At 40.1% G+C, this 56,000-nt stretch carries 67 protein-coding genes, 2 tRNA genes and 2 pseudogenes (2 of these 71 cut by a window edge); 20 read left to right on the top strand and 51 right to left on the bottom strand.

What is annotated here, in order from left to right; all coding sequences use genetic code 11:
• Together ML462_RS14170 and ML462_RS14165 are read left to right on the top strand one after the other, a co-directional pair.
• Positions 1–192, top strand: partial view of a DUF349 domain-containing protein gene (locus tag ML462_RS14170; RefSeq protein WP_240714484.1) — the final stretch only. The gene continues 2,163 nt to the left of window position 1, outside the view; the window shows 192 of its 2,355 coding nt (coding positions 2,164–2,355); its start codon lies beyond the left edge, outside the window; its stop codon occupies positions 190–192.
• Between the two features lie 9 nt (positions 193–201).
• On the top strand, positions 202–828 hold the full coding sequence (locus ML462_RS14165; RefSeq protein WP_240714483.1) for a class I SAM-dependent methyltransferase: 627 nt from the start codon (positions 202–204) through the stop codon (positions 826–828).
• Here the strand turns inward: ML462_RS14165 and mazG are convergent, their stop codons facing one another.
• The 4 genes from mazG to ML462_RS14145 all read right to left on the bottom strand — a co-directional run bounded on the left by mazG (position 829) and on the right by ML462_RS14145 (position 3,716).
• A complete protein-coding gene (gene mazG, locus ML462_RS14160; protein ID WP_240714482.1) occupies positions 829–1,602 on the bottom strand; it encodes a nucleoside triphosphate pyrophosphohydrolase in 774 nt (257 codons plus the stop codon).
• A gap of 95 nt (positions 1,603–1,697) precedes the next feature.
• A tRNA-His gene (locus ML462_RS14155) sits at positions 1,698–1,773 on the bottom strand.
• 60 nt (positions 1,774–1,833) lie between these two features.
• The gene (bshB1, locus tag ML462_RS14150; protein ID WP_240714481.1) at positions 1,834–2,550 is read right to left on the bottom strand and encodes a bacillithiol biosynthesis deacetylase BshB1; all 717 of its coding nucleotides are present in this window, start codon (positions 2,548–2,550) and stop codon (positions 1,834–1,836) included.
• Positions 2,551–2,567: 17 nt separating this feature from the next.
• Entirely contained in the window at positions 2,568–3,716 is a 1,149-nt protein-coding gene (locus ML462_RS14145) for a trans-sulfuration enzyme family protein (protein ID WP_240714480.1), read from the bottom strand.
• 179 nt (positions 3,717–3,895) lie between these two features.
• Between ML462_RS14145 and ML462_RS14140 the strand changes: the two genes are divergently transcribed.
• Both ML462_RS14140 and ML462_RS14135 read left to right on the top strand, forming a co-directional pair.
• Entirely contained in the window at positions 3,896–4,942 is a 1,047-nt protein-coding gene (locus tag ML462_RS14140) for an NAD(P)-dependent alcohol dehydrogenase (RefSeq protein ID WP_279324118.1), read from the top strand.
• A gap of 1 nt (position 4,943) precedes the next feature.
• Positions 4,944–5,147, top strand: a pseudogene (locus tag ML462_RS14135) (PH domain-containing protein); the annotation flags it as partial.
• 284 nt (positions 5,148–5,431) lie between these two features.
• Here ML462_RS14135 and ML462_RS14130 read toward each other — a convergent pair.
• The 22 genes from ML462_RS14130 to ML462_RS14025 form a co-directional block, all read right to left on the bottom strand.
• Positions 5,432–6,277, bottom strand: a complete 846-nt coding sequence (locus tag ML462_RS14130; protein WP_240714479.1) for a phage baseplate protein — start codon at positions 6,275–6,277, stop codon at positions 5,432–5,434.
• A 2-nt stretch (positions 6,278–6,279) separates the two neighbouring features.
• Positions 6,280–6,774 carry a hypothetical protein gene (locus ML462_RS14125; RefSeq protein WP_240714478.1) on the bottom strand — a complete coding sequence of 165 codons (495 nt, stop codon included), beginning with the start codon at positions 6,772–6,774 and terminating at the stop codon, positions 6,280–6,282.
• Positions 6,774–7,676 carry a hypothetical protein gene (locus ML462_RS14120; protein WP_240714477.1) on the bottom strand — a complete coding sequence of 301 codons (903 nt, stop codon included), beginning with the start codon at positions 7,674–7,676 and terminating at the stop codon, positions 6,774–6,776. Before ML462_RS14120 ends, ML462_RS14125 begins: the two co-directional genes overlap by 1 nt.
• 70 nt (positions 7,677–7,746) lie before the next feature.
• Positions 7,747–9,417 carry a hypothetical protein gene (locus ML462_RS14115; RefSeq protein WP_240714476.1) on the bottom strand — a complete coding sequence of 557 codons (1,671 nt, stop codon included), beginning with the start codon at positions 9,415–9,417 and terminating at the stop codon, positions 7,747–7,749.
• On the bottom strand, positions 9,417–11,588 hold the full coding sequence (locus ML462_RS14110) for a hypothetical protein (RefSeq protein ID WP_240714475.1): 2,172 nt from the start codon (positions 11,586–11,588) through the stop codon (positions 9,417–9,419). Before ML462_RS14110 ends, ML462_RS14115 begins: the two co-directional genes overlap by 1 nt.
• Entirely contained in the window at positions 11,589–12,404 is an 816-nt protein-coding gene (locus ML462_RS14105) for a hypothetical protein (RefSeq protein WP_240714474.1), read from the bottom strand.
• A gap of 4 nt (positions 12,405–12,408) precedes the next feature.
• Positions 12,409–14,502: a hypothetical protein gene (locus tag ML462_RS14100; RefSeq protein WP_240714473.1), complete on the bottom strand. Its 2,094-nt coding sequence runs from the start codon at positions 14,500–14,502 to the stop codon at positions 12,409–12,411.
• 2 nt (positions 14,503–14,504) lie between these two features.
• Entirely contained in the window at positions 14,505–14,780 is a 276-nt protein-coding gene (locus ML462_RS14095) for a hypothetical protein (protein ID WP_240714472.1), read from the bottom strand.
• The gene (locus tag ML462_RS14090) at positions 14,780–15,148 is read right to left on the bottom strand and encodes a hypothetical protein (protein ID WP_240714471.1); all 369 of its coding nucleotides are present in this window, start codon (positions 15,146–15,148) and stop codon (positions 14,780–14,782) included. Before ML462_RS14090 ends, ML462_RS14095 begins: the two co-directional genes overlap by 1 nt.
• Positions 15,141–15,419 (bottom strand): hypothetical protein, encoded by a 279-nt coding sequence (locus tag ML462_RS14085; RefSeq protein ID WP_240714470.1) that lies wholly within the window; start codon positions 15,417–15,419, stop codon positions 15,141–15,143. The genes ML462_RS14090 and ML462_RS14085 overlap by 8 nt, the downstream gene beginning before the upstream one ends.
• Positions 15,419–15,940: a hypothetical protein gene (locus tag ML462_RS14080; RefSeq protein ID WP_240714469.1), complete on the bottom strand. Its 522-nt coding sequence runs from the start codon at positions 15,938–15,940 to the stop codon at positions 15,419–15,421. The genes ML462_RS14085 and ML462_RS14080 overlap by 1 nt, the downstream gene beginning before the upstream one ends.
• Entirely contained in the window at positions 15,933–16,913 is a 981-nt protein-coding gene (locus ML462_RS14075) for a hypothetical protein (RefSeq protein WP_240714468.1), read from the bottom strand. Before ML462_RS14075 ends, ML462_RS14080 begins: the two co-directional genes overlap by 8 nt.
• Positions 16,904–17,554, bottom strand: coding sequence for a DUF6046 domain-containing protein (locus ML462_RS14070; RefSeq protein WP_240714467.1), 651 nt, complete (start codon positions 17,552–17,554; stop codon positions 16,904–16,906). The genes ML462_RS14075 and ML462_RS14070 overlap by 10 nt, the downstream gene beginning before the upstream one ends.
• 1 nt (position 17,555) lies before the next feature.
• Positions 17,556–19,547: a phage tail tape measure protein gene (locus ML462_RS14065; RefSeq protein ID WP_240714466.1), complete on the bottom strand. Its 1,992-nt coding sequence runs from the start codon at positions 19,545–19,547 to the stop codon at positions 17,556–17,558.
• Between the two features lie 211 nt (positions 19,548–19,758).
• Entirely contained in the window at positions 19,759–20,094 is a 336-nt protein-coding gene (locus tag ML462_RS14060) for a hypothetical protein (protein ID WP_240714465.1), read from the bottom strand.
• Between the two features lie 10 nt (positions 20,095–20,104).
• Positions 20,105–20,542 (bottom strand): hypothetical protein, encoded by a 438-nt coding sequence (locus ML462_RS14055; protein WP_240714464.1) that lies wholly within the window; start codon positions 20,540–20,542, stop codon positions 20,105–20,107.
• A 2-nt stretch (positions 20,543–20,544) separates the two neighbouring features.
• On the bottom strand, positions 20,545–21,750 hold the full coding sequence (locus ML462_RS14050) for a DUF2586 family protein (RefSeq protein WP_240714463.1): 1,206 nt from the start codon (positions 21,748–21,750) through the stop codon (positions 20,545–20,547).
• 2 nt (positions 21,751–21,752) lie between these two features.
• On the bottom strand, positions 21,753–22,151 hold the full coding sequence (locus ML462_RS14045; RefSeq protein ID WP_240714462.1) for a hypothetical protein: 399 nt from the start codon (positions 22,149–22,151) through the stop codon (positions 21,753–21,755).
• Positions 22,148–22,642 (bottom strand): hypothetical protein, encoded by a 495-nt coding sequence (locus ML462_RS14040; RefSeq protein ID WP_240714461.1) that lies wholly within the window; start codon positions 22,640–22,642, stop codon positions 22,148–22,150. The genes ML462_RS14045 and ML462_RS14040 overlap by 4 nt, the downstream gene beginning before the upstream one ends.
• Positions 22,642–23,052: a DUF5675 family protein gene (locus ML462_RS14035; protein ID WP_240714460.1), complete on the bottom strand. Its 411-nt coding sequence runs from the start codon at positions 23,050–23,052 to the stop codon at positions 22,642–22,644. The genes ML462_RS14040 and ML462_RS14035 overlap by 1 nt, the downstream gene beginning before the upstream one ends.
• Before the next feature lie 91 nt (positions 23,053–23,143).
• A complete protein-coding gene (locus ML462_RS14030) occupies positions 23,144–24,151 on the bottom strand; it encodes a hypothetical protein (protein WP_240714459.1) in 1,008 nt (335 codons plus the stop codon).
• Between the two features lie 90 nt (positions 24,152–24,241).
• Positions 24,242–25,399 (bottom strand): ATP-dependent Clp protease proteolytic subunit, encoded by a 1,158-nt coding sequence (locus ML462_RS14025; RefSeq protein WP_240714458.1) that lies wholly within the window; start codon positions 25,397–25,399, stop codon positions 24,242–24,244.
• Between the two features lie 186 nt (positions 25,400–25,585).
• Here ML462_RS14025 and ML462_RS14020 point away from each other — a divergent pair, with 186 nt between their 5' ends.
• From ML462_RS14020 to ML462_RS13990, 7 genes are all read left to right on the top strand, one after another.
• On the top strand, positions 25,586–26,074 hold the full coding sequence (locus ML462_RS14020) for a hypothetical protein (protein ID WP_240714457.1): 489 nt from the start codon (positions 25,586–25,588) through the stop codon (positions 26,072–26,074).
• Between the two features lie 61 nt (positions 26,075–26,135).
• Positions 26,136–26,381 (top strand): hypothetical protein, encoded by a 246-nt coding sequence (locus tag ML462_RS14015; protein WP_240714456.1) that lies wholly within the window; start codon positions 26,136–26,138, stop codon positions 26,379–26,381.
• On the top strand, positions 26,382–27,893 hold the full coding sequence (locus ML462_RS14010; protein ID WP_240714455.1) for a hypothetical protein: 1,512 nt from the start codon (positions 26,382–26,384) through the stop codon (positions 27,891–27,893).
• Positions 27,893–28,309 (top strand): phage protein Gp36 family protein, encoded by a 417-nt coding sequence (locus tag ML462_RS14005; RefSeq protein ID WP_240714454.1) that lies wholly within the window; start codon positions 27,893–27,895, stop codon positions 28,307–28,309. The genes ML462_RS14010 and ML462_RS14005 overlap by 1 nt, the downstream gene beginning before the upstream one ends.
• A complete protein-coding gene (locus ML462_RS14000; protein ID WP_240714453.1) occupies positions 28,309–30,825 on the top strand; it encodes a phage portal protein family protein in 2,517 nt (838 codons plus the stop codon). Before ML462_RS14005 ends, ML462_RS14000 begins: the two co-directional genes overlap by 1 nt.
• Position 30,826: 1 nt before the next feature.
• The gene (locus tag ML462_RS13995; RefSeq protein ID WP_240714452.1) at positions 30,827–31,342 is read left to right on the top strand and encodes a phage virion morphogenesis family protein; all 516 of its coding nucleotides are present in this window, start codon (positions 30,827–30,829) and stop codon (positions 31,340–31,342) included.
• On the top strand, positions 31,342–31,881 hold the full coding sequence (locus ML462_RS13990) for a hypothetical protein (RefSeq protein ID WP_240714451.1): 540 nt from the start codon (positions 31,342–31,344) through the stop codon (positions 31,879–31,881). Before ML462_RS13995 ends, ML462_RS13990 begins: the two co-directional genes overlap by 1 nt.
• Here the strand turns inward: ML462_RS13990 and ML462_RS13985 are convergent.
• From ML462_RS13985 to ML462_RS13895, 21 genes are all read right to left on the bottom strand, one after another.
• Positions 31,878–32,060, bottom strand: coding sequence for a hypothetical protein (locus tag ML462_RS13985; protein WP_240714450.1), 183 nt, complete (start codon positions 32,058–32,060; stop codon positions 31,878–31,880). The genes ML462_RS13990 and ML462_RS13985 overlap by 4 nt on opposite strands.
• Before the next feature lie 102 nt (positions 32,061–32,162).
• Complete coding sequence (locus ML462_RS13980) at positions 32,163–32,807, bottom strand: tetratricopeptide repeat protein (protein WP_240714449.1); 645 nt, start codon at positions 32,805–32,807, stop codon at positions 32,163–32,165.
• A 51-nt stretch (positions 32,808–32,858) separates the two neighbouring features.
• On the bottom strand, positions 32,859–33,035 hold the full coding sequence (locus ML462_RS13975; RefSeq protein ID WP_240714448.1) for a hypothetical protein: 177 nt from the start codon (positions 33,033–33,035) through the stop codon (positions 32,859–32,861).
• 2 nt (positions 33,036–33,037) lie between these two features.
• Positions 33,038–33,487, bottom strand: a complete 450-nt coding sequence (locus tag ML462_RS13970) for a hypothetical protein (protein WP_240714447.1) — start codon at positions 33,485–33,487, stop codon at positions 33,038–33,040.
• Positions 33,488–33,503: 16 nt separating this feature from the next.
• Positions 33,504–34,055 carry an antibiotic biosynthesis monooxygenase family protein gene (locus ML462_RS13965; RefSeq protein WP_240714446.1) on the bottom strand — a complete coding sequence of 184 codons (552 nt, stop codon included), beginning with the start codon at positions 34,053–34,055 and terminating at the stop codon, positions 33,504–33,506.
• A 31-nt stretch (positions 34,056–34,086) separates the two neighbouring features.
• Complete coding sequence (locus ML462_RS13960; RefSeq protein WP_240714445.1) at positions 34,087–34,542, bottom strand: hypothetical protein; 456 nt, start codon at positions 34,540–34,542, stop codon at positions 34,087–34,089.
• Positions 34,542–34,880 (bottom strand): hypothetical protein, encoded by a 339-nt coding sequence (locus ML462_RS13955; RefSeq protein WP_240714444.1) that lies wholly within the window; start codon positions 34,878–34,880, stop codon positions 34,542–34,544. Before ML462_RS13955 ends, ML462_RS13960 begins: the two co-directional genes overlap by 1 nt.
• On the bottom strand, positions 34,877–35,158 hold the full coding sequence (locus tag ML462_RS13950; RefSeq protein ID WP_240714443.1) for a hypothetical protein: 282 nt from the start codon (positions 35,156–35,158) through the stop codon (positions 34,877–34,879). The genes ML462_RS13955 and ML462_RS13950 overlap by 4 nt, the downstream gene beginning before the upstream one ends.
• A 136-nt stretch (positions 35,159–35,294) precedes the next feature.
• Complete coding sequence (locus tag ML462_RS16120) at positions 35,295–35,420, bottom strand: hypothetical protein (protein WP_262914769.1); 126 nt, start codon at positions 35,418–35,420, stop codon at positions 35,295–35,297.
• Entirely contained in the window at positions 35,420–35,848 is a 429-nt protein-coding gene (locus ML462_RS13945; protein ID WP_240714442.1) for a hypothetical protein, read from the bottom strand. Before ML462_RS13945 ends, ML462_RS16120 begins: the two co-directional genes overlap by 1 nt.
• Positions 35,849–35,921: 73 nt before the next feature.
• Positions 35,922–36,031 (bottom strand) — tRNA-OTHER (locus ML462_RS13940).
• A gap of 158 nt (positions 36,032–36,189) precedes the next feature.
• A complete protein-coding gene (locus ML462_RS13935) occupies positions 36,190–36,378 on the bottom strand; it encodes a hypothetical protein (RefSeq protein ID WP_240714441.1) in 189 nt (62 codons plus the stop codon).
• A gap of 65 nt (positions 36,379–36,443) precedes the next feature.
• Positions 36,444–37,100, bottom strand: a complete 657-nt coding sequence (locus ML462_RS13930) for a DUF3164 family protein (protein ID WP_240714440.1) — start codon at positions 37,098–37,100, stop codon at positions 36,444–36,446.
• A 17-nt stretch (positions 37,101–37,117) separates the two neighbouring features.
• Entirely contained in the window at positions 37,118–37,243 is a 126-nt protein-coding gene (locus ML462_RS16115; protein WP_262914768.1) for a hypothetical protein, read from the bottom strand.
• Between the two features lie 2 nt (positions 37,244–37,245).
• Positions 37,246–37,521: a hypothetical protein gene (locus ML462_RS13925; protein WP_240714439.1), complete on the bottom strand. Its 276-nt coding sequence runs from the start codon at positions 37,519–37,521 to the stop codon at positions 37,246–37,248.
• An 18-nt stretch (positions 37,522–37,539) separates the two neighbouring features.
• Positions 37,540–37,848, bottom strand: coding sequence for a hypothetical protein (locus tag ML462_RS13920; RefSeq protein WP_240714438.1), 309 nt, complete (start codon positions 37,846–37,848; stop codon positions 37,540–37,542).
• A 1-nt stretch (position 37,849) separates the two neighbouring features.
• Positions 37,850–38,188 carry a hypothetical protein gene (locus tag ML462_RS13915; protein WP_240714437.1) on the bottom strand — a complete coding sequence of 113 codons (339 nt, stop codon included), beginning with the start codon at positions 38,186–38,188 and terminating at the stop codon, positions 37,850–37,852.
• A gap of 4 nt (positions 38,189–38,192) precedes the next feature.
• A complete protein-coding gene (locus ML462_RS13910; RefSeq protein WP_240714436.1) occupies positions 38,193–38,816 on the bottom strand; it encodes a hypothetical protein in 624 nt (207 codons plus the stop codon).
• Between the two features lie 23 nt (positions 38,817–38,839).
• On the bottom strand, positions 38,840–39,694 hold the full coding sequence (locus ML462_RS13905) for an AAA family ATPase (RefSeq protein ID WP_240714435.1): 855 nt from the start codon (positions 39,692–39,694) through the stop codon (positions 38,840–38,842).
• Positions 39,695–39,759: 65 nt separating this feature from the next.
• On the bottom strand, positions 39,760–41,766 hold the full coding sequence (locus ML462_RS13900; protein WP_240714434.1) for a hypothetical protein: 2,007 nt from the start codon (positions 41,764–41,766) through the stop codon (positions 39,760–39,762).
• A gap of 1 nt (position 41,767) precedes the next feature.
• Entirely contained in the window at positions 41,768–41,977 is a 210-nt protein-coding gene (locus ML462_RS13895; protein ID WP_240714433.1) for a hypothetical protein, read from the bottom strand.
• A 95-nt stretch (positions 41,978–42,072) separates the two neighbouring features.
• Here ML462_RS13895 and ML462_RS13890 point away from each other — a divergent pair, with 95 nt between their 5' ends.
• The 4 genes and pseudogenes from ML462_RS13890 to ML462_RS13875 all read left to right on the top strand — a co-directional run bounded on the left by ML462_RS13890 (position 42,073) and on the right by ML462_RS13875 (position 45,876).
• Complete coding sequence (locus tag ML462_RS13890) at positions 42,073–42,771, top strand: XRE family transcriptional regulator (protein WP_240714432.1); 699 nt, start codon at positions 42,073–42,075, stop codon at positions 42,769–42,771.
• 562 nt (positions 42,772–43,333) lie between these two features.
• Positions 43,334–43,510, top strand: a pseudogene (locus ML462_RS13885) (PH domain-containing protein); the annotation flags it as partial.
• Between the two features lie 133 nt (positions 43,511–43,643).
• Positions 43,644–44,879 carry an imidazolonepropionase gene (gene hutI, locus ML462_RS13880; protein ID WP_240714431.1) on the top strand — a complete coding sequence of 412 codons (1,236 nt, stop codon included), beginning with the start codon at positions 43,644–43,646 and terminating at the stop codon, positions 44,877–44,879.
• A gap of 1 nt (position 44,880) precedes the next feature.
• Positions 44,881–45,876 (top strand): formimidoylglutamase, encoded by a 996-nt coding sequence (locus tag ML462_RS13875; RefSeq protein ID WP_240714430.1) that lies wholly within the window; start codon positions 44,881–44,883, stop codon positions 45,874–45,876.
• A 20-nt stretch (positions 45,877–45,896) separates the two neighbouring features.
• Here ML462_RS13875 and treA read toward each other — a convergent pair whose 3' ends face one another.
• On the bottom strand, positions 45,897–47,522 hold the full coding sequence (gene treA / locus ML462_RS13870; protein WP_240714429.1) for an alpha,alpha-trehalase TreA: 1,626 nt from the start codon (positions 47,520–47,522) through the stop codon (positions 45,897–45,899).
• Positions 47,523–47,627: 105 nt separating this feature from the next.
• On the opposite strand from treA, the gene ML462_RS13865 reads away from it, so the two are divergent.
• Entirely contained in the window at positions 47,628–48,086 is a 459-nt protein-coding gene (locus tag ML462_RS13865) for a GNAT family N-acetyltransferase (protein ID WP_240714428.1), read from the top strand.
• A gap of 62 nt (positions 48,087–48,148) precedes the next feature.
• The gene (locus ML462_RS13860) at positions 48,149–48,949 is read left to right on the top strand and encodes an MBL fold metallo-hydrolase (protein WP_240714427.1); all 801 of its coding nucleotides are present in this window, start codon (positions 48,149–48,151) and stop codon (positions 48,947–48,949) included.
• Positions 48,950–49,244: 295 nt separating this feature from the next.
• On the opposite strand, the gene ML462_RS13855 is transcribed toward ML462_RS13860, so the two are convergent.
• Both ML462_RS13855 and sucC read right to left on the bottom strand, forming a co-directional pair.
• Positions 49,245–49,469, bottom strand: a complete 225-nt coding sequence (locus ML462_RS13855) for a hypothetical protein (RefSeq protein WP_240714426.1) — start codon at positions 49,467–49,469, stop codon at positions 49,245–49,247.
• A gap of 187 nt (positions 49,470–49,656) precedes the next feature.
• Positions 49,657–50,850 (bottom strand): ADP-forming succinate--CoA ligase subunit beta, encoded by a 1,194-nt coding sequence (gene sucC / locus ML462_RS13850; protein ID WP_240714425.1) that lies wholly within the window; start codon positions 50,848–50,850, stop codon positions 49,657–49,659.
• Positions 50,851–51,077: 227 nt separating this feature from the next.
• Here sucC and ML462_RS13845 point away from each other — a divergent pair, with 227 nt between their 5' ends.
• A complete protein-coding gene (locus ML462_RS13845) occupies positions 51,078–52,253 on the top strand; it encodes an MFS transporter (RefSeq protein ID WP_240714424.1) in 1,176 nt (391 codons plus the stop codon).
• 105 nt (positions 52,254–52,358) lie between these two features.
• Positions 52,359–53,594: a diaminopimelate decarboxylase gene (gene lysA, locus ML462_RS13840; RefSeq protein WP_240714423.1), complete on the top strand. Its 1,236-nt coding sequence runs from the start codon at positions 52,359–52,361 to the stop codon at positions 53,592–53,594.
• Positions 53,595–53,623: 29 nt separating this feature from the next.
• Here the strand turns inward: lysA and ML462_RS13835 are convergent, their stop codons facing one another.
• Positions 53,624–55,090, bottom strand: a complete 1,467-nt coding sequence (locus ML462_RS13835) for a hypothetical protein (protein ID WP_240714422.1) — start codon at positions 55,088–55,090, stop codon at positions 53,624–53,626.
• Between the two features lie 173 nt (positions 55,091–55,263).
• On the opposite strand from ML462_RS13835, the gene ML462_RS13830 reads away from it, so the two are divergent.
• On the top strand, positions 55,264–56,000 hold the 5' portion of the coding sequence (locus ML462_RS13830) for a CHAD domain-containing protein (protein ID WP_240714421.1). Its footprint extends 166 nt past the window's final position; only the first 737 of its 903 coding nucleotides appear in the window; it begins with the start codon at positions 55,264–55,266; the stop codon falls past the right edge of the window.

Below are 56,000 nucleotides of genomic sequence, written 5' to 3'. Positions count from 1 at the left end.
CATTATTTCCTTACCAAAAAGATAGAAGAGACCAAATCTGAGATTAGACAGCTGGAAAACAACCTTCAGTTCTTTTCAAACGTAGACGACGATAACCCACTCGTACAGGAGGTTCACAAGAATATCGAAAACCATAAAGCCGATCTTGAAGTGTGGGAAGAAAAACTAAGAAAGATCAAGTCGCTTTATTAAAATATGAAAATGCCTTGCAGTTTATGCAATTGCAGAACCCGGAAATTTGCAGTTATAAATGATCGGGAATTTTTGCAGTGTGAAGAGTGCAAGGCAATTTTACTTTCTTCAGAGTATTACTTAAGTCCCAGGGAAGAGAAGTCTAGATATAGCCTGCATAACAATGACGTTAACGATCCAGGTTACAAAGCATTCGTTAGCCCGATAATTAACCAGGTAAAGTTAGATTTCAAACCCGAGGCAAATGGGCTCGATTTTGGATGCGGAACGGGGCCAGTAATTACTTCCGAGCTCAAAAAGGCTGGATTTAAGATGGAACTATATGATCCTTATTTTCAACCAGAGAAAAAAGTACTCAAAAACCAATATGAATTTATTGTGTGTTGCGAGGTTATGGAACACTTTCAGGATCCAAAAAAAGAGTTCAAACTATTAAGGTCACTTTTAAAACCTCATGGAAAATTATATTGTAAGACGGCGATCTTGAATTCCAGTATCGAATTCGAAAACTGGCATTACAAGAACGATCTTACCCATGTTTTTTTCTATAAAAACGAAACCCTTCAGTGGATAAAGGAAAACCTTAATTTCTCCGGACTTAAGATCTATAAGAATTTTATAGTTTTTAGTAACTGATCACTGCTTTTTAGCTTCATTCCAGAATACATCCATTTCTTTCAGGGTCATATCCCTTAAAGCCTTATCTTTTTCCTTCGCTTTAGATTCAAGGTATTGGAATCGCTTTATAAACTTCTTGTTTGTGCGTTCGAGCGCGTTCTCAGGGTTTATGTTAAGAAACCGGGCATAATTGACCATAGAAAAGAGAACGTCCCCAAATTCGGCCTCTATTTCATCTTTATTATCCAGGGTCACCTCATGCTGCAATTCCTCCAGCTCTTCTTTCAGTTTTTCAAAAACCTGTTGCGGCTCTTCCCAGTCGAAACCTACCCCGGCTACCTTATCCTGGATCCGGTTTGCCTTTACCATCGCGGGTAAGGATCTGGGCACACCTTCCAGAACACTTTTTTTACCTTCCTTAAGTTTAAGGTTTTCCCAGTTTTTCTTTACATCCTCCTCATTCTCTACTTTCACATCACCATAAATATGAGGATGGCGGTCAATTAATTTATCACAAATACTGTTAGCTACATCTGCGATATCAAAATCATTAGTTTCGCTTCCTATTTTTGAATAAAAAACCAGGTGTAACAGTACATCTCCTAGCTCCTTTTTGATCTCATCCATATCCTTATCCAGGATCGCATCACCAAGTTCATAAGTCTCCTCGATAGTAAGGTGCCTTAAAGACTCCATGGTTTGCTTCCTGTCCCAGGGACATTGCTGCCTGAGTTCATCCATGATCGTTAATAATCTGTCGAATGCTTTAAGCTGGTCTTGTCTGGAATTCATGGCAAAAAGATTTTGGTAAAAATAAGTTTTCAAAGGTGGATATCCTTAAAAATGAACCACAAAAAAAGCCTCTCTAAAAAGAGAGGCTCTTGTAAGGGTGGAAGACCGGTTTCGAACCGGCGACCTCCGGAACCACAATCCGGCGCTCTAACCAGCTGAGCTACAACCACCATTTGATTAGCGGATGCAAATGTAAGTTATTTCAACTATTTCGCAAAGAAAAAAATTCAATTATATAAGATCAAAAACAGAATCTACCGCTACATTTCTTTCTACGGTGAAACCTTCAGCATGTTCTGTGTTGATAAGTCTTCCCATGTCCTGAGCACGGTAAGTGATGCTATCCAGAAAGTTACTGCTAGAAATTGGGGTATCTGGTTCATCGCTAGTCTCATCGAAGAACTGAGATCTATAGGCTAAAACAGATTCAAATTTTTTATCCATATAACCTGAAATGTCCACTACAAAATCTGGCTTAAGGTTTTTCCACTGGATATAATGATAAACATGTTTTGGTCTCCAGGCAGCTTGCTTATTGCCCTCCAGGATGGTTTCTATCTTTCTTAAGCCACTTAAAAAGCAAGCATCGCTAACCAGTTTAGAGCCTTTAGCATGATCTATATGCCGGTCTTCAACCGCATTGCAAAGAACGATCTCCGGCCTGTATTTCCTAATTATTTTTATGACTTCCAGTTGATGCGCAGTATTATTCTCAAAAAAAGCATCGCTGAATTCAAGGTTATGCCGCATTTTAACTCCTAAAATATCTGCTGCTGCTTTGGCTTCCTTATCCCTGATTTCTGCCGATCCTCTTGTTCCCAGTTCCCCTCTGGTTAGATCCAGTATCCCAACTTTCTTCCCGCGGTCTACCTCTTTGGCAATAGTTCCTGAGCAGCTTAGTTCTACATCATCGGGATGGGAACCCACCGCCAGTATATCTAATTTCATATTTAAAAACTTCTATTTTATTTACAATTCTTTATCGCCTGGTCTAAATCTTCTATAAGATCTTCAGTTTCTTCGATCCCAACCGAAAATCTTAACAGGTTGTCCTTTATACCCTGCTTTTCTCTTTCCTTTTCACTTAACAGCCCATGAGAGGTTTTGGTTGGTAACAGAATAGTACTTTCCACACCAGCTAAGCTCATCGACGGTTTTATCAATTTTAAAGACTTCATAAAGCTGGAAGCATTTATCTTTTCATCCAATTCAAAAGAAAGCATACCTCCAAAGCCTTTCATTTGCTTTTTAGCCAGTTCATGATCTGGATGATCCTTCAAACCTGGGTAGTAAACTCTGGAAACATCTGAATGAGAGTTTAAGAATTCTGCCAGTTTTTGAGCATTTTCATTCTGGGCTTTCACCCGAATTCCCATGGTTTTGATACTTCGCTCCAATAGCCACACAGTATAATCACTAAGGCTGCCTCCAAAATTCTTAGCCATTTGGAAAATACGGTCAATTTTTTCTTCCGAAGAAATTACCGTTCCGGCCAGGATATCGCTATGACCTCCCATATATTTGGTCGCCGAATGTATTACCACGTCTATTCCAAAATCTATAGGATTCTGATTTACTGGTGAAGCGAATGTATTATCGATCATACTCACCAGATCATGTTTTTTAGAAATTTCAGCAACTGCCTCTAAGTCTGTTATTTTCAGTAATGGATTTGAAGGAGTTTCAATATAGATCACCTTCGTGTTATCTTTAATTTCAGCTTTAAAAGAATCAGCCTGTGCATCTTTCGCAAAAGAATATTCAATACCAAATTTGTCGAATTCCTCTGTGGCCAGATTACTTGTTCCTCCATAAAGTGAATCCTGGAAAACAACATGATCACCTGCCTTCAAAAAAGCCATAAGGGAGGTACTTACCGCGGCCATACCGCTACCGAAGATCAGCGAAGCTTCTCCGTGTTCCAAAGCAGCCATTTTTTTTGCCAGTGCAACCTGGTTTGGGGTATTAAAATAACGGGGATATCTTTTAGTCTCAACATCTTCGAATGCATAGGAGGTGGCCATATATAAAGGTGAAACAGCTCCTTTGAATTCTTTGTCTTCCAACTCTCCTACATGGGTACAGATGGTGTTGATACCTTTGGCTTTATTCATAAATCGATATTAAAAAAATTGAGCCCTAATGTACTAAGAATTCTTCTAAACTCCTTCCGGTGAAAGGTTCTGTAGCCATTAGCCTTGAGACAGAAGTTAATTAAAGTTAAACATTCCATCCCATTTTCGTGAGTGTTTGCAATTTCGGTAACTTTAAGACTAAACTAAATTCGAAAATGATGAAGAAAGTAAATGCATACGGAGCCCAGGCCAGCGATGCCAACCTGGAAGCGATGGACATTAACAGAAGAGATATTTTACCAGATGATGTAAAAATCGAGATCGACTACTGTGGTGTATGCCATAGTGATATACACCAGGTAAGAAATGACTGGGGAAATAGTAAATATCCAGTGGTTCCTGGGCATGAGATCATAGGCCGGGTGACCGAAGTTGGTAAGGATGTCAAGAATTACAAGGTTGGAGATCTTGTAGGAGTTGGATGTATGGTGGATTCCTGCCAGGAATGCCAGTCCTGCAAAGATAATCTAGAGCAATATTGTGAGAACGGCATGGTGGCAACCTATAACGGTGAAAATAAACATCTTGGTGGTCACACCTTTGGGGGATACTCTGAAATGGTAGTAGTTAGGGAAAAGTTTGTACTGAAAGTTCCTGAAAATCTTGACACAAAAGCTGTTGCACCACTATTATGCGCGGGTATAACTACCTGGTCTCCACTTAGACAATGGAAGGTAAAAGAGGGAGATAAAGTGGGTGTCGTTGGTTTAGGAGGTCTTGGCCATATGGGAGTAAAATTTGCCAGCGCCCTTGGAGCCCACGTGGTAATGATCACTACTTCACCGGAAAAGGCTGAAGATGCTAAAAGACTTGGTGCAGATGCAGTGCTTATTTCTAAAAACCAGGATGAGATGAAAAAACATCAGGGTACCTTCGATTTTATTCTGAATACGGTTCCTGTTGGTCATGATACTAATCCTTATATCGGCCTGTTAAAACGAGATGCAACCATGACCCTGGTTGGAGCCATAGATGAAGTGGATATTCACGGTGGCGGACTCGTAATGGGAAGAAAAAGACTGGCCGGTTCTTTAATAGGCGGTATAAAGGAAACTCAGGAAATGCTGGATTTCTGTGGAGAGCATAATATCGTTTCAGATATTGAGATGATCGATATTCAGAATATTAATGAGGCTTTTGACAGGGTTGTAAATTCTGACGTGAAATATAGGTTCGTCATAGATATGAAATCTATAAAGAACTAATATGAGCATATTATCTTCTTTATTAGGAAACGCCGGAACAATAGAAAATGAAAAACTTCAGGAGAAATATGGAAAATTATTAATTCCATCTGAAGAGATCGAAGCCGGATTTAAGATCATCAGGGATACTTTCATTTTCACAAATAAGCGTCTTATTTTAATAGATGTCCAGGGATTAACCGGTAGTAAAATTCAATACTTCTCTTATAATCGAGAAAACGAAATGTACTAATTTTTAAAACGAATTGTGCAGTAATTTTACACAAATACACACTTTTAATCATCGTTTAAATGGCTTTAAAACAGCGTGAGATCGTTTTTAAGAGATCTTTAAGGCATTATGAGCTATTACCTTGCTAATACTAAAAATCGTTGTTTAAACAATTGAAAAGACCAAAGGCCAGGGAAAAGACTAAACTTCCTCCGATGCCTTTGGGCTTTGCTTTTAAAAGAATGTGAGAGTTTTTTTATAAAGATCGGGGGACTATTTTACCCCACATATGCAATCCACGCCATTGTATAGAATTTCGGTCTATTCTCATGCGGTTGGCCGCCTCCCTTGTTATTCGTAGTTAATGAGTGTGTATGTCCTCCAGAACCACTTGTTTGAGCCGTTTCGTATGATCCATGCGGATTGTCATCAGATCTGGTCTCGTAACCTCTTCCTGGAACCGATTTCGAATAATTGTGTGTATGATAACCTCCATAACCGGTATTCCCGCTATGATTATGCGCTGGCATTTCAGCTTCAGTTAAAGTATGTTTACTTTCCCCTCCGGTTTTACCAATTTCATCATGATCTGGATCATCTGGATCTAACCCCACAACAAACATTCCCCTCATATCTGGTAGGCCGTTTGTTCCGTCACAAAGTTGGTAGTCTTCCGGGATTTCATCTTCTGGGCCCCAATAAGGAAAAGCACATCTTTTAGGCGGCATCCTTTTGGCAATTTCTGAAAGGGAACTGATTCTCTTAAGATCTGACCACTGCACCTCACCGGCATCGGCAAAGCGAGCGTAACGATCAAAATAAGCATCATTGATATCGGCCTGACCGTCGCCTTCGGAATCTATAAAATACTCTACCTGCTCCACGTTTTCAACGATCTCAACATATGCCTTAACGGCTCCGCCTTGAAGTAGTAAAGCTTCACCGGCAATTATAATTATACCGTCCTGGGCTACATTGTTGGAAACTTCACAGCCTTTTACAATGCAGTTTTCACCACCTAAAGCGGTTGCCAGGTCGTGTACTTCGTTGATCATATCGCGAACAAATCTCCATGTCTTTGAAGTTCCGGGGAAACCGCCGCCTAATACTTGTATCTTATTCATAACTATTCAATTGAAATATTATAGGTTTTATCTGGTAATCGGTAAAAGTCGATAAGGCTTCGCATTCTAATTTCCTGGGCGTCGTTCAGCTCAAAAGGTACTACCACCACAAAATCTGTATCCAGTGAAAAGAGTTCGGCACCATCAAAGAAGTGTACCGGCGCATTTTCTATTGGATCATAGAAGTATACCGGCTTTTGCTCTTCAGGATTATAGAAATAAATACCATCACGGTAAGCTCCGTCACTGATATAAATTCGTCTTTGCTGAATATCAAAGGTATCATTCAATACGATCTCGAGGCTAAATACCTGGGGCGTATGTTCAATCTTATAGATCGCAGCCCTTCTGTAATTGATGAACTGAGTATGAAGGTTTGAAATCGGTTTCACCAAAGATCTTAACCAGGCGATCATTTTAATTTTCCGTAAAGGGAAAGGTAAAAAGTGTATTACCAGGTCATTGAACTTTATGTCGTATACCTTTGAAAAATCCATTATAACTGTACGGTTTTGGCTTTAAATTCAATCTGAAGTCCTGAAACCTCAATAGGATCTCCGGTATCTGGATCTACATCTTGGAGGGTAGCGATTTCCATATAACCTGAATTTGCGATATAACTGCTTTCTATTTTATTCCATTCGGCAGGCTCCAGGTAATTAGCTTCGGCAGATTCTACATATACTTCTCTATCTGCACAGCCTTCTATATTCTGAAGGATATCTACCAGTTCAGAAAGGATAAACTCACCGTTGAATTTAAGGTTGCTTAAATAGTCTTTAATCGCCGATTGAACCGGTTTATTATCGCTACCATCTATTCTGGCACCGTTCTGATCCAGAATAAGCGGATTGTAATAGAAGGTGATATTCAGTTTTAACTCATCGGGATCATCGCTAAAGGTGATGATCTTAGTCCCGGCGGGTTTAATCCTGGCAAAGTATTGTTCAACTCCGGCCTTTTCAGAATCACTCAGCTTTACCAGCTTTTCGTTTTCTTCCTTAGCCATTTTAATAAACAAATGCTTTCGTTTGTTGATCTCTATTTCATTTACCGAAGCCCTGGCAACGATCTGAGCATTCAAAATTTCATCTTCGGTATAACCTTCACCGGCATAAGATCCAGTGGTTTCATCCAAAGGGTGACCATGGCGATACTCCAAAGCCATATTCCTGAACCAAAGCCGAGAATATAGTTTCTGCTCCCTGATCTTCTGATCCATTTCTATCTTGAAGATATCCCATGCCCTATACACAGACCACATACAAAAAGCCACGATATAAGCCCAAAGGTTATAAAGAGCCACTTTTGAACTGCTAACGACACCACTAAGGGCATCCTGATTCTCCTTTTCGGCAAGGATCTGTTGTTTTAAATTATCAATAGTGGGTATGGCCATCGTTCCATTTTTTAGGGTTTCAATTTTATCAAAGAATACTAATAAAAACTTAATTGTAAATTATATGGTGTCATATCAATAAGGTTAAAAGTCCAATTAATATTAGTAATCCAATACCTCCAACAATCCAGATGTTTTTGTTTTTACACCAAGCTTTCTCCACTTTCGGTTTCTCAATAACTTCTTCCTGCTTCTCTTGATCTTCTTTAGGTGGCTCTTCGGGAAATCCAGGAACTTGTTCAGATCCTCCTTCATCTGGTGTTTCTGGAACTTCAATTCCCATGTAAGGTTTAAAGTTTGGTTCTTCCGGCATTTTTAAATCTTCCAGCTTGCTATCCTCTAGTAGCTTAATTACATTTCCTTCTCCATCAATAGCAGTTAATTCGTTCTGATTCTCGTAAACATGAACCTCTTTAGGATTTACACCGTTTAGTTCTAAATACTTGATATTTTCCCCGGTATCACCCTTGATGATAATGTTCTTACAATCTCCATGAAGTTCTACTACCTGCTGACTTCTATCTGCTGAAACCACCGTATCGCAATCTTCTAAAAAAACATTATGGGCATCGTACCAGGCATTAATAGATTTATCAGAACCGTGTGATCTGGTTCTTACAATTCTTCTGAAAGTAATGTTATCTCGCTTTCTCCTGCCTGCTCCATTCATATAGGAAGTACGGCTTTTCGTATCTAATTCAATATCTTCAAACAACACCCTGTTCACATCGCCAGAACCACCAATAGGAAAACCGTTAAGCCAGGTTTTACCCTTTCCTTTTTTAACTACAATATCCTCTGCTACTTGTAAAGCACTTGTATTAGGTATTTCTATATCACAATATCCTCTTGTACTGGCTGTTCCTGTAATTCCTTCAAACCATAACCTTTTGCCTCCGCAAGGGGCTAAGGTTTGCCGTCCGTTCCTGTCAATTAATCCATTAATTACCGTAATATCTTCACATCCCTCATAAGTATATATTCCATCCCCATAAATATCTCTACCGTGTATATTAGTGAAGTACATTTTTTTACAGTTGTCGAACTCTATAAAATGCTCAAATTCCCTGAATTTTGAGAATATTGGAAAATCTTCTCTGCCGCCTTTTGGATTCGGTCTTTTATTGTTCATTTCCGCATTAATGTAATGCGCTTCTACTTCCTCACAATTCACAAATAACCAGAACTTACGTCTTGCGGTGTCGTGGTGTGTTCTGTCTTTGGCATAACCCTTTAATTCTGTATCTACATTGGTGTAAAACTGAATCGTTGGTTTAAAATGAAAACGTACAAATTTCTTATTTTCAACCCGTAATATTCCATACTCTCCAATATCAGCATATTCGTGATCGTCTGAGATAATAATATCAAACTCAATTAATTCGTCTACAAACTCCGAATTGTGATCTTTAAGGTATCTGAATTTGGTATCATATAATGTAATCCCACCGTTACTAACCCCGGAGAATAAAAATTGATACTTGTAACCCCTTTCTAATTCTGGTAAATCAAAATCATAAAAGTAATTCCTATCATCTTTTTTACGTAACTCAGAAACTTTAACTTTTACATTTTTATATTTTTCCCATACCATTCCGTTAACCAACACTGGAAAGTCCTGATGGAAATAAACATCAACCGGTTTCTCCCTAGTTCCGTTTGGAATCAAGTTAATAAACCTTCTTACTTCTTTGGTTTTATCCTTACCGTCGTTTACGGGGTTGAATCTGTATTTTTTCATTATCTGTAAGCGTTGTTAAGTGTAATATTGTATTTATCCCCTAAATATTTAACTCTATCTAATATTTCTTTCTCACTAGTTATAATATGAGCAGATATACTTTTTAACTTAAAGTTGTAATTATTATAACTTCCTCTGACTAACCTTCCTATTTCAAAATTTGTGATAGGGAATTGGTCATACCTGCTTTCACTGTTTCTTTCAGGTTCTTCATTAACAACTCTCATTTGCATTCTGCCATTCAACCACATTGGAATATCCCCCCCTTGGTCTTGAAGCAACCATGCACAAATATTATATCCATTATTAGGAGTATCATCACCTTGTACATTACCTAATATGGATGAGCCATAAGCAGTAAGTACCCTCATATTATCTGCCCTCAATTGGGGGTTTATAAACTCATTTGTGGCAGCATTATTACTTATTGAAACAGGTGCTACTGTATTACCTAAGCTATCTATTACTGCAAGTATTAATACTCTACCAGAAGTTAATAAGGCAGGGTCTAAACTAGCATAGTCATCATTACCATCAAACGTAACCTGAGTAGGAGTAGTGCTGTCATCTAATACAGGATTACCATTTACAGTAATATCCTTATTATTAGCACTTTGATCTAATAATTGAGTTAATGAAGTTCCAGTATTATTAATTTTACCACTTTCAATCTGATAACTAAATAGAGCATTAGAATTGTACTCAGTTTCATTAATAAGAGAAAGACTATCATAAATATTTGATTCGGCACTAAATCCTGTAAAAGCTACTCTTTTTAATGCCACTGCATTTGCAGTTTGTGAACCTCCATCTCCTTGACCTGAAGTACCTCCTGGTGGATCTCCCGCAACTGCTAAGAAACTTTGGTTATCTGGAATTTGATTTATATTCTCAGGAAGTTTAAATAGAGAAACATCAAAACCAAAATCTATTTCCTGTACAAAATCTACCGTTTGGCCTAAATCAGAAGTTTTATAATGATGTATGATAGTTCTAGTGCCGTTATCTACTTTTGCAAAGAAATTTACAATCCCATTCCTTACATATAAAGCTGCCCCTGAACCTGTTTGGTTTCTATCACCACTTACTAAAGTAGGATTATCTGGTAAAGTTAATATCTGGTTTACCGGAGTTGTGCTGTTAGTCATCCAGTAACTAAGAACTAAATTACCTGAACTTTTTAAATCGGGTTCTGCTGAACCTGTACCATCTTCATGTAGGGAATAGAAGTTAGCATTTTCATCCAAGGTATTTTGAGGAATCCTGCAAGTTTTACTAGCGTCATTACAATCAAAATATTTAGCCATTTCAGCTTGTGATTCATCCATTCTATTACCAGGACCCGTAGATTCATGTATCAATCTGCCATCAACAGTATAGAAACTTAAAAAACCATGTACATTAGGTCTCATTTTAAATACCTGACCCCTATGCCATCTTGGTTCTTCATATATAGTACTTCTTCTACCCCAACTTGTAAAATAACCATAATCGGGTGAACTATCCTTATTATAAACAGAAGGTTGATACCTTTGATCTTCATCATCAGAATAGATAGTATTAAATAACTCTATTGTTTCATCATCTGCTGCTGTCCACTGGGTTTCATCAGTAATATCTAATGAATTACTCATAGCATAAGCAGCCCATTTACCTCTTTGGTGAATTATTACTAGTTTACCGTCTAAATTATAATGGTTAGGGTATGTAGTTGGGTAGGTTGGTATAACAGCCACATTACTATCTATTGCAAAATCTTCATCGTCAGATACCGCTCTGTGTATTGTGGTATTGAAAGTATCGTGACCATCTTCTTGGATCAAGTGAAGCCTATCCCCCTGCCATCTAAATACAGGTCTGTCGTGGCTATCATGATAGTTAATATTTCCTTTAATAATATGAGGGGGCTTCATACCGTACTCACTTAATTTCATAAAGGTAATTCTACCGTCATCAAATCTCTGAAAAGCATGATACGTCTGCCCGTCCCTATACATAACGTTCTGAGAATATAAAGTATTTGACGGTGCGCCTGTATTAGGGTCGTAATTCTCTTTAGATAGTAGCATTGTACCCCCATCTACAATAAAATCAACATCAGACACCTCTTGACTTGAATACTTTTTAATATTCTTTATAGCGGCTATGAAAATTGGAAAAATATTACTCACCTATATCTGTTTTCTGATTTTTAAGTTCTTAAGACTACCTAAAAATTCTTGACTTCCTGAGTTTTCAAATCTACCAAGAACTGTTTGAGCATTTGTATTAGCCATACCTGAATAGCTAGAATCAAAGGTATCTGTATATCCACTTGCAGGAGTACCATTTATTTCAATAGTAATCCCCGCTCTTGTTTTACTACCATCATAAATAATTTTATAATGATTAAACCCAGTTAAAGTACCAACCCCAGTACCCCTACTCATAGATTTAGCAGTGCCGTTATTCTCAAATAACCTTAAATTAATTTTGTTTTGGTCAAATTGAACCTGCCATTCTGTACCATTAGCATCTCTTCTTGAAACAACGTATTGATTAGTATTAGCATCTCCGTCAAAGTCAGCGTCAAATTCTACTTCAAACGGCACATCATTTCCTAGTCCATCCCCGAAGGAGTGTTCATCGTTGTCGGGAATATATATCACATTGTACTGTCCACCATTAAAGGTGTACTCAGTACCACTTTGGGTAACACCGCCTTTGACATCACCATTATTAGCATTAACGGCATCAATCATATCGCCTGACGTTTCATTCATAGGATAATCACCTACCAATGTCATAGAGGCTGCCCCAGCTTCCGTTCCACTCACTATAGGCGAAGTTCCGGCAAGCTGTCCATCTTCATATATTTTTACCACTAAATCTACATCACCGGAATAGCTATTGTAATCCCAAGAAATAGGCTTAAAAGGCGCACTTGTTCTTGAAGCTAAAATATCCCCGTTTATATCGTTTACGAGTTCTGTTTTTGTTATTGCCATAATATTATACGTTTGCTAAGTCTCCTGTTAATAAAGCTACATTGTCAGAAATGAACTTTATTCTAAAATATCCGTTTTGGATAATTTCGTTAGTTTTTGTTGAAGGATATAAAATGGTAATATGATTTGCACCTGCAATCGTTAGATTTCCAGAATTGATATTACTTCCTTGGATTTCCACACCTCCATACCACGTTTGAACGTTAGTATTCATACCCATTTTAAAAGTTATAGCTCCATCCTTTTCAAATGACAACCACTTACCTAATTTTATAAATGATATTTCAGGGCTTGCAGTTCCAACCTCAATTCCAGAATCGAATTTTTCAATTGCAGACACTTCATCTTCCCAATCAAAAGAATCTGTGCCTTTATCATATTTAAAAACAGATTTACCACTAGATTGCGTAGTTGGGTTTAAATCAAAATCGACTTCTAAAGATCCACTATCCCCTGGTGTATAAGTAAATCCTTCTGAGGGTGAAGTTATCACAGGGGAATAGTTCGTAGCGCCTACTGTAATGTTAGGGGCTTTAATTAATCCGTTTTCTGTATTGGTTACAACGTCGTAAGTTTCACCTAAAGAAGTAGGCTTATTTTTTATATAAGCATCAGAAGTGTCGTCTGTTTCATCCCAATCAGCTTGCACGTTTAACTCACCTCCTGGATCTACTCCTGAACCATCAGATTGTAAACTACCAAACAGTCCTAAATCATTTACACCGCTTAAAGGTTTTACCCCTGAGATTGCCACACTTGAACCGTCGTTAGCAGTTTTCTTTAATGCTCCTGCCTGTGTAGTTAACGTAGCTGTACCTGTGTAGTTTAATACATGGTTCGCTTCTGAAACGATTTGCAGTCCTGTACTTGGTTCTGTATTTGGGCAAACCCCTGTATTGATAATTACATCAATCTCATCCCCTGAAGTATCACCTGTAAAGTGCAATTCAAAGTCTGTGAAATCGGCTGCAATTACGGTATATTGAGTAGTATTGTTAACTACTTTTTTGGTTCGTTTTTTCTCTTTACCGGTTTGAAGTGCAGTTATAGCTGCTTCATTCGCATCAATTTTATTCTTATAAGAAGTGGTGAATATCTCTCCTTGTATAGAAAGCCTTATTGCATTATTGACATCATCGTAAACAGCATTAATACCAAATTCAGGTATAATAAGATTCCCTACAATGTCCTCTACTGCTTCCTGGTCGAATCCTCCACCCGTTCCACCACTCGAACCTGTTATATCTATCGAACCATTAACATCATCATAATTTGTAGATATATTAACATGGTTTCCCGTCTGGAACATAGCCCCTACAACGTCCTGAATAAACTCAACCGTTCTTTGAGTTTTCCAATCTGTACCAATCAAAGAATCTATAGCTGAAACTATTTGCTGTGGGGTTTGTTCTACAATAACTTTTACCCAAAAACCAGTACCTTCCGTCTGGTCATCTGGAGCTACATCTCCCTCTACAGCATCACGGTCATAGAAATAATCTACCTTTTCGCTCTGCACCGGTCTTCTCTGGAAGTTTGGAATGTCCTGCTCTGGTATTAAGGCCAAAGCTGCAAGGTCTGCCACCGGGGCGGCATAATGATTTATAGGGTAACTTAACAACTTCTGTTCATAAGCAGTTGTGAAATTAACTTCAGAATAACCTAAGCCCTCAGGCACTTCCAGATCTGTTAGAGCCTGGGCCAAATTCTCTATTTCACTTATTTGATGATATTGCGGATGCTGATAATTATTTAGATCATTCAGCTTTTGCAATAGTTCATCTGTAAGATCATTGGTAGTAAGGGTTTTTCCTGGTATCTTCTCTACTAACTTATTCAATTCTGTCTGCAAACCAGTAATGAAACTTATAGGCTGGCTGGTTGGATAGGAAGGTAAATTCATAACCTCAGTATTCCCATCCAGGTCTACTACGGTTAATCCAGTGATCTTTCCATCTTCATCTTTATTGACAGTTTTAATAATTTTACCTTCAGCTTTATGCCAAAAACTGTCTAAAAGGTTATAATATTTATTCCGGGTCTCTTCATTGAGACAGGTAATAAAATTTTTTAATATTTCTCTAGCCTGTACACTCATCTTTATTCAAATAGTTTACAATAATTGCAGTCGTCTTCGGTTTCTAATAATTCAGTTTCTATGGCCGTAGCGGGTTTTATGCCGTGGCTCTGGTAGTAATTCTGTATATCGGTGCTTTCCACTTCAATCTCCGGTGCTTCGATATGCTGTCCAGGTTCCAGTACAGAGGTTATGCTTAAACCATTGGCAAGGGCCAGGTCGAATACATAGGCCACACTTCCATACGTTTGTATAGATAGATCGAATAGCGATTGTCTATATAAAGCCTGTATTTGCATTATGGATGTTTCCTTTTGTAAGCGTCAAACTCCTTTTTTAAAGCGGTGTATTTGTTTCTCCACATTTCCTGGTCTTTGGTTAACTTTTCAATCTTCAGGTTCTGATTTTCGAACTTAAGATCGTATTCGTTCTTCAGGAATAAATAGCGAGCTTCATATTGGTTTTTTAGATCTGTTAATGCTTCCTGGTATAAATCAATAATAGATTTACTGTAATCTGCTTTAGCTTTACTGCCTTCAGCTTCCAGGTTGTCAACCTCTACCTTTTTACGCTTTCGCTCATAGAACCAACCGAAGAAACCACCGACTCCACCGGTAATTAAGGCTGTTAAAAAGATTCCCAGATATTGTTGTAAAAATTCAGCCATTTAAATTCATCTTTATCTTATTCTTAATTTGCTCATAATCCTTCCCATCCAGTTTCATTTGTATTCTTAACATACGCTCCAGTCGGGCATCATTATTCGTAGTTCTAATCTGGGTGACCAGGTTGGCACCGGTTACCGGATGCTCTTTCCATTCGCCCTGGTTGGTTGAAAGTATCATTTCAACCTCCTGCATCTCACTCTCACCAATGGCAAAATCGCCACTGGTGATCTTCAGATCGTTATTTTCATCAAGCAGGATATCTTTGCCCATTATTCACTCGTTAAAACAGCATTTAAACGCTGTATAATCAATTCGGTTTTGGCGAAGCTGGCAACCAGTTTCGGCACGCTTTCTGTCGCACCGGCTTTGGTCGCTATGGCCTGTGCCTCGGTATTTATCTTATTCACTTCGGTCATAAAGTCTTCCAGGATCTCTCGAAAATCTTCAGTTCCCCTGGTGAGCTTCACGCCCTTTTCTTTTACCTGTACTTTGGTAAGTTTTGTATTTACTTCAATCTCATCGTAAGCCTCGCAGTCTATCAAATAACAACCGGCTGAGTTCGCCACTAATCCAATTAAGGCAAGACTACCCGGTTTCGGCTTTTTATAGACTGAACCGAGTCCCAGCAGAATATCTTCATATGGCAGTTCATTATCTTCACCAATGGCCACCATCGTCTTTTCTTCCCAGTCTACAGATTCCACCTTCACCCATTCGGTCTGGACAGGAACCATCCTTTTCATTTTCTGGTTAATAAGGTTTTTATATTCTATGATCTTATCCTTACTCATCGCTCACCTTTTGATCCAGTGTTAAAAACTGGTGATATTTCGCCTGGTCTGAATATTCCTTTTTAATGGACTTGATCCAGTAGGTTCCATTCCTGTCTGGGTACATCTGGCTAATGATCGTTGCCTTCATTCCGTGGCGCATACTTGGAATTCCAAATATTTCGATATCGCCTTCGTAACCGGCTACCTTACTTTTATCGTAATCGAGTTTTGCCAGCTTCAGCAATTCTGCCTCCACTTCAATATTGTAATAGCTCAGGTTTCGCCTTACGCCAAACTCATCGCCATATTCAACTTTTAATTTTTTGCCTTTTGGAAGCGTACTGGTCGCAATGATCCTTAAAAGGATATCTTCTTTTAACCGGTATTGCAGGTTATTGTCTACCACGTTCCGGTTAAAATCAAATTTCATCGGCGGCTCGTCATCGTCTGAGTAGATCTTACCCACTACCAGCGTATCACCTTTGAAATAGGAATAGATATTTGCTTCCTGCAACCATTCCAGCACCTTTGCGGCGGTGGTATTCGGAAATCTTTCCTTTCCCACTTCGATATCTGCCACATCTGTCGGGATGCCTTCCGGGATGATCTGTTTTATAAGATCTTCGACCTTATTGGTTCGCATCGCCACGTTTACATTATGCCTTTTAAGCAGGTACATGGCATCATCGCACTTAATTTCAATCGGGATATCGGCACTTACTGAAGTGATATAGCCATTGAATTCATTGATGAGTTCACCGTTATAACCCAACCAGATCTGCACCGGATCTCCATTCCTGAAAATATCCCTTGCAGAGGTTCTTAAGTTCCTGCCTGCGATCTCTATATTCCGTGGAATGGTGATCACTGCGGTATCGGTTAGCGTTTCCCAGGAAGATTCAATCGTCACTCCGTTGATTCGCCTTATGATGAGTTCGCCTCTTGTTTCTGTGGCCGGGAATACCAGCTTTGCGTTCATCGCTAAGACCATATCAAAGGATTATTAGTTTGAATGATCTCGTCACTTACTGCTCTTATCGTGAAGGGTACCAGGTTAGGTCTTCCTCTTTGTGGCACCGGCTGAAAATCTTCTATCAGGATCGTGTGTATTTCCCTGGAAAGGAATATCTGTGAACTTACCTGTACGGCATCTGCCAGATCGTCCCACTTCACCATCTGGTCTTCCTGAGCTTTTGGTGAAACAAATCCCTGCGGCTGTCCCGGTTCTGGAATAAAGAAACCATTGATCGTGATCTCATAATCGGTAAAACCGAATATTTCCTTTACCGTGGAATAGCCGCCGTTCATTCTCGTTTTGTTGATCACCTTTGGTCTTCTAAAGGAAGCCACGCAGGTAGAAGGCAATTGAAACTCCGGCATCTGCTTTCTTAAGATCTCGCCTGTTTCCCTATCGAAATACTGATAGGTTCCAGAAAGGAATGTGATAGGGAATAAGATAGGAGTTCCCAGGTGGCTAAGTTTTGTAGCCTCCTGAAGATCTTCCACGATCTCGATGCCTTGATACAATCCGTTCGGGTCCTGTGGCAGATTGGAGTCCAGCGAAGGGCTGTACATCTTTTCCACTTTTAAGCCGAAAGCTTCCAGAAATATGTTTGGTATCGTATAGTTCATCTTAAGTTCCCTGCATGATTAAGGCATCTTTAAGCCCATCGTTAATTCTTCCCAGTACATAATCCAGGATCTCGTCTTTTCGCGAGATAAAGTCGGCACCGTCTTTCACATTGAAATTATTGGTAACATTCAGGCTCATGTTCAGCACTTTTGCGCTGCCCTGAGAGCTTCCCGAATTTCCTTTTCCGCCTCCGGTGATGGAGGTGGTCCCGTCCAGTCTTCCAAAATTCTCACCGGTTGGTGAAAAGTTGTAATCCTGGTATTCGTTCCCGGTCTTCTTTTTCTCCTGGTCTGCGGCATAAGATTCAGCACCTTTTCTGGCACCTTCCTCATAAGCTCCGGCAATCCCATCCTTAAGTTTCCCGTATGCTTTAGAACTGGCTTCTATCCCGATCATATCACCAACGGCATCCTTACCGGTTTGCCAGGCATCTTTCCAGTCTCCATCAAAGAATTGCATTACAGCTTTACCAAGTCCGGCAATACCTGAAAGCAGGCTTTTTATTCGATCTATTACAAAATCTTTAAGTACATCACCAAACAGCTTGATGACTTCCCAGGAACCAAGAATTACCTTTCTAAATCCTTCAAATTCATTATATGCCCATACAATAGCACCTACCAAAGCGGCAACTCCGGCAACCACCAAACCAATAGGATTTGCTGTAAGCGCGGCGTTCCATAACCATTGTCCGGCGGCGGCAACTTTTGAAGCTGCATTCTGCAACCAGGTAACTTTGGTAAGTTGAGAAACTATTGGGATCATAGACGCCATAAACGTAGTCACACCACTTAATTCGCTGGCATTGGTAATGATCTCACCGAAAGTATCAGAAAATGAAGATTCAAGATCTGCAAGCCAACCCCTAAGACTGGCACCTGCACCTTTTACACTCTTCACTTTATTGATATCCATATCAACACTGGCAAGGCCTTCTATCCATCCAAGACCGGCATCTTCACCGGCACCTTTAAAAATATCTGCTAAAACAAGTTGTTTTGCTGAAGTGCTGGCACCCTCCATATTTTTAGAGATCATCCGCACCGCTTCAAAGGTGGTTTTCCCGGCCAGATCTTCCACTTCCAGTCCAATTCCTTTTAATGCATCTACCTGGGTCTGGGTCATTTCTCGAAGCGATAGATCTGCCTCTTTTAAAGAATCCATGGCCTTATCTGAAAAGATTCCTTTTTGTCCGGCCTGAGCCGTTAAGGCAATTGCTTCAGCCTGGGTAATTCCCAACTGTTTAATAAAAGTTGGATATTCCTTTAACTGATCCAGAAAATCACCGTTGATATTCGCGCCTTTCTGGTACCCGGCTTCGATAAGTGCAAAGTTCTCTTCCCATGAACCTCCTATTTGCTGGGTCATGGCATTGGCGGCTTTGGCGATCTCTTTTGGATCTTCCTTAAAAACCCGCCCAAGTCTATGCGCCTTTGCCGTAAGCACGTCCAGATGCTCCCCAGATTCACCAGTCATTCTGGCGATCTTTGTCCTGGTCTCTTCGATGCCTATGGCAAAATCAAAAGTTCCCAAGGCTTTGTCTACCAGTTCGGCGGCCTGATTTGCAACTACGATAGCTGCTCCCCAATTAGCCTCTAACTTGGCTGGATCTGGACCGTCTTCAATTTCCTTTAGTTCGGCCTCGATCTCTACTAACTGCTCTTTATACCTTCGGGCTTTGGTCTGGGCCTGTTTGATATCAAAATCGATCTGCTTTTTAGTCAGCGGATCTACTTCATCACCCAGATCTGAAAGCCACTTGGTAAGCTTCTTGATCTCTTCCTGCTCGTTTGCATAGAGTTTTGATAACTCACTATGAGATTTCAAAGAACGTTCGGCAACGCTACGCTGCTCGTCAGACATATCGCCTAACGCCTCGCGAACACTGTCAACGGCATCCTGAACCCCTTCGGTTGCTTTGGTAGCATCTCGCAGAGGTTCAGTAATTCTGTCAACTAATTCGAGTATCCACGAGGTTTCGTGTTTTGCCATTTTGGTTATTCTTCTTTACCGCCAAACACTCTCGCGATCACTTCGCCCAGTGTTTTGGCTTCCAGTCTTTTTAAATAGATCGCTTCGTTATATAACTTTGCCCATCTTTCGACAGGCAAGTTTTCGGGATCTGTTCTGAATAAAGACCGGATTAACGCATTTCCTTTTTCCCAAAAATCTTCGCCTGGATCGAGTGAGATCTCCCCAAGCTCTATCGCTTTTTTACGTCAGACTCCTTGCGTTTAAACAGGCTGCCCACTGCCTTCATAACAGACAGTTTCAGCATGTCATCTTCCAGAATCTCCTGAGAGCCACCAAGCCTAACACCTTCAAGTACCAGTTTAAGACCGGTTAATTCCTGATTTTGTTTCGCTTTGCTCGCCAGAAGCTGAAGCAGGTCCAGCGAAGGATTCTTAACATAGGTCACATGCTTATTCCCTTCATCATCTTCGGTGGTGATCTCGTGAATGAACTTGCACTTATGCTTCTGTTTCCACTCGTCTATCTGAGCCTGATCTGCGTATCCTATAAGTTCGTCTTTAGCCATTTTTCAATTTTTATACGTTCCAGTCTATATGACTACAAATACATTCTACGGTCTGGTCTACCGTCTTATCATTCTGCTTCACTCCCTTACCGATCTTTACGATCTGGAAGTTCCTGATGATATCGGTTACCAGTCTGCCTTCATATTCGTATACCACTACGATATCTGTAGGCGGAAGATCCTGAAGACGTTTCCCGGTTCCACGGATGCTGTCCTGGATCGCTACCACCTCTTCCTTATAGAGTTTCAATCCACAGTTAGCGGCGTAGTTACCTTCCCCAACACCAATAGGCATCTTTCCGGCACCGTACATATGTTCTTTTTCTACCGTATCGTCATAACTAAGTTCTACGATACCTTCTACGTCACGCCCAAACAGGTTCATGGTGACAGAATTCCATCCTGCCATTTTCCCGAAGGCGTTGATTAATTTTGTTACTCGTGCCATAATTAATTAAGTGATAGGTCTATTTCAAATTCGTGAATGATCGCTCCCAGAGTTACTGATGCTTTCGCGATCAATGGTGTCTGGTCGTTCGGGTTCTGCCCGTTAGGGATCACGATCTCATAATCGCTTATTTCCTGTGTGGTCATCATATCCTGCAATGGCTTTCCTGCCAGAGTTTCAAGGTTCTTAATCACGGTTGCTGTTAAAGCACCGGTTTCAGCATTCCTTTTAAACCAGCCTCTTACTTTAGGGATAAGAGCTGTTCTAATTCCCCTGGCGGCTTTATTCCAAACCCCGTTATTTTCTCCTGAAGAGTAATCGGATGCCAGTTCTATACAGGTAGGCTCTCCATTAAAGTAGAAACCTCCAAATCCCTGAAAGTTCCCGGCGTAGATATAACCATAGGCCGTTAACTGTTTTTTATCTGCCGAGGTTAAACTGGTGATGATGGTACCATCACTAAGCGCAGCTTTTAACCAACGCTCTTCGGTATACCTGGTAAGTGGGAAACTCACGGTTCCTCTGCTCGATAATGGCTTTCTAACCACATCTACAGAACCTAAGTTCTCATTTACCTGTCTTATGGCACGCATACCCAACACTGCACCAACGGCGGCATAGTTTGCATAAGCGGCATCTATGGTAGCGATATCAGGGTCCTGTGCGATCACTGCTGAAACCTGTCCAGCCGATAAAGCTCTAAGATCTATGGCAGTTGCGGCGTTGATCCCTCTCGCCTCCAGGTAGATCCCGTCTACCAGAATATGATCTGCGGCAAGTGCATCTACAAAAGCCTGTGAAGCGTTGATCTCTGCCGTAAGGTCAAGATCTACTACATTGGCATTGTAGACAAAACCGATTCTTTTAATATCGGTCTGATCTCTAAACAGGTTCTTTGCCTCATCGGTGCTAAAGAAATCGGCAGCGGTAGGCTGATCTGTAGGGATCACATATAAAGTCCCTTCAGGTGCATAGGCGAAAAACTCTTCTACATGATGACGTAAAAGGATGGTGTTATTCGCATCGTATGCCTCATCGAATCCTGCATCGTCAAGGTCTGAAGCCTGTATGGCTTTGATTGCCTTGTTAAATTCAGGATTTGCGGCCTCTGGTGAGAAAACCACCAATGCCATCACCGCATCGGTGGAAGCATTGGCACGGTTTAACCCGCCCTGACCTTTATTGAATGTTACTCCTTCAAAACTCATTGTTAGTCTTCTTTAGGTTCTAATTCAGCAATTCTGTTCTGGATAGCTTCTACAGCCGTAGTTCTGTCCTTTCCTTCCTGCTCTTCTTTTAGCATGGCTGCAAGTTTCTCCAGGTCTTCAGTATCTTCTACATCAGCCTTGATCTGCTCAACCGTTTTAGGCTTGCTTTTGGTAGAAGCAGCAGCTTTGGTTTCCTTTTCCTTCGGAAGCTGGTCTTCTACTTCAGATCTCTCGATCTCATATACTTTAAGCGGAGTCTTTTGAGACTTCGCGTGCATGTTCGCACGGTCTTTGAAAATGAAGAACTGTCCATCGCTGGTAGCGAATAAAACGGCTTCGGTTCTGCCCTTGAAAATGGCAACACTCTTTTGTACTAATTCGTTTCTGCTTAAGGTTTTCATCTTAAAAATGATATTGGATTTGAAAATGATTGAATGAACCTGAACAACTTCCAGCCGAAATACAACAAACTAAGGCCGCCAATCCAGGCAAGTATTTTAACGATCCAGGGAATGTATTTAATTCGCTCTGGAGGTAATGTTATAGTGGTATCGGTTTTCACCTGGCGAAATGTAGATATGATACTGTCTTTCAATTTCAATTGAAGCTCCAGTGAATCACATTCTGCATTCGCATAAATCACATTGTCTTTTTTAAACAGCGATACATTCGCTTTACCGTTACTTTTAGTAATCGGCTTCTCGGTTAGATCTTGCTGATCTGCCGAAATAGAAACTTTTTGAAAAGGTACTTTGATCACCGTATCACGCAGACGAATTCTGCTATCAACATAAGTACTATCTAAAGTACTTACGGTATTGGTAATAGGTCTTCTTTGACTTCCACAGCCATAAAGAGAAATTACCAGTAATAAGATGAAAAAGTATTTCATTATACCTTTACTATTTTTAGTTTGAATTCACCTGGCAAAATGCCAAGTAGATCTGCCAGCGTTTCGCGGCTATTAACCACATCCAGTCTTCCATCTCCATTGATCTCCTTAAGATCATTTCCTACTAATACACAACCGAGGATCTGGCTATAAAAATTACCTGAATGAATAAGGATGTAACTCCTGCCTTCAACTTTGGTAATATGAAAGTGGTTTTTGAACTTTTTGCTGAACCTTTTAAGTACTGTGTACTCACCTTCAGGAATACAGCTAATCCTGTTTTTATTTTCTTTCCATGAAAGCTCCAGCGTATCACACTGATACTTGATCGCATTGTTTTTGTCCAAGACAAAAAGACGTCCCAGAGTCTGGGTTCCATCATCGATAATACGTTCAATTAATACTTTCATAGTGATTTTTTTAAATGCGTCTTAGACGCTCCCCCGTAAGGGAGCAGGCTACCTGCAATAGGTGAGCCTGCCTGGCTCAATTCAACTCTACCTATACTGCTGCTTTACCGTCAATAATTGCGGCCTGTCCCTGATCCATCAGAGCGTAGCAACCGAAATACAATCTGTATCCCATTACCGATTTTCTGTTTTCTGGATCTTCCTTGGAGCTACGTGCATATCTGGTAACTGTACCTTTTGCTTTCGCAGTTGTTTTCTTATGAAATACGATACTGGAAGTCCTTCCTGGATTCACAGAATCGAATGCTAATTTTTGAAGTGTGGTATCGTCATATACCGGAGTATAAACGTCCTCATAGATCTTAAAGCCATAGTAATTGATAGAGATCGCTCCTTCTGTACGGTTGTGATAACCTTTTTCGAAGCTGGAATCTTCCTGTAACAGGTCATTCGCGTGATCTGAATTCAATACCAGGATTCTACCTTTCTTAGGCACTTTCAACTTGTCAAGTTTACCTTTAAGGCTAATAAGATCCTTACGTGTTAATCTCAATCTTCCAGTACCGTCATCTTCACCGGTTGTTTCTAATACCGGAGTATCGGCAGTGTTACCTACTGGAGAAATAGAATGTAAAGCGTGATCTGTTGTTTTCTCTTCCAGTTCCTCTTTAAGTTCCAGGTTAACGTCGCCTTCTTTATCGTAAGCGATAGCGTAAAGCTCGTCATCTGTAACCTCACGGTTCTCTGTATCATACTTATTAAGGGAAACCACTACATGCTCGTCATCACGTCCTGCCGTAGCAATTGGGTATACCGTATTATTAATAAGGACAGATGGTGCGCTGTCGCCTGCACGCTTTGGGATCTTAATGGTATCATTATTAACCCAGTTATCTTTGCTCATCACTTCACCTAACCAGGTACCTACGTGACGAAATTTCTTAAGGATGAACTTTTCGTTCAATGTGTTTTTAAGGTCGCTGCCTACTACAGTACCACTGGCCAGAGTTACTACCTCCGGGTTCTCTTTGGCGAATCCCGATACTACGGTTGCCACGATAAGTCCTAAGACTAGAAAAATTCTAAATGCTGATTTCATTTTGTTCGTAATTTGATTGCTTTTCGATTTTTCAAAAACTCGTCTGTCAAGCAAACAGACGAGTTTTACTTTTTTCTGATGATAATTTTTCTATTGTTCGAGGTATGCCTCGTATTTAGCCTGGAAAGCTTCTGGATCTTCCTGCTCTAAAGCTTCGCGCTCTTCAGCGGTCATATCTTCGAACTTCTTATCCTTAGCAGTCGCAGCTCCTTTTCCGGCAGACTTTCCAGAGATCTGCTCAGAGATCTTTCCTGGTACCGGTAGATTTTCAATGTGAGCTTTAAAACCTCCTAAATCGGCATTCGCCCATTTCTCAAGACTTTCTCTGCTCTTAGCATCGATCTTCTTATCTTTTTGTGCCTGGTCAAGGATTGCCTTGATCTCATTCTGGCGAGCATCTTTCTCTTTTTGCTTCGCTTCCAGTTCAAGCTGATCTGCCTTCTCGGCCTTAGCTCTCAGGTCTGCCATTTTCGCTTTTACTTCAGCTTCAGTGGCATTTTCATCTAAGCCCAATTGAAGGGCGGTCACTTTTAAATCCATTTCATTATTTGATTTAGTTTTCTTTTTTGCGGGTTTTGGTGGATCAGGAACTCCGCATGCAGTAAACATGGCGGTTTCCTTTTCGGTAATTTTGCTGTTGTATTTCGATACTCCGGTGATCCAGCCTTCTTTTTCGGCTTCTTTGGCATTCAGCCATACATCGCCTTTAGACCAGTTCTTTTCTATTTGCTTTTCGGAAATAGATAACAGATCGGCATAACCTTTACGATAGTCTGAAGTGATATCCTTTAGTAATTTCAATCGGCTTTCCACCTGATCTTCATTACCTCGAAGCACTCCATTAGGTTTGTGATACATCCATTTTCCATTGGCTACCATATAGAATTCGTCACAAGCAAGTCTTATATAAGTACCTGCACTGGCAACGATCACTCCACCGTAGCCGATGATCTTCCCTTCGAAAGCTTTGATCTCGTTATGGATCTCTGCCGCCTGGAAAACATCACCACCAGGAGTGGTAATGGAAAGGCTTACCTCTTTAATCCCTTTTTCGTTGAAAGACTGGATCTGGTTACGAAACCACTCTGCGGAATTATTCCATCCATAGATAGCTCCCTTAATGACGATCTCAGCTTTATCGTTTTTCTCTTCAGCCGAAATCTCAAAAGGGAATTGCTCGGCAAGGATAGTTATATCCTGTGCGGCAATGGCCGTAATTATAATCCTGTCTAATTCTCGTGTTCGCAAAATGTCTATGGTTTTTACAACTGCTTTAGGTGGACAAATTTTGAACAAAAGGCAGGCTTAAAGAAATTGGATGTCCAGTATAAGGACTGTAATCCCTCTGCATAAGGACTCAGAGCCTGATCATGGAAAAGGAATTCCCGCCGGGCGTAAGATTATGGCAACTTTGTCCCTGTTAAGTATATAGTAATGGCAAAGGATAAAGAAAGACGTTTAGCCGAGGAATTGTATGTAAAGCAGCGCAAAACCGCGAAAGAGTGCGCCAAATTGGTTGGCGTTACCGAAAAGACGATGGGCGACTGGGTAGATAAGTACGGCTGGAAAGAACGGCGGGCGGCTGCCATGAGCAGTTTAAAGTCTGGAATGGAAAATATTAATGAACTCATTAATATATATACCGAACGTGCGATAGCCATAGAGCGTGATAATGTAGATCACCTGGAGCCAGATCAAAAGAAAGACCTGGTTAAGGAAAAGGTTGGTTTAATTGATGCCATTGCCAAGCTTAACAAGACCAAAGAAAACTTCGAGAAAGAACATCGCATTCCTTATAACGTATATATCAACGTTACCGAGCAGATCATGAGTGCCATGCTGGAGAAGCATCCCAAGCTTCGAACCGAAGTGCTGGACTTCTTTGAAGAACACATCAATCAAATCGCCTTAAAATACCGATAAAACTATGTTTAAAAAGATATTGAACCTCACGTTTCGCTTTGCGCCATTAAAACAATGGCAAATGGAGATAGGCGCATACCTGCTTAAAAAAGGATGCGGTTACCAGATAGGGCAGATTGTCCAGGAGAAAAGACTGGAACGTGGAAAATGGAGAGTTAAAGTGATCACCGGGATCTTCTATGATTTTAGGGAAAACAAGATCAACCATACAGCCGATAAAAGGATAATTACCTCTGAAGCTAAAAAGAAGTTTTTCAGTTTTAAGAATAAAGAAGAAAGAGCAACCGAGAAGTTTTTCAGGTCGTAGATGAAACACCAGGATAAAATAGCACAAAAGCGGATTCTTGAGAAGATCAACCTTATTAGGAATGCCCAATCGGTAAATCCTAACGAAACTAAGGAGGAACGCAAGGCCGCTATTAAAGTCTGTAAGAAAGATTTTGCAAAGACCGTTGAACGGTACTTTCCTCACTATGCCGATAGTCCTTCCGCATCTTTCCATATTGAATTGGCTAAATACCTTTCCAAACATTTAACAGCCAAGGCATTTGCCGAATGGGGGCGCGGTCTGGCAAAATCGGTGGTGTGCGATATCCTTATTCCTTTCTGGCTATGGCTAAGAGGTGAAAAGGTGTATATGGTGATCGTGGGTAACTCCTACGATAAGGCCAAACAGTTACTGGAAGATCTTCGCCTGGAATGGGAAAACAATCCGCAGATCATCGCCGATCATGGCGAACAAAAGAACCTGGGAAGCTGGGAAGATGGTTTCTATACCACGCAGTCCGGTTTTATTGGTCAGGCGATTGGTATGGGGCAAAGCTGCCGTGGACTTCGTGTTAAGAACCTGCGTCCTAACTTCATTGTAATGGACGACTGCGAAACTGCCCAGACCACTAAAAACGAACGCAGGCAGGACGAGGTGGTGGAATGGGTGGAAAAACACCTTTTGCCAACGATGGACGGTGATATTAGAAGGTTTGTCCAGGCAAACAACGCTTTTGCCCCGGTGATGATCCAGAAGAAACTTCAGGAACGTCACCCAGACTGGTTCGTACATCACATCAAGGCTTACGACTCGGTTACCTATAAACCAAGCTGGCCTGAAAAATACAGCGATACTTACTTTAAGACCGTAGAAGACGAGATCGGGATACTGGCGGCTCAGGCTGAATATAACCAAGAACCGCATGTAGAAGGAAAGATCTTTAAAGATGAGCATATACAATGGGCAAAACTCCCGCGAATAGATCACTTTGAAATGATCGTGGGACACTGGGATGTTGCCTATGCAGGTACTTCTACTGCCGATTATAATGCGGTTAGGATCTGGGGACTTAAAGACAAGCAGTTCTACTATATCACTTCATTCGTAAAGAAAACGAAGATGCGGGCTGCCCTGGAATTCATTTGTGACTTCCAGAAGCAATTACCGCCTTCAGCATTCATTCACTGGCAGCATGAAAGCCAGTTCTGGAATGACGAGGTACAGCGAACCATTGCAGAAATGGAAGAGCTGCACGGCGTGGATCTAAGAATGGCACGCGTAGATACTCCAAGAGTAAGGAAGTATGACCGTATGATCTCCATGCATCCGTATTACCAGAATGGTCGTGTATGGTATAACGAAAAGATGAAGTCTCACAAAGATACTCAGGTGGGATTGTCTCAGCTTTTCGGGATCGAACCGAATTATAAAGGACATGATGATGCACCCGATGCCGATGAGCAGTGCATTAGTTTCCTGAGCAAACATATTTATACCAAACGTGGCGGCGCGATCTCCACGGGTAGAGTAGAACGAAAACATTTGTATTAATGGAATTACAGTTTTTAGCATTTGAAGATCTTGAGACCAGGGTTTTTGAAGATTACCTGGTCGATAGCGAACAGGAAGATATCGAAGCCACTCAAAATATAGAAAAGCAGGCTATTTCCCTGGTGAAAAGCAAGCTTAGAAAACGCTATGATACCGATGTTATTTTCACCAATGCAAATTACGCAGGACGGGATCTTATCATCTGGGCGGTGAGTGGGATTGTTAGTTACAGACTTATCAGGAGAAATGCTGCACGAAAAATGCCTTCAGATCTTAAAGACGAATATCAGGAGGTCATGGCATGGCTTAACTCGGTACGAGACGGCAACGAAAACCCGGAACTTCCTATGCTTCCTGAAGATGAACAAAAAGGAGTGCTTTGGGGTAATTCTACCAATCAAAATCAATACTTGTAATGGGATCACAAAATAGCAGAATAGGCAAATCACATAACAGGCTTAACCGGCCTTCCAATATCATATTACCCAAATCGCAGTCTTTAAGCGTCCAGTCTATAAAGTCATGGAAAGATGCCGTAGAACTGGCTTCTTTAGCTGAAAATGCCAACCGTGCGCCTTTGATGGAGGTGTACAGGTCTATAACGCGGGATCTTCACCTGAAATCTGATATACAGACCAGGGTTTTAAAGATCATGGGTTCCAAGTTCAAGATCGTAGACGCTGCCGGAAAGGAAAACCCGGAGATCCAGAAGCTGTTTAAATCTAAATGGTTTAACCGCTTTCTCTACCACGCCATGATGGCGAAGTTTCACGGTACAACCGTGATAGAGCTTTGGGATCTCGATCCCGAGACTATGGCCTTAAAAGCAACCAATCTTATCCCACGTGAAAACTGCCTTTTTGAAGATGGTATTATCGTGAAGGAAGTTGGGGACGAACAGGGTTATCTATATAAGGAAGGGATTTACGAACCTTATTATATACAGATTGGAAGTAACAATGACCTGGGCCTTCTGGAAGACGTTGCGCCAGATGCACTGGCAAAGAAATTCGCCAAAGCTGCCTGGACAGAATTCTGTGAGAAATATGGAATTCCGCCACGCTGGGTTACTACAGATTCTTATAGCGATACCAGGCATAGAGAATTAGCCGAAATGATGGCTTCCATGGTGAATAACCACTGGGCCGTGCTTCAGGGTAATGAGAAGATCGAAGTAATGCAGACCAACGGGGCGAATGCCAAGGCGGTCTTTGATGATCTAATCAAACGAATGAACTCTGAAATGTCTAAAGGCATTTTAGGACAGGACGGGACCACCAACTCCAACGATAAATCTGGCACTTATGGCAGCCTGAAAGTGATGCAGGATGTGGCAGATGATCGCCATGATGCAGATAAGACAGATATTGCCTATCTCATCAATGACGAGCTGCTTTGGCGCATGGAAATGATCAGCCCGCTTTATAAAGGAATCACCAATTATTCCTTTGAGTGGGATGAGTCTAAAGAACTCAGCCCAGAAGACCTGGTAGAAACGGTAGTGAAGCTATCCAGCGCAGGTTACGATGTAGATATAGAATACATCACCCAGCAAACGGGAATTCCGGTTACCGGGATTCGCCAGATGATCGCTGAAGCCACGCCCAATGAAAAGGGCGAAAAAAAAAAGCCGAATTCAAAGCAAAGCTTAAACGCTATGGTCTCTAACGAGATCATTTCCTATTACCAGGAAAGAAAGCCAGACGATTCTTTAAATATCGAAGCGGTAGACCTGGGGAGTTATACCCGGTTAATAGAAAAGATCGCTAAAGATCTTCACCAGGGAAAAATGAAACCTGAAGATCTTAATACAGATCTGGTAAAGAATATCTATAAGGATCTTAATGAAGCTGCCGGGCAGGGTTATGGCAAGGATTATTATAATTATGATTCTAATGCCGAACGCAAACTGGAGCTTCGCCAGAACCTTTATAGGTTTTCGGGAGCCAAAACATACCAGGAAACCGCAAAGCTGAATTTCCTTTTGCAGGGTGAAGATGGCGAACCACGTTCTTTTGAAGACTTCAAAAAAGAAGCTTTAAAGCTGAATGATGAGTACAATCGAAATTATCTAAGGACAGAAGCTCAAACGGCACAAAGAGCCTCTGCGCAGGTTGAAAAATGGGCTAAATATGAAGATCAAAAAGAGCTTTACCCAAATTTGCAGTATAAAACTGTTAAGGACGAAAAGGTTCGGGAGGATCATGAGAACCAACATGATGTTATAAAGCCGGTAGATGACGATTATTGGAATAGATGGTATCCGCCAAATGGATGGGGGCCTTGTCGATGCTATGTAGTACAGACCACAAAACCGGCCACTAAAGGAACTCCTAAAGGAAGTCCCGCTATGGGTTTCAATAATAATGTAGGTAAAACAGGAAAGACTTTCGATACCGAACATCCCTATTTTGTATTTCCTCCGGACAAAGTGAAAAAGATTCGTGAGGGCTTTGAGAGCCTGAAGTTAAGCGAACCTAACTATGAGCAAGTTTACAAAAAAGGAAAGGCGAAACTGGAAACTTCCATCTGGGCAGATCCAAAGAATATCGTACAGCACATTTCCACCGGAAAGATCCTGGCAAAAGACCTGAAGGCAAAAGTGCAACTAAGGCCCCAGGTAGATACTTCTATTCTCAAAAAGGAAAAGAATGCCACCTTTAGCATTAACGAGAAAACAGCGAACCTAAAGCAGGTGAAAACCGCTAAGGATATCCAGAGTGAATTAAAATCCATCAAAACCGATACGGCTATTTTCAACCTGGATAATTCAAAAATGAAAGCTCTGGAAGTGGTTACCGAAGTTGGGCAGAACATCGCCAAAAAGATCAGCAGTGTATTCTTTACCCGAAAGGAGAAAGCCCTGGAACTTACCCGGGAGCAGATCCTGAAGAAAGAGACCGGGCAATTAGAAAATCTTTTAAAAGATTAGGATGGACAAGGTACCCGATTTTCAGAAAATAGGCCGGGAGCTAATGAAGGATGCGCAAACCATCGCCGAGGTGGAAATGCTGAATTTCGTGCTTTCCAATTTTGAAAAACAAGGCTTTACCGATAGTGGTTTTACTCCGTGGCAGAAAAGGAAAGACGATGCAGATCCCGGCAGGGCTATCCTGGTTAAATCTGGCGGGTTACGGGATTCAGTTAAGGTAACGCATAGCAGCCAGGAGAAAGTAGAACTTTCAGCCACGGCAAAGCATGCGCAAATACATAATGAAGGTGGAACCATCAATATCCCGGTAACCAAAAAGATGCGCAAGTATTTCTGGTATATGTATAAATCTACCAAACAGGCGAAATGGAAAGGCATGGCGCTTACCAAAAAGAGCCACTTTAATGTGAAGATCCCGAAAAGGCAGTTTATGGGAGAATCCAAACAATTCAATGAACATATAGAAGGGCTTTTCTTTAAAGCTATCGTAGAACGATTTAAAAACAATTCGAACTAATGGAAAATCTAAAGGACTTATACCTGGAACATGAGAAAAGGATCACCGACAATCTTCCCGAGATCAAACACGTAGACCTGTGGAGTGAACAGGTGGGATTTATGGAAGAGGAACATCCCTTTAAAGCTCCGGCGGTATTTTTCAGTTACAGGATCATCGATACCGATGACCAGGGAAAGAAGCTTCAGCAATTAAGATTACAGGCCGAGGTGTATCTGTACTTTGAAACCTTTGCCGATACCAAAAGAGGTTCCAAGCGACAGCAAAAGGCTTTGGCCTTTCTGGATCTGCTCACTAAAATAAATGCCTGCTTTCATGGATCGCACGGGAAATACTTTGCCGAAATGAGAAGAACCGGATTTGATCCCGTAGAGACCGGAACCGCCAATCTTTTATATGTGCAGCGTTATGAACTAACGGTTAGCGATAGTTCTGCCCAGGTACTGGAGAATGAACTGAAATTTGAAAGTATGGAAGTACAGGTAGACAAGGCCGAACCGGCAGCGGTGGTTAAGGCCAATGATCTTTATGACGTTTAGCCGCCATACACATATCCTTCAACCGTTTTAGGAGCCAGAAAGAACTTTTCGGCGGTCTCATGGATGCACCAGATGGTAGTGTGTTTTTTAACGCCATGCTCATAGACGCTATCAAGCTTTTTATAAAACGAAAGAACCATATTCTTTCGACGAGCGTGTAGGTTAGGATCTCTTGCCATAGTAGTAGATACTACAAATGTAAAAGCTTTCTTAATACCGCGCAACCTAAATTAAAAAAGCCCCTACAGGAGGGGCTTTCAGCATTTTATATAAATGTTAAACTAAAGTTGGGCAATTTTGTTGTTAAGCTGGCTCATCTTGAACTCTATCGCCCTGGTATCTACCATTGCGCTGTACTTCTTATCGATGCTAACGGCTTTGTCTATATAATCAAGGGCTTTCTGGTAATATGCTTTAGCGGTTTTGTAATTGGTCTCTTTCTCGCTCTGCTCATCGGCAAGTTTATATTTCCATTCGTCACCCAGTTCATTATACAGGATTCCCTTTAATAAAAAGGCTTTTCCCTTATTGTCGTTTTTCTCCACAAGGAAGTCAAGATCTGCCTGGGCTTTATCGATCATCTTAGTACGCACTCCAGAAAACATATTCATCTGGCCCATTAACGCCTGAACCCTTATCCAACGGTAAGCGGTGTTTTGTGGCGCGGCTTCAATCGCTTTATCTATATACCCGGTTACATAATGGCTAGGCCCTTCGGTAAGATGTGATTTTGCCAGCAGGTAGTTGGCCTGTTCGTGCATTGGTTCGCTTTCCAGGGCGATCCTTAAATACTTCCTGGCTTCTGAAGAGGCCGGATCTTCCTGAAGCTTTACTTCAGCCCTTTGGATAAGCTCCTGCACGTCGACTTGCTGTGCGAATACCTGAAAACTAAATAAGACAAATGCTAAGACTAGTAATTTTTTCATAGTTCTAAGATACTGTTTTTTCAATAAATGAAAAGAGGGGAAGAATCCCCTCTATAATAATCCAATAAAACCGGCAATAATCAAACCTATTAAAATGATCATAACTATTACAGGTAAAATTATACCTGTACCGGAATCACTACCAACAATCATCGGGTCATTTACTAAACTGTCCCAGGCTATATAATCTTCATCCTTTAACTTGTCTAAATATTCTTTATCTATCATAATTATCGCTTTTCAAATTTATCCCTGGTAAGGCTGATCTCGTAATATTCGCTTTCAAGGAGTCTGCCAGTGGCCGAGAAGCTGCGGTATTCCTTTTTCCATTCGATCTCTTTTTCCATATCCTTTTCGCCGTATTTATCGAGGTTATAAAATCCATCGAACCAGGCATAGTGAATATCATGTTGAAAAGAGGTTACGCTAAGGCGAAACATCCTAATCCCGTCCTGCTCGAACTCGCTATATTCTACCTGGTAATTATCGCCATTGTCTTCTTTATGGAATTTGGTATTTCCGTGGCGTACATACAGCACGTCCATTCTTTCCGGGTAGAAATGTATATAATGATTGTCCCATCGTACCGGGTCTTTATCGCAGCCAATAAGGGCGCAAATGATAATGATAAACAGTAAAAAAGTGATCGCTTTAAAAAGGGGTTGTAATAGTGATTTCATTGGGTTTTGGTTTAGATTAGTATTTAAGGTTAGTCCAGTGAATGATCTTTCCGATAAAGTCAGCATTAAACCAGGCAAAGAAATCTTCTTTTGAATCGAAGCCATCGTTTATTGCCAATTCGGTCATTCTGCCGTCATCGTAACCATCTATTCCGAAGATGAGTTTATCATCGATCTTTACAAAAGGTCTCATTTCGCCCAGTGGTTTAGAAAGCGGGATGTATTTAATCTCAATTTTCTGGATACTTACTGCCGTGATAACCGGTGCAAACTGGTAGCGGTTCTTTGAACGGTTATTGATCACAAAGTGAATATCCCGGCCTGCTTTCCAGTTATCGCCTTTGTCTTCCCTTATTGTATGCAATTTGGGGTATACGCTTTGCATTATACCTGAGTAGAATCCTTCGAAGCGATCATAACTAAAGAAGGTTCGCATTTTAAAAGCATGCATGGCTTCTGGATATTCTTCTTCAAGTGATTTAAGAACCTTAAAAGGAAATAGTGTAGTTGGCCTGGGCATATGTTTAGATAATGATTTAGGCCATTTTTGAGAGAATGATAATGTCATTTTTTTAAGTTTGAGTTAAATTAATAATGCTTTATACTGCAGATTTCCATTCGTTATGGTAATATTCCTGGTTTAGGTAGGTAGTGGGATGTGCTTTATCTATGCCGTGCTTTCTGCTCAGGTAATTATTGTAATGCTTGATGGCTTCCAGGGCTTTAAGCTTATCGGCTTTAGATAGTTTCTTCCAGGTATTCTCTGCCATCTTCTTTTTTCCCACTTTGTTGCCATAGGCATTCCAGAAAGAATCGAAACTAAGATCTGGCTCTCCTATTTTAATATCGAATTCCGGGATCGTATTCCATTGCTTGATCTGGTCTTCACGGTAGGGGAATTTTCCCTTTACAAATAACCAGTTGATCTGCTTGGCGTCCAGTTCGCCTTCCAGCAGTTTAAACTCGGCTAAAAGACCGTTTAAATGATATTTAAACTGCCATACAATAGGTGAATTCTTTCCGGTAACGGTATAGGTTGTGAATTGTTCGTCCATTATGCTAATTTTTGATGTATGGTACTTCTTAAGGTGAATAACAGGCTGCGCTGGTATTCGTTGTTTTCAATAAGCTGATCGGTGAGGTCGGCAATAAGAGCTTCGAGTGCCCAGGCTTCATGATATTTTAAAGTGAGCTTCACCTTTTTATTTTCGAACAGGTTGGCTTTGCGAATTTGCGCCTTGCACTTACTGTCAAACTTATCTGCCAGATCCATCCCGATACTCTTATACACATTCTCACGGCTTACACAGGAAACCGGAAGGTTATAGACTTCTTTCAGGATCTTGTTAGCCGCCATAAGCGTATCGGTGCTTAGTTTTAATTCTATTTTCATAGTGCTACTTTGTCTTTTTTTCTTTTAAAAGTGTTTAATGGCTCTACCGGGTTAACTTTTACTCCCCAAAAAATGGCGTTGGTCTCGATTTTTGTATCAGATATATCCTTTTTGGTATACTGGTATTCCATTTTCTCTATTTGCTTGTTTTGATCGTTCAGGCGGCCTATTTCGCTGCTTAGCTTTAACCTGTCCTCGTAGGTGGTGCATTCACTTAGAAAAGCCACGTAATTCTCTAAAAGCCGCTTATTTTCTCTTAATTTCTGTTCGTAAGTCATATTCTGGAACATTTACAGTTTTCAACAGGCTTTCCACATCCATAGCAATGAAGCTCCTCTTTCCAACTTCTGGAACAGCCCATATAGGTAGGCCATTTACCATTGCAAGTGGGGCATCTTTTTTCTCTTTCCATGATTAACAATCGGTTTCAGGTTCACTTAAATGTTTTCCGCAATCTGGGCAGGCTTTTACGGTCACCTCGCAGGTGCAGTTAGATCCAATCACTTTTATAACCGGATCTTTAGGGTGGGTACATTTCATTATTTGAATTTTGTATCTATCATTCCTTCCAGGGCGGTAATGATCTTACTGCATTCCCTGGCATTCATCTTCTTTAAGGGCTTTTTAACCGGTGATTTATCGCTCTTTAACCATTCGCTCAGTCGGTTAAGGTCTACCACTTTTCCAAAGCGTTCATCTGGAGTGGTCCAGTCTAACTGGCGGCAAAGGGAAAGGATGTATTTATGTTTTCCGTTATCCTTATTAAAAAAGGCCCAGTTATCGGTCTTATTTTTATAAGGAGTACCACCGGCTTGCTTAATGATCTTATTCGCCTGTTCAAAGCTGAGATCGTTGGTACTGGTCTTATTTACATCGCCGGTAACCCATTGCACATATTCTTCTTTGGTATCCTTTTGATACCCGCAAAGCCGGTAAATGGCTTGTTTCTGTTCTTTCGTTGCTTTCATAAGTCGGTAAGCTTATATTGAGTGTTTATAAGGTTGTAGAACCAACCCGCATTGATGCGGGTAGCATCCTTAGTTCCCACGGCAGGACTCGAACCTGCACTATCTTACAGCGAGAGGGATTATTTAACTGCGCACCCTCAAGGATAGCCTACTAATAGCGTCTACCAATTCCGCCACGTGGGTTTAATTTCAATTTTTCAGTTTCCAGGTCTTTCTGTCAACCCGGAGGTACTTGGCACCTTCCTTCATCTTCTTTGCTTCATTCTCTTTGGCGATCTTCAGGGCTTTCTCTGCCTTTTCCTTTTGCCAGGGCTATGTCTCAAAGAATGGATCTTCCATGCTTATACGGTAAAGGTTGCATTCAGTGGGGCCGAGGAAATTTCCATACACATAATGTATTCGCCCAGAAACCTTTTTTCGGTATCAGTGAGTTCCTGAAGTCCCTTCCACATGCCGTCCATGTCCTGGGATACTTTCTTGCCGTTCACTTTTAGATCTCTGTCTGTTTCCTGTATTATTTCTACACTCATTTTCGGGGGAGTTTTTAAATTTGATACTGGCGATATGGCCATCTATCATTTGTTGATAATTCATTTTACAGGCTTGAGAATTGCAGGGAAACATCTTCCCATTTTCCTTTATCACTTCGGATATATAATCGACAGTAAAGGGCTGTATCTCTCATTCGCTGGCATCCAGAAAGCTTATTAATGAGATCTAGCATTTCTTCATCATCCAATTGAATTGCCTTTCTACGGATCTTTACAATCAATTTTGGATCATATTCACCGGTTTTACCTTTTATAAGAAGTTCATCCAGATAACCGTATAACTTCTTATTGCGATTAGCATATTTCTCTTTGAACAGTTCTTTAATAGAATCTATATGCACAATAGCTTCCTCGGTAAACTCAAAACGCTCCTGGCGATCTACAGTAACCTTTACCGTATCATCGTTATTCTTAAGCGTGAAAGACTTGGTTTCTTTCGGCTCTTTCCCTTCCACCTTATACATGCGCTCATACAGCTTATTGGCCTCGGCAATGGTGTAATCCTTCAGTTCTTTCATTTCGTTGTGAAGCTGCTTGAACTTGGAACCGGAATGCTGTACAAAATCCTGCTTGTCTTTTTCGTACTGCTTTTTTTCCTTTTCCTGCTCGGCCTTCTCTTTTTCCCGGCGTTGCTGAAGTAGCTGTTCAAGTTCCTGTGAACTCATCTCAGCGGCTGATTTTTGTTTTTCTAGTGTTTCCATTTTTTATGATTTGAGTGTTAACTGAAATATCCTATTGCTGCGATTAGAAGAGATAATCCTACGAAGAAGGAAAGGATCACTAAGGCACATCCTTTATAGCCTTCAAATTCTGATATCTCCGTTTCTTGATTTTCGGTTTCCATAGTTATTTCTTGATTTTAAATTCGATTCGTATTCCTTCGCCAGATCTGGTAAGGCTAAGTTCCTGGTTCCAGCTATCAGCGAAATAGATCAGGTGGTTTAGCGTAGCCGAGTTAAGCGGTCTGTTGGTATTGGCTTTGGCGGCTACCAGAATGCCTTTTTCAAATTTGAGTTTGGAATCATGCTTAGGCACGATGATCTCGTTAAGACTTTCTGTAAACCTTCTGGTTTGTAGTTGTGGGACGTTTACTCCCGGTACATTTGGTTGTACTGTGTTCATAATTAAGATATAGTTGAGTTAATATTTTACTTCCTGTTTCACCCACCCCGTGTTATCGATCACCCGGAGGATATGAGTCACTTTCTGCTCAAGATCCTGCGCGATCTTATAACCATCTATGCCCTGGTAAGGAGAATCGTTTTCTATGGCCGAGATCTGTTTAAGAGATCCTGCGCATTCCTGGTGCAGGCAGGTTCTTTGTCCGGTGGTAAGTCCGCCGTTTTCCAGAGACCATCCTAAAACCAGTTTAAGGTCGATGATCCTGCGTTTTAGAGCGTAGATCTTATCTTGATCGCTGATAGGTCCGGTGTGGGTGTTTTTGTTCATACTAATTGAATTGAGGTGTTATTGGTTCTTGTTTTCGGGCTTTGCTTAAAAGCGGTTTGCAGTAGAAATCCTTTACCTGGGCCACGATCTCTGCATGGTATTTTCTTAATACCAGCTTATCTGCCTTTGTATGGAATTCGTAAGCTCTTTTGATGAACTTTCGCTGCAAGCGGTTGTACTCGGTCTGCCACCAGTTGAACAGCTGCGGATTCGCCAATAGCTTCTGGCAGTCGTTTTCCTCATGGCTGTGCATAAGGCACCACTGGTGGTAGTGGTTTATGATCATTTTCTCGTAGTTGTCTGCTGAAATTTCCAGCATAAGTTGAATTAGCTTTTTCATGTTTTTAAGGTTTGATGTCTGCACTGGCTTCGGCTGCACCTTCAGCCCAGATGGTAAAGGGTTCACCGCCTCCATATCTACTCGTGACATAGGCTCTGTATCCTTCCACTCGAATCTTTACATCGGCATCGTAGCGTACAAACTTTGCCGCACGGCCTTCAGGTTGTTTTCCTTCAGCATGGGAAATGAAGATGAAAAGGGTTTTAGGATATTTGGCTTTAAGTCTCTTGTATTCGGTTTTGGTGAGTCCGGTATACTGAAAGGAATCGATGATCACCACGTTAGGTGCTTTTCGCTTATTGAGTCTTTTTTCAAGATCTTCTATTCCTTCCTGGAGAATGATGAATTTTCCTTTTACATGGTGCATATGGTTACGCTTGCATGCGAGTTGGAAACTTTTACGAGCGCCTTCCTCAAGGGTGTTATAAGCTACTCTTCCGAATTTGGTAAGGTTTTTAGCTGTTTTGATAGCAAAATCGGTTTTACCGTTCCCGGATTGTCCCCAGATGATCCATACTCCAGATCTTTCAGGTTTTCCGAAGCTTTCTAACCATTCGCCTTCAAACGGCATTTCTTCAAATTTCATTTTATACATCTCGTCTACTGAGATCGCTCTTTTTAAGGGCATTTAAGTATTGGGATTTGGGGTTATTATTTAGATTTCTTTCGGTTCTTGATGGCGTGGATCTTGCGCATTACCCTACGCAGGTCGTTCTCACTATCCTTAATGATCTCTTTAATATCATTACGGTCTGTAACACCATTGGCGGCGCATACCTGAGTGATATCTGAAGGGCCTACGCCATTTAGTTCGATACATTTTCTACCGATACGGCTGTAGATCTCTTTATATCCTTTCTTGTTAAGACGCAATCCTTTCTTAATTCGCTTATCCAGGTGATCTGTAGCCACCAGTACGATCCCGCAGTGATCTTCTAACTGGTTGTAGATCGTAATAAAGAAATACAGTACCTGGTCGCTTAGCTTATCAGCCTCGTCCATGATGATTAAGGGATTATCCTGCTTTTTAAGGACTCTTACCACCTCCATCATCATTTCGGCCACTGTAAGCCCGCTATAATCCCTTCCCATCGCTAAAAGAAGCTCTGCAAGGAAGTATTTACGGTTCCAGTACTCATTACACTGTAAAAGGTGCGCTCGTTTATGATTCGCAGCGTAAGACTTTAAGGCGATGCTTTTCCCGCTTCCTGCTTCACCGGTAATGGCGAATACATTGTGATGCTTTTGCGCATCTGCCAGTAACCTGGTCACTTTTTTGTAATCGCGAGTCTCTACGATCTCTTTTCGGTTAGGATTGTAGCCTATTTGAGAAGCTACATTTCTAAACATCTCGTCTTTGATAAGATCCCAGTTACGGTTGATCATCTGGCTTACGGTGGCAGAGGAAACTCCTTTCAGGGTTTTTGCCGCCTGATTCTGGGAGTCGTACCTTGAAACGTAGCGTTCCAGTTCTAAAACGATTTGCTCTTTGTTCGGGTTTGTCATAATTTTGGGTTTTTGAAGTTTGGCCCTCGGTTCGCTTTCTCACGGAAAACCGGGGGCTGTTATTTTTACATATCACTATAGATGTCGATCTCTTCCTCATCGTAGACAGCATTGCTGACTTCCTTTTGATATTCTCCGATCTCGACTTCTTTTACTTTTTTCTTGATGTTCTGCCTTTTCTTCTTTTTCTCGATGCCTTTTATAACAGGTCTGTTTAATCCCTGCTGCTCGATAGTAGCTCCAAACTGCTCAAGGATCTTCTCGGTATTGTCACGCATATCTACACGAGACTTTTTGTTGGCTTCCTGCATTTTCTTGATAAACTCATCTTCGAATTGGGTGATCTCCTGGCGACCTCTGGAAACCTCTACTTTGGTTTCGGCTGCGGTCACTCTTCTAAGACCTAGTGGAGTTTCTTCGTAGAGATAGATCATGCTCATATCTTCTGGATCGAACTTGATAAAGAATTTCTTATCGATGTTCTCTGTATGAAACTTCATATCTACGCTACGATCATCGTTATACACCACATAGTCATACTGCACCTTTTTCTCTTTGAAGCTGATACCTGAAGGCGTATAGGTTACCGGCTTATCTCTTAAGATCCAGAATAGATCTATCATATCAAGTACATCCAGTTCTTTGGTTTCAGGATTTTCAGATTCCAGGTAAGTTTCAAGACGTGGTTTCCCTGTTTTAGGGTGAATTGCCTGATTCCAGTTCTTTCTTTCCTGCTCGTAGATCGCGATCACCTCCTTAAGCGTTGGAAGGTTTTCGGTATTGGCAAGAATAACCTCCATATTCGCCTTGCTTTCGTCTTTCTTGGCGGTGATGTTCTGCCCGGTAAAGAACCAGTGGCGTTTTAGGAATTGTGCCTGGAACCTTCCGAAGGCATTCTCTATGGTCTTGGATTTACCGTTATACGGCTGAGTCCTGATAGCAAGTCTTGAAAGCTTGGTAAGGAATTCACCAGATTTCAGTTTCTTATGTCCACCCTGACCGTCAAAGCCGATCTGGTAAGGACGGTGACCGGCAGTTTTCGCCGCCATTTTATAAGCGTAATACTGGGCTTCGTAATCTTCAGTCTTGCTAATGTGATATCCTAAGAATACTTCAGAATAAGCATCCATTACCTCGTATACCTGGCAGGTTGCCATTTTTCCGTTGCCGTCCAGATAGTAGAAGTTCAACTTCGTACCATCTGAATACCATAAGCTGTCGCGCATGCTTGGCAGTTTGGTAGTATGGAAGTAGGTATACTTCTCTTTGGCCTTTAATTCGCCATAACGGTAACCATACCACAGCGGTTTGATATCTTCCTGGTTAAGGAAAAGGTAGATCGTGCGATCATCCTTGATTTTCTTCCAGCCTTCGTAAGGAGCTTTCTCATTATACTCTACCCAAAGCTGCTCGATATTGGCAATTCGGTTCACCTGGTCTGCAAACCTCGCGATCAACCACTGTTTTGCATCATCGCCAATCTTTTCTGAATTCTTATTACAGAAACCGGCATGGATCAGGCTTTCGTAACCTTCCGTTTTAAAGTTGGTAAACTTCTGTTTAAGCCTTCTGGCATTTTTAGGCAGCTTATGTGGCCACTCATGCAATGGAAGATCCTGGATGATCTCTGCGAGTTTCTTCCACACTTTATTACCCGAAGTTCCCAAAGCCTTACGCTTAGCAAGCTTGTTATTTACGATCTCATCGATAGCCTTAAAAATTGCAGCATTGGCGGCATATTCTTTCTGGCGATCTTCAGGTAAAGCGCTCCCATCTGGAATAGTGTACTTATGAAAGAAGTCTATGGCATCAAGATCCTGCTGAAGGTAATCTTTGAAGTGAATGTGCTTAGTGGTTTTGTAGGGATCACCAACTTTCTTTACGATCTGTTTTTTAAATCTATCTGGGATACTGTCATATTCAACCAGGGCGGGAGTATTACGGCAACCTCTTCTAAGAATATTTAGAGCGTTGCGGTAAGAAAGGAGCTTGTAATTAGACTGAGATATTATGTCAGCCTCGATTAGCCATCCTGCCTGGATACATAAAGTGTTGTTATAATACTCGGTCATACTACTTTTTACCTTTGGAAGGTTTTGGGCTTAATACTTCGATGAGTTTCAATAGATCATGAAGTATGTTCTTTGATAAGCTGGATTTCACTTCTCTTTTGCCATCTATAATCAGCTTCACGTATTTTTGACTGCATAAATGCTTGTCTGCTAGTTTTGAAGCTTGACCTTTTAAAACCTTTTTTTCGAGGTCGTTGAAATTGGCTTTCATTTTTTTTGTATAAGTTTGTTCTAAACGTTGGAACAAATATATACCGTTTTGGTATAAAAAAAACAAATAATAATATACTTTTTTTGGATATTTAAATGACCCCATTCGATAAAATCAAGGAAGCCCGCGAATTACTTGGCCTTAATCAGACCTCTTTTGCAGAAAAAGTGGGCGTTTCACAGAAAGATGTTTCCAATCTGGAAGCAGGAAATAAGAAATTTATACCGAATAAGTATATAGGTTTTCTATTGCAGAATAATTTTGATCTCAACTCTCTATTTGATCCAACCAAAGAACTATGCAGGAAAAGTATGACGCAGGTAAAAGAACCTACAAAGGTTTACAAGCTACGAACAGACACAGATATAGATACTCAATTAATACCACTCTATAATATAGAAGCCTCCGCCGGACTGGTAGAATTATTCAGAAACCAGGGCGAAAGCGAAGTAATAGACACCATCAAGATCCCGAACCTTCCAAAGGTAGACGGTGCATTATATGTAACCGGTGACAGTATGTATCCATTATTAAAAAGCGGTGATATCATTGCTTATAAACAGATCAGTGATTTCAAGAATGACATATTCTGGGGTGAGATGTACCTGGTGTCTATTGAAGTCGGCGGTGAAGAATGGGTAAGCGTGAAGTATATCCAGAAGTCAGATATGGGTCCAGAGTATATAAGATTAGTCTCTCAAAATCAGCACCACCAGCCGAAGGACGTGAAACTAGATCGCGTAAGAGCCTTAGCCCTGGTAAAGGCAAGCATACGTATAAACGCGATGCGTTAGAAATATCCTCCACACGTATAATTATCCCTTTTTATTCTAACTTCTGTTAGTCAGTGCTTTATATTTTTTCAACTTGTTTTAAAGTGGTAACAACTACCCTTTAAAATGCTTTTTATCGGCATTTATGAATCATTTATGAAAGTTAGTGTAAGTAAAAACCCTACTTTTTAACCTACTTTGTAACCCCAATTGTAACCCCAATTGTAACCCCAAAGGCTAAAATACCCGTTTTTTGACCTAACGGATACAGATAAATAATGAATAGTGATCTATCTGGTAGTTTTATATACCAGGATAAAAGATACAATACCACCAACGCCCGATTTTAGCGGCTGTATGGTACTTTTATAGGTTTCTATAGTGAGTAATGGTAGGAATGGAAAAGCGATGATATAAACGCCCTTATTCAAATAGTAGTTAAATGGTACTTAAATAGCAATAATGCACAATTCGTCCAAAAATAAAAAAACGCCCTATATTTGCTATCAGGGCGCATAAACACTAAGAAAAATCGACCAAAATATAATTAGTTACTCTGTACAATTCGTTTTATCCCCCTTACTCTGTGCTCTACAAAAGCATTACCAGGTTCAGTGTTGAAACCGCCGGAAGTTTCGACCTGGATGCTGAACTGAAGATATGGATTTCAGGGGAACAGAATCCTTCTATTTCCAAGCGTTTTAATAAGAAGGTAGATATTTACCAGGTACAGAAACTCCTGGCAGAATTTACCTTATAACTAAAATATTTTGACAAAGCCATCTTTTTAGGTGGCTTTTTGCTTGAAAGGTATAGACTTATCCTGATTATTCTATGATGAGTTTATATCTTTGTTTTTTAGCAATTGTTGAACGATCAATCCAAAAAATCATATGAGTTTATTACTCACCAATATCAAAGAATTACTTCAGGTAAGAGAACCCGGAGTTTTGAAAGTATCTGGAGACGAAATGAAAGAGCTTCCTTCACTAAAGAACGCCTGGCTTTTTATTGAAAACGATACTATTGCTGATTTTGGTACTATGGATAATCTGCCAGAATTAAATGCAGATAAAATCACAGATGCCACCGGGAAGATCGTATTGCCTACCTGGTGTGATTCTCATACCCATATTGTTTACGCAGGAAATCGTGAACTGGAATTTGCCGATCGTATCAATGGTTTAAGCTATGAAGAAATAGCCAATCGTGGTGGTGGAATTTTGAATAGTGCTAAAACCCTTCAGGAAACACCTGAAGAAGAAGTTTATGACCAATCAGCAAAACGCCTGGAAGAAGTCATGAAACTGGGTACGGGAGCAGTTGAGATTAAATCTGGTTATGGCCTAACCGAAGAAGCTGAACTTAAAATGCTTCGGGTGATAAAAAAGCTTGATGAAAATTATGCTTTACCAGTAAAATCAACCTTTCTGGGTGCTCATGCCATTCCAAAAGAGTATAAGAATGACCCGGATGGCTATATGGATTTAGTGATTGATGAAATTCTTCCGAAAGTAGCAGAACTAAAACTGGCAGAATATATCGACATTTTTTGTGAAAAAGGTTATTTCACTGTTGAGGAGACCAATAGATTGTTGAGCGCGGCACAGAAATTTGGATTAAAGCCAAAGATACACGTGAACCAGTTCAATGCTATTGGCGGTGTAAAGGCCGGAGTAGATCATAGGGCACTTAGTGTAGATCACCTGGAGGTCATGCAGAGGGAAGATTTTGAGGTTTTAAAAGGAACGGAAACTATGCCGGTAGCACTTCCCTCCTGCTCTTTGTTTCTTAGTATTCCATACACTCCTGCCAGGGAAATTCTCGATGCAGGGCTCCCACTTGCTCTGGCCACAGATTTTAACCCGGGTAGTACTCCAAGCGGAAATATGAATCTGGTTGTTTCCCTTGCCTGTATAAAAATGAAAATGACTCCTGAAGAAGCTATAAATGCGGCTACTTTAAATGGTGCTTACGCTATGGAATTAAGCAGCACTCACGGAAGTATTACTAAAGGAAAGAAAGCCAATTTTATAGTGACTAAAGAAATCCCTTCGTATACTTTTCTACCATACGCTTTTGGAACTAATTCAATTGAATCGGTTTATATCAATGGAAAAGTGATCTAGGATGAAAGAATTAAAACTCTATAAAAGGCCTCATATAGACAGGTACATTTCCAGGAGAAAAGGAGAAGTTAAATTTGGGGAAAAACTCAATTTCATTTCATCATTAAATGAATTGGATCATCATCCATCCAAATTTGTATTATTCGGGATCCCTGAAGATATTGGAGTAAGAGCCAATCATGGAAAGCCGGGAACCTCACAAGCATGGAGTATAGCCATAAAAGCCCTGGTAAATATACAGGTAAACCGGTTCAATGATCCTAAGGATATAATTCTTCTGGGAGAATTAGATTGTGATGAGTTGATGGAAAAAGCCTCATGGATAGATGAGTCAGATCCAAATTACCTGGATAAACTTGGGGATCTGGTTAGGCAAATAGATATCCTGGTGGCGAACCTAGTTGAAATAATCATTTCTAAAGGTAAAATTCCAGTGATCATTGGCGGAGGACATAACAACGCCTATGGAAATATAAAAGGTGCTGCAAAAGCTCTAAAAGAGCCTGTAAATGTTATAAATATCGACGCGCACACAGACCTGAGACAATTAGAACACAGACATAGTGGCAATGGTTTCAGCTATGCTATCGAAGGGCAGTATTTGAGAAAATATTCGGTCTTTGGATTACATAAGAACTACACTCCTGAATATATTTTTGAGGAAATGGATGCTTCAGAAAATCTTAATTTTCGTGTAGCTGAAGATCTTTTCAAAAAACCTGGCGAAGTTGCAGTTCGCTTTGGAGAAGAACTGGATAAAATAGGTAATGCTAAATTCGGTTTTGAACTGGATTGTGATTCCATCTCCGATTTTCCCAGCAGTGCTAAATCTCCTTCGGGTTTTTCTATAAACGAGTTAAGGAATTTCATAGACCTTGTTTCTAAGAATGAAAACTGTTGTTATTTTCATATTTGTGAGGCTGCTCCTGATGAAGATAATGCCTCCCAGGTTGGAAAAGCACTTTCTTACTTTATTTCAGACTTTATCAGATATTGATTTCCTTACTATTAATCAACCTATTTTTTTGAAGACAATTTTTGATAAACCCCATTTGTCCAGCCAAAACCATCCTGGGTTGGGTACTCCCCTCCTCCACTTTCCTTAGTTAGATCTTCTACATTATATTTTTCCAGCATTTTATAAGTCTTATCATAGACTTTCCTGTTTAATGCCAGCCATCTGGAGCTTACCTCTTCAGCAAGATCGTCCTCACCATAATTCTTCAAACCTTGAAAACAGATCCATTGCAATGGTGCCCAGCCGTTTGGAGCATCCCATTGCTCACCTGTATTATACGGGGTGGTAACAAGGCCACCTGGTTTCAGGAATGTTTCCTTTAGTTTTACAGTGACTTGGCTGGCCTGATCTTCATTCGCGATTTCAAAAAACAAGGGATAGACCCCGGCAAGAGATAATCTACCGGTGGGATTCGATTCTCTGAAATTATAATCCATAAAAAACTCTTCGCTTTCGCTCCACAGGTATTTTATAATTGCCTCTTTACGTCTCTCTGCCTTTGATTTATACTCTTCAGATTTTTCAATCTCACCAGCAAATTCAGCTGCTTCAGAGATCGTCAACTCAAGATCGTATAACAACGAATTAAGGTCTACCGGAATAATATCTACCGTATGAATGGTAGACAGATTGAAATCTCCATTTTCATCCCGGTTTAGCCACCTACTGGAAAAATCCCAGCCAGACTCCGCTCCCGCCCTGAGATTTCTATATACCTCTTCTTTTGAAATTTCAGGATTATTTGCCACAGCTTTTTCAGCAGTATGAATATCTTCCCGGTAACTTTCCGGTCGTGGAGTTGCGTAATCATCCCAGTAACGATTGAGTATCTCCCCATCTCTCATTTTCACAACTCTTCTGAATGTCTTCTCTCCATCAAGTCGGTTTTCGCCATTCATCCAGAAGTTATATTCCTTTTCCAGCTCTGGAAGGTATTCCTCCAACACCTTTTTACTTTTAGCATTCGCCAGGGTTTTAACCATCATTCCGAAAAAAGGAGGTTGAGATCTGCCCAGGTAGTAAGTCCTGTTACCATTTGGTATAAAACCATAGCCATTGATGAGATAAGCAAAATTAGCTATCATATTTTCTACTGTTTCTACCTCCCCGTCTTCCAGAAGTCCAAGCATAGTAAAATAGCTGTCCCAGTAATAGATCTCCCTGAATCTTCCGCCCGGAACTATGTAAGAATTAGGTAAAGGAATTAACGTACCCGAAACCTCTTCATCTGCCGGTCTTTTCAACTTGTCCCATAATCTGGTTATATGTAAATTGATCGAAGAGGAATCGGCTTCAAATTCGCTTTGCTCCCCAGGAATTTCAAAATGCTGCTCTACAAAATCTGAAATCCCTTCTGCGGTGGTGTCAGCGAGCATCTCATATCTCTGTCTTATCAAACCTGGATTATATTGGGGAATTGCATCTACAAAAGTTTTACTATCTGGAAACACATTTTTACTCTGTACATCATAGAACAGGTCTCCGTAAAGTTCACCTGGAGGCAGAATTTCAACCTTAGTAACTACCTGTTCGATTTCAGCATCTGCATCGGGGCCAATTTTGCAGGAGAAGATTAAAACCAGGATAAAAAAATAGCTTAACCTAAAGGTCAATTCAATTCTCATATTCAAGAGTTTAAATGAGTTACTAATATATGGGTTTTCAATTAGGATAGAATGAAGCTGGTCTTTTATAGAATATTGATATTTTTATAGCTAAAATCTTGATGAATGCGAATTATCAACTGGAAGCAGGAATATTCAGAGGAATTTAAAAAAATGAATATTCATTGGCTGGAAGAATTCTTTTGGGTAGAACCCCATGATGAAGATGTTTTAGGAAATCCTAAAAAATATATCATTGAGCCGGGTGGGGAAATTTTCTTTGCCGTGATAGATGAAGAAGTGATTGGCTGTGTAGCTTTGATGATAATTGAAGAAAACGTTTTTGAACTTACAAAAATGGCCGTAAAAACTAATTACAGGGGAAAGAAAATAGGTCATAAGTTAATGCAACATACCATTGATCACGCCAGGAAAAAAGGCTGGGATAAACTGATTATTTATTCCAACCGAAAGCTCGAAAATGCAATTCACCTTTATAGAAAATATGGCTTTGAGGAAATCCCAATTGAACAAAACAATCCTTACTCTCGTGGCGATATTAAAATGAAACTAAACCTTTCATAAATCTTTACTAATTAGGTTACTACTCCCTAACAGCTTTTTTAAATTTAAATAAAATATAAATTATGAAACGATTAGCAAGCCTCCTGGCTATAGTTTTAATGTTCACAGCATGTAAAGACGACGCTAAAAATGAAGATGAAAAAACCAGTTCTGAAATAGCCGAGAATAATATTCAGACTGAAATGACCACGGAAATTACAGACCTGGAGATAGATCCAATTTCTCATGCCACCGCGGTTTTTAAATGGAATAATAAAATATTTTATACAGACCCGGTAGGTGGAGCAAAGGCTTTTAAAAATAAGCCAAAACCTGATTTTATATTGATCACCGATATACACGGAGATCATATGAATGCTGAAACGCTGCTGGCACTTGAATTAGGGGAGACCGAAATAATTGTTCCAAAAGCTGTTCAGAAAGAACTTCCCGAAGAATTACAATCCAATTTGATCATTCTGAAAAACGGAGAATCTCATAAACTGCAGGAGTTTGAAATCACCGCCGTCCCCATGTATAATCTGCCTCAATCCAATGATGCAATGCACGTTAAAGGACGTGGAAATGGTTATATTGCGGAAAAAAATGGAAAGCGCCTTTATATTTCTGGAGATACTGAAGATATTCCGGAAATGAGAAATTTAAAAGAAATAGATGTTGCCCTAATTTCTATGAATCTGCCTTATACCATGCCTGTAGAGCAGGCTGCCGATGGTGTACTTGCCTTTAAGCCCAAAAAAGTTATTCCATATCACTATCGCGGCAAGAATGGTTTTTCCGACGTAGAAGAATTCAAAAGATTAGTCAATAAAGGCAGTACAAATATTCAGGTGGAACTAATGGATTGGTATCCCTCGAAATAAAAAAGAAAAAAATAAAAGAGGTCACCTTCCTTGAAAATAGCGATTTTTTGATTGTGTAAAATTCTTTTTTGGCTAATTCAAATTTAACAGTATTTCAACACGCTTATTATTAGAAAGATGACCCTTGTTTTGTCAAAGAATTCTTATTAAAGATAAATATTCATTTTACATTTAACAAAATAAAAAGCTTATAATCGATTAAATACCAATTAAATATGAATATTCAATAATGTTTTCACAGTTTTTGAGGTTATAACTTTGATACTTTTTATTTCGATTGATAAATGCCCCGGGTTTAAGAATGGCAACAAACGGCAGTTTGAATCATACAACTTTTGATCTTATAAGGATTTTCAGATTGAATATGATTGACCTTATATTGAAAGAACTGCTGCACATGTTCCAGTTTGGTTTCAGTTGAAAGAACTGCATAATCCACTCTCTTTACTGGTGTAAAACTAACTTTTGCTGCTATGGCTAACAGGATGAATGCCAAAAGAAAAAACTGGACCTTTTTCATAATATTTCCTTAGTTGTTCTATTTAAAAGACGACTATAATTACTAATCGTTACAGTAATTTCAAATTTTTAACATTTTGATTTTAAATGAATTGTAGTTCTGCCAACAGGAAGGGCGAAATATCAAAACATAAAAAAAACCCACGCATCGGCGTGGGTTTTTATATAAATAAAATTCTTTTTTCTCTCTAAGAAAGTACTTCCTGAACTTTATCTGCAGCTTCCTGAAACTGAATAGCGCTATATACTTTCAAGCCGCTATTATCAATAAGCTCCTTAGCTATATCTGCATTTGTTCCCTGTAAACGAACAATAATTGGCACATTCATGGCATCTCCCATATTTTTGGATGCATCTACAATCCCTTGAGCCACACGATCACATCTAACAATACCACCAAAAATATTCACAAGTATAGCTTCTACTTTATCATCCTTTAAAATAAGTCTGAAAGCTTCCTCTACCCTCTTAGCATCTGCAGTACCTCCCACATCTAGGAAGTTTGCCGGCTCACCACCTGCCTGTTTAATAAGATCCATGGTTGCCATAGCAAGACCAGCTCCGTTAACCATACATCCAACGTTACCATCAAGATCTACGTAGTTTAGACCAACCTCTCTAGCCTCAACTTCCGTAGGATTCTCTTCACGAATATCTCTCATTTCAGCATAATCCTTGTGACGGTATAACGCATTATCGTCTAAAGTAACCTTAGCATCTACAGCCATAATAAGATCATCACTGGTTTTCAATACAGGGTTGATCTCGAATAAAGAGGAATCAGATTCTTCGAAAGCCTTATACAAAGACATTACGAATTTGGTCATTTCTTTAAATGCCTTTCCGCTAAGCCCAAGATTAAAGGCAATTCTACGAGCCTGGAACCCAAGAAGTCCGGTTGCAGGATCGATTTCTTCTGTGAATATAAGATCTGGAGTTTCTTCAGCAACAGTTTCGATATCCATTCCACCTTCGGTTGAATACATGATCATATTACGCCCGGTAGCACGATTAAGCAGAACAGACATATAATATTCTTCAGGTTCACTATCTCCAGGATAGTAAACATCCTCAGCAACAAGTACCTGATGTACTTTTTTTCCTTCAGCAGAAGTTTGCGGAGTTACCAGGTTCATTCCAATGATTTCTCCAGCGATCTCTTCAACTTCTTTAAGGTTTTTGGCAAGCTTAACACCACCACCTTTTCCACGGCCTCCAGCGTGCACCTGTGCTTTGATCACATGCCACCCTGTTCCAGTCTTTTCGGTAAGTTCCTTGGCAGCATCTACTGCTTCTTTGGCGTTTCTTGCCACGGTTCCGCGCTGTATGCGAACTCCGAAGCTGCTTAAAATCTCTTTTCCTTGATATTCGTGTATATTCATAATCAGCTTTTTCTTCTGTATTAATTACGGAAGGCAAAAGTAACAAATACAATACTATTGTACCAATCTTTTTTGAGCATCTTAACGCTTACCAGTTCAGGTATTTCCAATAATACTCAAGGCTTTCCGTTTTACCGGTTCCTAACGAAAAGGTTATCGGTTAAAATATCTTAAATAACCCAGTAATAGATTGGTCTCTCGTAAATTGTGCGTTTAATTTCTGAATTATGAAAAAGGCATTGTTGGCATTAGCGATAGGAGGATTTGGAATTGGAATGACAGAATTCGTGATCATGGGAATTTTGCCGGAGGTAGCTAATGCACTGCAAATCTCGATTCCGAAAGCAGGGCATTTTATCTCGGCCTATGCCCTGGGAGTGGTCGTTGGAGCTCCCCTGCTAACAGCTTTTGGAAATAAATGGCCTGCTCAAAAGGTGCTCCTTCTTCTAATGGTCTGGTTCACCATATTCAACACACTCTCGGCATTTTCAAATTCTTATGTCATGCTTTTAATATCCAGATTTTTATCTGGTTTACCTCATGGGGCATTCTTTGGAATAGGCGCTGTAGTAGCAGGAAAACTTGCTAAACCAGGAAAAGACGCTCAGGCAATAGCGATGATGTTCACAGGCCTAACCATTGCTAATGTAATCGGAGTGCCCTTAGGAACCTGGTTAGGCCAAAATTTCACCTGGGGTGTTTCGTTTCTCGCGGTTGGAGTCGTTGGAATAATCGCCATCCTGAGTATTAAATTCTGGATGCCAGATTTACCTAAATCGAATTCAAACGGATTCAGAAATGATGTTCAGGTTCTGAAGAAAACCGAGTTGTGGCTTATCATTCTTCTTACAACCATTGGCACTGGTGGCTTCTTTGCCTGGTATAGTTATATAGCGCCTTTAATCACAGATGTTGCCGGTTGGAGTGAAGGCATTGTGAGTTATGCAATGATCATTGCAGGTCTGGGTATGGTAGCCGGAAACTTCCTTGGAGCAAAACTTGCTGAATGGTTCAGTCCCATTAATGCAGTGATTATCGCCCTCGTTTTAATGGTTCTGGCCTTAATTTCGAATACTTTCCTGGCATATAATCAAATTGGCGTCCTTACAATGACATTTATTATTCCGGTGATCGCATTCTGCATAGCTACTCCAATCCAAATGGCGGTTATTAAATCGGCAGAAGGCTCTGAAATGCTTGGCTCCTCATTGAATCAAAGTGCATTTAATATGGGTAATGCCAGCGGAGCATACCTTGCCGGCCTACCCATTGCCTATGGTTACGGAATCGTTTCGGCTCAATATGTGGGTGCAGCTATGGCCGGAATAGGTATACTTTTGGGAATAAGCGTGGTACTTATAAGAAAGCAGAGATCTGTACAATTCGAAATGAGCAATTCTTAATTTTTTCATTTTTCAGAATTAACAAATAGTGTAAATCGGTTATATTTGATATAAGCCTTATTCATGAAAGCTGAGGAAATATATTTTTGCCTAAATTTTTAAAAGATGACACAAAAGGAATTACTATCGGTTGCTAAAGAGTATGGAAGCCCGGTTTATGTGTATGATGCCGAAAAGATCATATCTCAATATAAACGGCTTACCAACGCATTTAAAGTAGACAACCTTAGGATTCACTATGCCGTAAAGGCCCTTTCCAATATATCCATCCTTAAATTATTGAATTCTCTAGGCTGCGGACTGGATACAGTTTCGGTTCAGGAAGTGGAACTTGGAATTAAAGCGGGTGTAGACCCTGCTAATATTATTTATACTCCGAATGGAGTTTCCCTGGAAGAGATCGAGGAGGTGGTTGAGCTGGGCGCTCAAATTAACATCGATAACCTCTCGATCCTGGAACAATTTGGAACCCGTCACCCGGAGATCCCGGTATGTATCCGTATTAATCCCCACGTGATGGCCGGTGGGAATTCAAAGATCTCTGTTGGTCATATAGATTCAAAATTCGGCATCAGTATACACCAGATGCCACACCTTTTAAGGATCGTGGAGAATACAGGAATGCATATTAACGGTATACATATGCATACCGGTAGTGATATTCTTGATATTGGCGTTTTCCTGCATGCTTCAGAAATTTTATTTGAAGCTGCCCGTCATTTTAAGGAACTTGAATTCATAGATTTTGGAAGTGGTTTCAAGGTGCCTTATCGTGAAGGAGATATAGAAACCGATATCGAAGACCTGGGAGAACAGTTAACTGAACGATTTAATAATTTCTGTAAAGAATACGGTAGAGAATTAACTCTTGCCTTTGAACCGGGTAAATATCTTGTGAGCGAATCGGGGAAATTCCTGGCGAGAGTGAATGTGATCAAGCAAACCACTTCTACGGTATTTGCCGGGATAGATACCGGGTTTAATCATTTAATAAGACCAATGTTCTATGGCTCACACCATGAGATCAGCAATATTTCTAATCCAGATGCTAAACCAAGATTCTATAGTGTAGTAGGATATATTTGCGAGACCGATACTTTTGGGAACAACCGCAGGATCTCGGAAATTCGTGAAGGAGATATCTTAAGTTTTAGCAACGCCGGAGCTTATTGTTTCTCTATGGCCAGCAATTTTAATTCGAGATTCCGCCCGCCAGAAGTTCTTTGGTATAACGGCAAAGCTCACTTAATTAGAAAACGTGAAACTTTCGAAGACCTTACCAGGCACCAGGTAGAAATGGAGTTTGAAACTTCTCCGAAAGAACTAGCAAGTAAAGATTAAATATAGAAGCAGCCGGTTGGCTGCTTTTTTTATTCATAAATTGTGTCGGTTACATTTCCAGACTGATCATAATATACTGTATATTTTAATTCTCCATTATCGTCATAGTACTCTTCCTTAACTTTTATGTAATGCTCTTCTCCTAATGAGTAAAATATTTTTCGCTCAATTAAACCTGACTTGAACTCTATAGAATACACTAAATATCCTTCCTCATAGTGACTAATTCTTTTATCACCGTCGTCCATATTAGTAATAATAGACTTAAGAACCTCTAAATCATCATATTCATATATAGTTTCAAACTTGATATCACCTAAATCTCTATAAACCTCAACTTTTTCAAGAGTATTATCTATCCGATAGAACTTTTCGATATAGCTCATCTCACTGGTCTCTGTTTTAATTTCACCAAAATCTGTCTGAGTTCTTTGAAATGAACTAATTAGGTCATTAGCTTCATTATATTTTTTCATTTTCACAACAAAACCTTTTTCAGTATAATCGTATTCAGTAATATTAATATTTGTTTGACCTTCAGCCCTATTATATTTACTTTCAACTTTCTTAACCCAACCTAATTCTGTATAATCAATGAAATTAATCCTATTTTCTGAATTGCGATCTTGATGAGCAATTATTGTCCCTCTAAAAAAGAATTCATCATCAATTTCTAATTTATAAGTAAACTGATGTCCAAAGGGGTATCGTGAGTAATCATAATGATTGATATCTATCCTAGCCAGGTTACTTACTTCATCGTAATCAGACAAATGATATTCTGCTATAATCCTTGAGGGATATTTTTCATATTTTCTTGATTTTACAAGCCTCCCTTGCTCATCGAACTCATGAACCCAATTTACAGCCGTATTATCCCGACTGTAATAATTTGTAAAGGTTGGTAGAAAATTTAATGTAAAAGTAGCTTTTGGTTCAAATTCCAGTCCTAATGTTTGTGCTAGATGTAAAGCTGCAATTTCAGGGTAAACTACCTTCAGTTCCACATTGGTTTTTTGAAAAATTTCAAGAGCTATTTCACCCAGTATCTGAACGATTGATTTTGAAAAATCTATTTCTGAAATACTTAAAGCATTAACTACTTCCTCATCTATAGTTATACCATTTGTAGCGTCTCCATCCAGATCCAAAGTTTGAAGTAAAGCAGCAATATTTTGCACTTCTAGAGTTTCTAAGGTCGCATCTGAAGTCGAAGTAATAGAAATAGGAGTTAATTCTTCTGAAGCTTCAGCACTTCCTAATTTTATATCCCCGATGTAGAAAGTAACAGTTTCACCTTCTTCATAATTATATTTCCCATTTTCATCGGTAAAACCAGAATGAGTTTCGGTTTCATATTTTAACCCGCTAACCGGGGAATCCACAAAAATTCCCTGCATCGTGTTTTGAGCAGGTTTTGGCAAAGGATCAGGTTTGTCTTCAGTTGAACATGAAAATAAAATTGCAGGGATGCACACTAAAAAATATCTTCTCATTTATTTGAAAATAATGAGGAACTGTAGGGAGGTTCGTCAGGATTAAGATTTGGAAAGCCAATATAATAAATAAAATTTCAAAGTGTATGAATCCATAACCTTAGTAAAAAATTCAATTTTTAATAATTCTCTAACCCTCACTGTTAGTCCATTTAAGTATCTTAATAGAAAAGATGAAAATGACCTACCAGTTCGATAAAAGTCTTCCATTAAAAAAGAACGTAAGCGCAATTGCTGCGGAAGAAATAGAAGGTTGTTTTTTCTCCCTGGATACATTAAATATTCATGAAGCTATTCATGAAATCAGGAAAAGATTCAAAAAGCTTCGTGCCCTGGCCAGGTTGGTAAGAGATGAAATGGGAGAAGAAAACTATGAAGAGATCAATATTTATTTTCGTGATCTGGGTCGTGAAATTTCAGATCTGCGAGATCTTACCGCGCATATAGAAACCTTAAATGTATTGAAGGAAAGATATGGCAATTACCTTTATGTGATTTTTTTCAATCCTATCATCACCCAATTAGAAAAAGAACGGGATAAAATGGAAAATCAATTCAGGTCTCAAAACTTCTTTTCAGAATACCTTCCGGAAAAATTAAAACACGCCCAGGAAGACTTAATAAAATGGCCGGTAAATTCAAATGATATCCAAGTGATCCTACCCAGTATTCAGCGGGTTTATGAACGCGGACAAAAAGCTCTGAATAATTCTTATGAGAATCCTACAACGGAAAATTTTCATGAATGGAGAAAAAGGGTGAAATATCTTTGGTATCAAACCCTGCTGCTTCAGGAAACCTGGCCACAATTCTTTGAGACCATGGAGGCAGAGATTCATCTTCTGGCCGATTATCTCGGCAATGACCATGACTTAATGGTTTTACAAAAAAAATTAAATTCTAAAGATAT

It is taken from the genome of Christiangramia lutea, assembly GCF_022489035.1.
Taxonomy (GTDB): Bacteria; Bacteroidota; Bacteroidia; order Flavobacteriales; family Flavobacteriaceae; genus Christiangramia; species Christiangramia lutea.
Note: the sequence above shows the minus strand (reverse complement) of the source record. Positions and strands in the feature narration are given on the sequence as shown.

Coding starts and splice junctions, on each gene's coding strand:
- ML462_RS14165 (WP_240714483.1), top strand. CDS start 202: ATGCCTTGCAGTTTATGCAATTGCAGAACCCGGAAATTTGCAGTTATA.
- mazG (WP_240714482.1), bottom strand. CDS start 1,602: ATGAATTCCAGACAAGACCAGCTTAAAGCATTCGACAGATTATTAACG.
- bshB1 (WP_240714481.1), bottom strand. CDS start 2,550: ATGAAATTAGATATACTGGCGGTGGGTTCCCATCCCGATGATGTAGAA.
- ML462_RS14145 (WP_240714480.1), bottom strand. CDS start 3,716: ATGAATAAAGCCAAAGGTATCAACACCATCTGTACCCATGTAGGAGAG.
- ML462_RS14140 (WP_279324118.1), top strand. CDS start 3,896: ATGAAGAAAGTAAATGCATACGGAGCCCAGGCCAGCGATGCCAACCTG.
- ML462_RS14130 (WP_240714479.1), bottom strand. CDS start 6,277: ATGAATAAGATACAAGTATTAGGCGGCGGTTTCCCCGGAACTTCAAAG.
- ML462_RS14125 (WP_240714478.1), bottom strand. CDS start 6,774: ATGGATTTTTCAAAGGTATACGACATAAAGTTCAATGACCTGGTAATA.
- ML462_RS14120 (WP_240714477.1), bottom strand. CDS start 7,676: ATGGCCATACCCACTATTGATAATTTAAAACAACAGATCCTTGCCGAA.
- ML462_RS14115 (WP_240714476.1), bottom strand. CDS start 9,417: ATGAAAAAATACAGATTCAACCCCGTAAACGACGGTAAGGATAAAACC.
- ML462_RS14105 (WP_240714474.1), bottom strand. CDS start 12,404: ATGGCAATAACAAAAACAGAACTCGTAAACGATATAAACGGGGATATT.
- ML462_RS14100 (WP_240714473.1), bottom strand. CDS start 14,502: ATGAGTGTACAGGCTAGAGAAATATTAAAAAATTTTATTACCTGTCTC.
- ML462_RS14095 (WP_240714472.1), bottom strand. CDS start 14,780: ATGCAAATACAGGCTTTATATAGACAATCGCTATTCGATCTATCTATA.
- ML462_RS14090 (WP_240714471.1), bottom strand. CDS start 15,148: ATGGCTGAATTTTTACAACAATATCTGGGAATCTTTTTAACAGCCTTA.
- ML462_RS14085 (WP_240714470.1), bottom strand. CDS start 15,419: ATGGGCAAAGATATCCTGCTTGATGAAAATAACGATCTGAAGATCACC.
- ML462_RS14080 (WP_240714469.1), bottom strand. CDS start 15,940: ATGAGTAAGGATAAGATCATAGAATATAAAAACCTTATTAACCAGAAA.
- ML462_RS14075 (WP_240714468.1), bottom strand. CDS start 16,913: ATGGTCTTAGCGATGAACGCAAAGCTGGTATTCCCGGCCACAGAAACA.
- ML462_RS14070 (WP_240714467.1), bottom strand. CDS start 17,554: ATGAACTATACGATACCAAACATATTTCTGGAAGCTTTCGGCTTAAAA.
- ML462_RS14065 (WP_240714466.1), bottom strand. CDS start 19,547: ATGGCAAAACACGAAACCTCGTGGATACTCGAATTAGTTGACAGAATT.
- ML462_RS14060 (WP_240714465.1), bottom strand. CDS start 20,094: ATGGCTAAAGACGAACTTATAGGATACGCAGATCAGGCTCAGATAGAC.
- ML462_RS14055 (WP_240714464.1), bottom strand. CDS start 20,542: ATGGCACGAGTAACAAAATTAATCAACGCCTTCGGGAAAATGGCAGGA.
- ML462_RS14050 (WP_240714463.1), bottom strand. CDS start 21,750: ATGAGTTTTGAAGGAGTAACATTCAATAAAGGTCAGGGCGGGTTAAAC.
- ML462_RS14045 (WP_240714462.1), bottom strand. CDS start 22,151: ATGAAAACCTTAAGCAGAAACGAATTAGTACAAAAGAGTGTTGCCATT.
- ML462_RS14040 (WP_240714461.1), bottom strand. CDS start 22,642: ATGAAATACTTTTTCATCTTATTACTGGTAATTTCTCTTTATGGCTGT.
- ML462_RS14035 (WP_240714460.1), bottom strand. CDS start 23,052: ATGAAAGTATTAATTGAACGTATTATCGATGATGGAACCCAGACTCTG.
- ML462_RS14030 (WP_240714459.1), bottom strand. CDS start 24,151: ATGAAATCAGCATTTAGAATTTTTCTAGTCTTAGGACTTATCGTGGCA.
- ML462_RS14020 (WP_240714457.1), top strand. CDS start 25,586: ATGGCAAAGGATAAAGAAAGACGTTTAGCCGAGGAATTGTATGTAAAG.
- ML462_RS14015 (WP_240714456.1), top strand. CDS start 26,136: ATGGAGATAGGCGCATACCTGCTTAAAAAAGGATGCGGTTACCAGATA.
- ML462_RS14010 (WP_240714455.1), top strand. CDS start 26,382: ATGAAACACCAGGATAAAATAGCACAAAAGCGGATTCTTGAGAAGATC.
- ML462_RS14005 (WP_240714454.1), top strand. CDS start 27,893: ATGGAATTACAGTTTTTAGCATTTGAAGATCTTGAGACCAGGGTTTTT.
- ML462_RS14000 (WP_240714453.1), top strand. CDS start 28,309: ATGGGATCACAAAATAGCAGAATAGGCAAATCACATAACAGGCTTAAC.
- ML462_RS13995 (WP_240714452.1), top strand. CDS start 30,827: ATGGACAAGGTACCCGATTTTCAGAAAATAGGCCGGGAGCTAATGAAG.
- ML462_RS13990 (WP_240714451.1), top strand. CDS start 31,342: ATGGAAAATCTAAAGGACTTATACCTGGAACATGAGAAAAGGATCACC.
- ML462_RS13985 (WP_240714450.1), bottom strand. CDS start 32,060: ATGGCAAGAGATCCTAACCTACACGCTCGTCGAAAGAATATGGTTCTT.
- ML462_RS13980 (WP_240714449.1), bottom strand. CDS start 32,807: ATGAAAAAATTACTAGTCTTAGCATTTGTCTTATTTAGTTTTCAGGTA.
- ML462_RS13975 (WP_240714448.1), bottom strand. CDS start 33,035: ATGATAGATAAAGAATATTTAGACAAGTTAAAGGATGAAGATTATATA.
- ML462_RS13970 (WP_240714447.1), bottom strand. CDS start 33,487: ATGAAATCACTATTACAACCCCTTTTTAAAGCGATCACTTTTTTACTG.
- ML462_RS13965 (WP_240714446.1), bottom strand. CDS start 34,055: ATGACATTATCATTCTCTCAAAAATGGCCTAAATCATTATCTAAACAT.
- ML462_RS13960 (WP_240714445.1), bottom strand. CDS start 34,542: ATGGACGAACAATTCACAACCTATACCGTTACCGGAAAGAATTCACCT.
- ML462_RS13955 (WP_240714444.1), bottom strand. CDS start 34,880: ATGAAAATAGAATTAAAACTAAGCACCGATACGCTTATGGCGGCTAAC.
- ML462_RS13950 (WP_240714443.1), bottom strand. CDS start 35,158: ATGACTTACGAACAGAAATTAAGAGAAAATAAGCGGCTTTTAGAGAAT.
- ML462_RS16120 (WP_262914769.1), bottom strand. CDS start 35,420: ATGAAATGTACCCACCCTAAAGATCCGGTTATAAAAGTGATTGGATCT.
- ML462_RS13945 (WP_240714442.1), bottom strand. CDS start 35,848: ATGAAAGCAACGAAAGAACAGAAACAAGCCATTTACCGGCTTTGCGGG.
- ML462_RS13935 (WP_240714441.1), bottom strand. CDS start 36,378: ATGAGTGTAGAAATAATACAGGAAACAGACAGAGATCTAAAAGTGAAC.
- ML462_RS13930 (WP_240714440.1), bottom strand. CDS start 37,100: ATGGAAACACTAGAAAAACAAAAATCAGCCGCTGAGATGAGTTCACAG.
- ML462_RS16115 (WP_262914768.1), bottom strand. CDS start 37,243: ATGGAAACCGAAAATCAAGAAACGGAGATATCAGAATTTGAAGGCTAT.
- ML462_RS13925 (WP_240714439.1), bottom strand. CDS start 37,521: ATGAACACAGTACAACCAAATGTACCGGGAGTAAACGTCCCACAACTA.
- ML462_RS13920 (WP_240714438.1), bottom strand. CDS start 37,848: ATGAACAAAAACACCCACACCGGACCTATCAGCGATCAAGATAAGATC.
- ML462_RS13915 (WP_240714437.1), bottom strand. CDS start 38,188: ATGAAAAAGCTAATTCAACTTATGCTGGAAATTTCAGCAGACAACTAC.
- ML462_RS13910 (WP_240714436.1), bottom strand. CDS start 38,816: ATGCCCTTAAAAAGAGCGATCTCAGTAGACGAGATGTATAAAATGAAA.
- ML462_RS13905 (WP_240714435.1), bottom strand. CDS start 39,694: ATGACAAACCCGAACAAAGAGCAAATCGTTTTAGAACTGGAACGCTAC.
- ML462_RS13900 (WP_240714434.1), bottom strand. CDS start 41,766: ATGACCGAGTATTATAACAACACTTTATGTATCCAGGCAGGATGGCTA.
- ML462_RS13895 (WP_240714433.1), bottom strand. CDS start 41,977: ATGAAAGCCAATTTCAACGACCTCGAAAAAAAGGTTTTAAAAGGTCAA.
- ML462_RS13890 (WP_240714432.1), top strand. CDS start 42,073: ATGACCCCATTCGATAAAATCAAGGAAGCCCGCGAATTACTTGGCCTT.
- hutI (WP_240714431.1), top strand. CDS start 43,644: ATGAGTTTATTACTCACCAATATCAAAGAATTACTTCAGGTAAGAGAA.
- ML462_RS13875 (WP_240714430.1), top strand. CDS start 44,881: ATGAAAGAATTAAAACTCTATAAAAGGCCTCATATAGACAGGTACATT.
- treA (WP_240714429.1), bottom strand. CDS start 47,522: ATGAGAATTGAATTGACCTTTAGGTTAAGCTATTTTTTTATCCTGGTT.
- ML462_RS13865 (WP_240714428.1), top strand. CDS start 47,628: ATGCGAATTATCAACTGGAAGCAGGAATATTCAGAGGAATTTAAAAAA.
- ML462_RS13860 (WP_240714427.1), top strand. CDS start 48,149: ATGAAACGATTAGCAAGCCTCCTGGCTATAGTTTTAATGTTCACAGCA.
- ML462_RS13855 (WP_240714426.1), bottom strand. CDS start 49,469: ATGAAAAAGGTCCAGTTTTTTCTTTTGGCATTCATCCTGTTAGCCATA.
- sucC (WP_240714425.1), bottom strand. CDS start 50,850: ATGAATATACACGAATATCAAGGAAAAGAGATTTTAAGCAGCTTCGGA.
- ML462_RS13845 (WP_240714424.1), top strand. CDS start 51,078: ATGAAAAAGGCATTGTTGGCATTAGCGATAGGAGGATTTGGAATTGGA.
- lysA (WP_240714423.1), top strand. CDS start 52,359: ATGACACAAAAGGAATTACTATCGGTTGCTAAAGAGTATGGAAGCCCG.
- ML462_RS13835 (WP_240714422.1), bottom strand. CDS start 55,090: ATGAGAAGATATTTTTTAGTGTGCATCCCTGCAATTTTATTTTCATGT.